Source organism: Leyella lascolaii (assembly GCF_900079775.1).
Lineage (GTDB): Bacteria > Bacteroidota > Bacteroidia > Bacteroidales > Bacteroidaceae > Prevotella > Prevotella lascolaii.
In genome coordinates, this window is the sequence record NZ_LT556042.1 from 1 (window position 1) to 57,671 (window position 57,671).

General features: G+C 45.3%; 40 protein-coding genes, 3 tRNA genes and 2 pseudogenes (1 of these 45 running past the window's edge). 22 read left to right on the top strand and 23 right to left on the bottom strand.

Going from position 1 to position 57,671, the window contains the following annotated elements:
* Positions 1–640 precede the first annotated feature (640 nt).
* The 5 genes and pseudogenes from BN4609_RS15825 (at position 641) to BN4609_RS09145 (ending at position 5,855) form a co-directional block, all read left to right on the top strand.
* Positions 641–1,341 (top strand): annotated as a pseudogene (locus tag BN4609_RS15825) (IS5/IS1182 family transposase).
* Between the two features lie 119 nt (positions 1,342–1,460).
* Positions 1,461–3,137, top strand: coding sequence for a sigma-70 family RNA polymerase sigma factor (locus BN4609_RS09130; RefSeq protein WP_068856424.1), 1,677 nt, complete (start codon positions 1,461–1,463; stop codon positions 3,135–3,137).
* Between the two features lie 72 nt (positions 3,138–3,209).
* Positions 3,210–4,277 (top strand): radical SAM/SPASM domain-containing protein, encoded by a 1,068-nt coding sequence (locus tag BN4609_RS09135; RefSeq protein ID WP_068856425.1) that lies wholly within the window; start codon positions 3,210–3,212, stop codon positions 4,275–4,277.
* Positions 4,277–5,323 carry a Gfo/Idh/MocA family protein gene (locus BN4609_RS09140; protein ID WP_068856426.1) on the top strand — a complete coding sequence of 349 codons (1,047 nt, stop codon included), beginning with the start codon at positions 4,277–4,279 and terminating at the stop codon, positions 5,321–5,323. Before BN4609_RS09135 ends, BN4609_RS09140 begins: the two co-directional genes overlap by 1 nt.
* A gap of 4 nt (positions 5,324–5,327) precedes the next feature.
* Entirely contained in the window at positions 5,328–5,855 is a 528-nt protein-coding gene (locus tag BN4609_RS09145) for a hypothetical protein (RefSeq protein ID WP_068856427.1), read from the top strand.
* 572 nt (positions 5,856–6,427) lie between these two features.
* Here BN4609_RS09145 and BN4609_RS09150 read toward each other — a convergent pair.
* From BN4609_RS09150 to BN4609_RS09175, 6 genes are all read right to left on the bottom strand, one after another.
* Positions 6,428–7,117 (bottom strand): SIMPL domain-containing protein, encoded by a 690-nt coding sequence (locus tag BN4609_RS09150; protein ID WP_068856428.1) that lies wholly within the window; start codon positions 7,115–7,117, stop codon positions 6,428–6,430.
* An 18-nt stretch (positions 7,118–7,135) separates the two neighbouring features.
* Positions 7,136–9,163: an XAC2610-related protein gene (locus tag BN4609_RS09155; RefSeq protein ID WP_068856429.1), complete on the bottom strand. Its 2,028-nt coding sequence runs from the start codon at positions 9,161–9,163 to the stop codon at positions 7,136–7,138.
* Between the two features lie 1,952 nt (positions 9,164–11,115).
* Complete coding sequence (locus BN4609_RS09160) at positions 11,116–13,425, bottom strand: transglycosylase domain-containing protein (RefSeq protein WP_021993104.1); 2,310 nt, start codon at positions 13,423–13,425, stop codon at positions 11,116–11,118.
* 926 nt (positions 13,426–14,351) lie between these two features.
* Positions 14,352–15,167 carry a hypothetical protein gene (locus BN4609_RS16765; protein WP_206196549.1) on the bottom strand — a complete coding sequence of 272 codons (816 nt, stop codon included), beginning with the start codon at positions 15,165–15,167 and terminating at the stop codon, positions 14,352–14,354.
* Positions 15,168–15,229: 62 nt separating this feature from the next.
* The gene (locus BN4609_RS09170; protein ID WP_068856512.1) at positions 15,230–15,472 is read right to left on the bottom strand and encodes a hypothetical protein; all 243 of its coding nucleotides are present in this window, start codon (positions 15,470–15,472) and stop codon (positions 15,230–15,232) included.
* A gap of 11 nt (positions 15,473–15,483) precedes the next feature.
* On the bottom strand, positions 15,484–16,347 hold the full coding sequence (locus tag BN4609_RS09175) for an AbaSI family restriction endonuclease (protein WP_068856431.1): 864 nt from the start codon (positions 16,345–16,347) through the stop codon (positions 15,484–15,486).
* A 651-nt stretch (positions 16,348–16,998) separates the two neighbouring features.
* Between BN4609_RS09175 and pyrB the strand changes: the two genes are divergently transcribed.
* From pyrB to BN4609_RS09215, 6 genes are all read left to right on the top strand, one after another.
* Positions 16,999–17,943, top strand: coding sequence for an aspartate carbamoyltransferase (gene pyrB, locus BN4609_RS09180; RefSeq protein WP_068856432.1), 945 nt, complete (start codon positions 16,999–17,001; stop codon positions 17,941–17,943).
* Positions 17,944–17,984: 41 nt separating this feature from the next.
* On the top strand, positions 17,985–18,440 hold the full coding sequence (pyrI, locus tag BN4609_RS09185) for an aspartate carbamoyltransferase regulatory subunit (protein ID WP_021993099.1): 456 nt from the start codon (positions 17,985–17,987) through the stop codon (positions 18,438–18,440).
* A gap of 105 nt (positions 18,441–18,545) precedes the next feature.
* Positions 18,546–19,826: a serine hydroxymethyltransferase gene (gene glyA / locus BN4609_RS09190; protein WP_021993098.1), complete on the top strand. Its 1,281-nt coding sequence runs from the start codon at positions 18,546–18,548 to the stop codon at positions 19,824–19,826.
* Between the two features lie 329 nt (positions 19,827–20,155).
* Positions 20,156–20,227 (top strand) — tRNA-Cys (locus BN4609_RS09200).
* A gap of 88 nt (positions 20,228–20,315) precedes the next feature.
* Positions 20,316–21,638 carry an alpha-L-fucosidase gene (locus BN4609_RS09205; protein ID WP_021993097.1) on the top strand — a complete coding sequence of 441 codons (1,323 nt, stop codon included), beginning with the start codon at positions 20,316–20,318 and terminating at the stop codon, positions 21,636–21,638.
* Between the two features lie 781 nt (positions 21,639–22,419).
* Positions 22,420–22,507, top strand: a tRNA-Ser gene (locus tag BN4609_RS09215).
* A gap of 707 nt (positions 22,508–23,214) precedes the next feature.
* Here BN4609_RS09215 and BN4609_RS09225 read toward each other — a convergent pair.
* From BN4609_RS09225 to BN4609_RS09240, 4 genes are all read right to left on the bottom strand, one after another.
* Positions 23,215–23,288 (bottom strand) — tRNA-Arg (locus BN4609_RS09225).
* Between the two features lie 110 nt (positions 23,289–23,398).
* Positions 23,399–24,028, bottom strand: coding sequence for a trimeric intracellular cation channel family protein (locus BN4609_RS09230; RefSeq protein ID WP_068856436.1), 630 nt, complete (start codon positions 24,026–24,028; stop codon positions 23,399–23,401).
* 2 nt (positions 24,029–24,030) lie between these two features.
* Complete coding sequence (locus BN4609_RS09235) at positions 24,031–24,987, bottom strand: D-2-hydroxyacid dehydrogenase (RefSeq protein WP_068856437.1); 957 nt, start codon at positions 24,985–24,987, stop codon at positions 24,031–24,033.
* A gap of 38 nt (positions 24,988–25,025) precedes the next feature.
* Complete coding sequence (locus BN4609_RS09240) at positions 25,026–26,300, bottom strand: replication-associated recombination protein A (RefSeq protein WP_068856438.1); 1,275 nt, start codon at positions 26,298–26,300, stop codon at positions 25,026–25,028.
* Between the two features lie 110 nt (positions 26,301–26,410).
* Between BN4609_RS09240 and BN4609_RS09245 the strand changes: the two genes are divergently transcribed.
* Together BN4609_RS09245 and BN4609_RS09250 are read left to right on the top strand one after the other, a co-directional pair.
* On the top strand, positions 26,411–27,184 hold the full coding sequence (locus tag BN4609_RS09245; RefSeq protein WP_021993091.1) for a nitrilase-related carbon-nitrogen hydrolase: 774 nt from the start codon (positions 26,411–26,413) through the stop codon (positions 27,182–27,184).
* A gap of 9 nt (positions 27,185–27,193) precedes the next feature.
* Positions 27,194–27,991 carry a hypothetical protein gene (locus BN4609_RS09250; protein ID WP_021993090.1) on the top strand — a complete coding sequence of 266 codons (798 nt, stop codon included), beginning with the start codon at positions 27,194–27,196 and terminating at the stop codon, positions 27,989–27,991.
* A gap of 823 nt (positions 27,992–28,814) precedes the next feature.
* On the opposite strand, the gene BN4609_RS09255 is transcribed toward BN4609_RS09250, so the two are convergent.
* Both BN4609_RS09255 and holA read right to left on the bottom strand, forming a co-directional pair.
* Entirely contained in the window at positions 28,815–29,270 is a 456-nt protein-coding gene (locus tag BN4609_RS09255; protein ID WP_068856439.1) for a helix-turn-helix domain-containing protein, read from the bottom strand.
* Between the two features lie 776 nt (positions 29,271–30,046).
* Positions 30,047–31,078 (bottom strand): DNA polymerase III subunit delta, encoded by a 1,032-nt coding sequence (holA, locus tag BN4609_RS09260; RefSeq protein ID WP_068856440.1) that lies wholly within the window; start codon positions 31,076–31,078, stop codon positions 30,047–30,049.
* Positions 31,079–31,698: 620 nt separating this feature from the next.
* Between holA and BN4609_RS09270 the strand changes: the two genes are divergently transcribed.
* Both BN4609_RS09270 and BN4609_RS09275 read left to right on the top strand, forming a co-directional pair.
* Positions 31,699–32,151, top strand: coding sequence for a type I restriction enzyme HsdR N-terminal domain-containing protein (locus tag BN4609_RS09270; RefSeq protein WP_021992655.1), 453 nt, complete (start codon positions 31,699–31,701; stop codon positions 32,149–32,151).
* A 197-nt stretch (positions 32,152–32,348) separates the two neighbouring features.
* Positions 32,349–33,146 (top strand): TerB family tellurite resistance protein, encoded by a 798-nt coding sequence (locus tag BN4609_RS09275; RefSeq protein ID WP_068856442.1) that lies wholly within the window; start codon positions 32,349–32,351, stop codon positions 33,144–33,146.
* An 807-nt stretch (positions 33,147–33,953) separates the two neighbouring features.
* Here the strand turns inward: BN4609_RS09275 and BN4609_RS09280 are convergent.
* Together BN4609_RS09280 and BN4609_RS09285 are read right to left on the bottom strand one after the other, a co-directional pair.
* Positions 33,954–34,778: a zinc ribbon domain-containing protein gene (locus tag BN4609_RS09280; protein ID WP_068856443.1), complete on the bottom strand. Its 825-nt coding sequence runs from the start codon at positions 34,776–34,778 to the stop codon at positions 33,954–33,956.
* Between the two features lie 2 nt (positions 34,779–34,780).
* Positions 34,781–35,566 carry a Nif3-like dinuclear metal center hexameric protein gene (locus BN4609_RS09285; protein ID WP_068856444.1) on the bottom strand — a complete coding sequence of 262 codons (786 nt, stop codon included), beginning with the start codon at positions 35,564–35,566 and terminating at the stop codon, positions 34,781–34,783.
* Between the two features lie 998 nt (positions 35,567–36,564).
* On the opposite strand from BN4609_RS09285, the gene BN4609_RS09290 reads away from it, so the two are divergent.
* The 3 genes from BN4609_RS09290 to BN4609_RS09300 all read left to right on the top strand — a co-directional run bounded on the left by BN4609_RS09290 (position 36,565) and on the right by BN4609_RS09300 (position 40,841).
* Positions 36,565–37,248: a hypothetical protein gene (locus tag BN4609_RS09290; protein ID WP_164071630.1), complete on the top strand. Its 684-nt coding sequence runs from the start codon at positions 36,565–36,567 to the stop codon at positions 37,246–37,248.
* Positions 37,249–37,264: 16 nt separating this feature from the next.
* Positions 37,265–38,428, top strand: coding sequence for a hypothetical protein (locus tag BN4609_RS09295; RefSeq protein ID WP_164071631.1), 1,164 nt, complete (start codon positions 37,265–37,267; stop codon positions 38,426–38,428).
* 259 nt (positions 38,429–38,687) lie between these two features.
* Complete coding sequence (locus BN4609_RS09300) at positions 38,688–40,841, top strand: TonB-dependent receptor plug domain-containing protein (RefSeq protein ID WP_164071632.1); 2,154 nt, start codon at positions 38,688–38,690, stop codon at positions 40,839–40,841.
* Between the two features lie 579 nt (positions 40,842–41,420).
* Here the strand turns inward: BN4609_RS09300 and BN4609_RS09305 are convergent.
* Positions 41,421–42,215 (bottom strand): annotated as a pseudogene (locus BN4609_RS09305) (transposase); the annotation flags it as partial.
* Between the two features lie 565 nt (positions 42,216–42,780).
* Here BN4609_RS09305 and BN4609_RS09310 point away from each other — a divergent pair.
* The 3 genes from BN4609_RS09310 to BN4609_RS09320 are packed head-to-tail and all read left to right on the top strand — an operon-like array spanning position 42,781 to position 45,730.
* Positions 42,781–43,734, top strand: coding sequence for a HaeIII family restriction endonuclease (locus tag BN4609_RS09310; protein ID WP_068856449.1), 954 nt, complete (start codon positions 42,781–42,783; stop codon positions 43,732–43,734).
* Positions 43,735–43,736: 2 nt separating this feature from the next.
* Positions 43,737–44,756 carry a DNA cytosine methyltransferase gene (locus BN4609_RS09315; protein ID WP_068856450.1) on the top strand — a complete coding sequence of 340 codons (1,020 nt, stop codon included), beginning with the start codon at positions 43,737–43,739 and terminating at the stop codon, positions 44,754–44,756.
* The gene (locus BN4609_RS09320) at positions 44,747–45,730 is read left to right on the top strand and encodes a DNA cytosine methyltransferase (protein WP_068856451.1); all 984 of its coding nucleotides are present in this window, start codon (positions 44,747–44,749) and stop codon (positions 45,728–45,730) included. Before BN4609_RS09315 ends, BN4609_RS09320 begins: the two co-directional genes overlap by 10 nt.
* A gap of 316 nt (positions 45,731–46,046) precedes the next feature.
* Here the strand turns inward: BN4609_RS09320 and phoU are convergent, their stop codons facing one another.
* From phoU to pstC, 4 genes are read right to left on the bottom strand one after another with little or no spacing between them, the layout of a single operon-like run.
* The gene (gene phoU / locus BN4609_RS09325) at positions 46,047–46,781 is read right to left on the bottom strand and encodes a phosphate signaling complex protein PhoU (protein WP_068856452.1); all 735 of its coding nucleotides are present in this window, start codon (positions 46,779–46,781) and stop codon (positions 46,047–46,049) included.
* Positions 46,782–46,805: 24 nt separating this feature from the next.
* Positions 46,806–47,558 carry a phosphate ABC transporter ATP-binding protein PstB gene (gene pstB, locus BN4609_RS09330; RefSeq protein WP_068856513.1) on the bottom strand — a complete coding sequence of 251 codons (753 nt, stop codon included), beginning with the start codon at positions 47,556–47,558 and terminating at the stop codon, positions 46,806–46,808.
* Between the two features lie 43 nt (positions 47,559–47,601).
* Complete coding sequence (gene pstA / locus BN4609_RS09335) at positions 47,602–48,477, bottom strand: phosphate ABC transporter permease PstA (protein WP_068856514.1); 876 nt, start codon at positions 48,475–48,477, stop codon at positions 47,602–47,604.
* A 27-nt stretch (positions 48,478–48,504) separates the two neighbouring features.
* Positions 48,505–49,689, bottom strand: a complete 1,185-nt coding sequence (gene pstC / locus BN4609_RS09340) for a phosphate ABC transporter permease subunit PstC (RefSeq protein WP_068856453.1) — start codon at positions 49,687–49,689, stop codon at positions 48,505–48,507.
* Positions 49,690–49,881: 192 nt separating this feature from the next.
* Between pstC and BN4609_RS09345 the strand changes: the two genes are divergently transcribed.
* Entirely contained in the window at positions 49,882–50,718 is an 837-nt protein-coding gene (locus tag BN4609_RS09345; protein ID WP_021992667.1) for a phosphate ABC transporter substrate-binding protein, read from the top strand.
* Between the two features lie 863 nt (positions 50,719–51,581).
* Here BN4609_RS09345 and BN4609_RS09355 read toward each other — a convergent pair.
* The 4 genes from BN4609_RS09355 to BN4609_RS09370 all read right to left on the bottom strand — a co-directional run.
* Positions 51,582–53,744, bottom strand: coding sequence for a glycoside hydrolase family 3 C-terminal domain-containing protein (locus BN4609_RS09355; RefSeq protein ID WP_068856455.1), 2,163 nt, complete (start codon positions 53,742–53,744; stop codon positions 51,582–51,584).
* 392 nt (positions 53,745–54,136) lie between these two features.
* Positions 54,137–55,999, bottom strand: a complete 1,863-nt coding sequence (locus BN4609_RS09360) for a glycosyltransferase family 2 protein (protein WP_068856456.1) — start codon at positions 55,997–55,999, stop codon at positions 54,137–54,139.
* Between the two features lie 23 nt (positions 56,000–56,022).
* Positions 56,023–56,958 carry a glycoside hydrolase family protein gene (locus tag BN4609_RS09365; protein WP_164071633.1) on the bottom strand — a complete coding sequence of 312 codons (936 nt, stop codon included), beginning with the start codon at positions 56,956–56,958 and terminating at the stop codon, positions 56,023–56,025.
* 102 nt (positions 56,959–57,060) lie between these two features.
* A protein-coding gene (locus BN4609_RS09370) for a hypothetical protein (protein ID WP_068856458.1) crosses the window boundary here: on the bottom strand, positions 57,061–57,671 show its final stretch. The gene runs 862 nt beyond the window's last position; the window shows 611 of its 1,473 coding nt (coding positions 863–1,473); the start codon falls outside the window, past its right edge; its stop codon occupies positions 57,061–57,063.

Below are 57,671 nucleotides of genomic sequence, written 5' to 3' on the forward strand. Positions count from 1 at the left end.
GGAAATGCAAGCATCTCCCATGCTGCCCCACGACTTGCATGTGTTAAGCCTGTAGCTAGCGTTCATCCTGAGCCAGGATCAAACTCTACATTGTATAATATCTTTTATATTAACCGTAAGATTAATACGAATTTGTCTCTGTTCAGAATTCTCATCCATAACGATTTAAAGTTCAATAAACTTAATCAACGGATCTGTTAACCCATAATCTCAATATTATTGAAATCGCTTCTTGTACTACTTTCTCTGTCTTTATGTAAATTGTTCAAAGAACTCTTTCTTTCATTACTTAAGGTCGTTTTTACTAACCGAAAGCGGATGCAAAAGTAGTACAAATTTCAATACCTTCCAAATGTTTTCAGCAAAAAACTCACACAAAGTCACGAATTTAACATTAGTTTACACAAGAAGACGGATTAATATACTTCATACACCTTATTATATTATAATATACTACTCCAACAGTACAGGGATTAGCTGACAGCAAACATCCTTATTGCAGAATATTAATATAAACAACCTAACGGATAAATAGCTGTCCTAAATTACTCAAGTTTCTTAAGTGAAATTCTATTCACTTGCGAAACTTGAGTAACTTATTATATCATGGGTAACCAAACTCATATATAGTGAAAGCTCCATGTACACTGTGCTCGAAAAAATACGATATTGCATTATCTTTCCAAGACAAAACGTGAGCATGCTACTCAAAATTGCATCATAGAAGTAGAGAATGCCATCTGTACAAGCTAAAGATAGATTGACAATGGACATTCCTGTAAGAGCCTTGTTCAACGGGAAAGTTCTGAGCCATAGTGCCGTGTACCAGCATTACAAAAAATGGAGCAAGTTTGTAAAAAGGAAATCATTATGCCCCCGGTTGTTTTACAAGTACCGTAATGAATCAGACACGCCCAGTGTCTATTTGGACGGGAGCCACACGACCGAACTTCGTGAAGATGAGAAAATGACATTAAAAAGGTCATCGGTGACATGTTTAAACCCATATCCAGGCAGACGACCTTTTCCTCAATGCCGACGCAGTATTTGATTGCGACATCCTGCGAAATATCCTGTTGAAGAATTATATTGTTGCAAATATTTGTATCAACAAACGCAGATAAATCCCGATGTCATTTTGTGGATGACGAACTATACGCTGAAAGATATTCCATTGAACGAACCAACGTCCGGATAGGCTGTTTCAGAACGATACTGCCCACATTTGACACTACCCTTTCTATCTGTACTTCATGGAATCATTTGGCATTTGCCATCTTGTTATTAAAGAATAATTCACGAAAACAAAAAGTTCAAATCATTTCTTTATTTAAAGAGTAGTATTTTAATGTCTTTCTAAATTCCATCTGATATTTTACATACATTAACAATGTTTCATGCAGTCATTTCTCACATTTGAATATCTTATAAAAAGATGGTGAACATGCTTGACCCCTAACATGGATATAGAAGAGATAATAAAGCGAATAAAAGCAGAAGACACAGAGGCTCTAAAAATACTTATTGAAACATACTCGCCAATGGTAAGAAAAGTATGTTTCAATATCACCAAAGAGGATGAGGACACATTGAATGATCTCGTCCAAGTAGCGTTTATCCGTGCTTTTTATTCACTTCATCAACTCAGAGACGCTTCAAAATTTGGAGAGTGGATTTGTACTATAGCAAGGAATGAGGCTTTAAAATATCAAAAGTACAAGAAAAAAACAGGAACTGTCCCATTCTCTTCATTTACCGGTGAAGAATTGGAAATAGAGGGTGGCATAACACCAGAAAACATATTGGATGAAAGAGAAATTCTGGAAATAATCAATCAACTCCCCAAAGGCTATAGAAGAATTTTTCAGATGGCTGAGATTGAAGGATATTCCCATAAAGAGATTGCAGCAAAATTGGGTATAGAATCTCATAGTTCATCTTCGCAACTAACAAGAGCCAAAGAGATGCTGAGAAAGATAATCAACAAACGAATGATGACTTTCATAGCAATAATCCTTGTCTGTATGCCAATGTTTCGTCTTTTATGGAAAAAGGACAAGACAGAATACAAATCTGTTAATACATCACAGGTTGAGAACGAGAATGATGTCCAAATTAAAAATGGGAAAAGGCAGAAAGAAGAACCTCAGTCTCACAAGAAAAGTGAAATGATGCTGGCAGCAGAAAAAAAGAACGAAATCAATCAGAATATTGCCCAAACGAGAAATGATTCCATATCAGCAATTGATACGCTTAATATAAAAAAGACTTTAGAAAACAGCAATATTGTTATCATTGAAGATGACAGTATCACAATTGATACAATAAGGAATATATGGCATGAAAACAACAAGCAATATATAGCGAAAGATTCTGACCCTGCGAAGAAGAATGAGTGGCAGTTGCTTGCAGCAGGTTCTTTGGGGTCTACGTTGGTCCAGAATGCATACAAAATATTTACAGGTAATGCCGGCGGAGATATTGACGGTCCTCAACCTCCTGTTCCAGAAATATTTTCCACTTGGGAAGAATATTATCAGTATTTACAAGAAAACGTGCATGACAATATGTCAAAGGAAGAAGAAGCACTCATGGAAATCGCTAAAAACAACAATGGCAAAATCATGGAACATGAATATCATTACAAGCCTATGACAATCGGTCTGTCACTGACAAAGAGAATTGGTAACAAATGGTATTTGGAAACAGGTCTGCAATATTCTCTTCTGAGGTCTGACTATACTTTGGGAGAAGGCGAATATTATATACAAAAGAAGCAGAAACTGCATTATTTGGGAATACCACTTCGCATATCATATCAATGGTTTAATGTCAAAAAATGGTCAGCTTACCTTTCTATGGGTGGAGTATTGAACATTCCTGTATATGGGAAGATGAACGAACGATATATGACAGGACAACAAGTGCCATACAAAGATGGCTGGAATTTGACTCCTCCGTTCCAATGGAGTGTGGGTACAAGCATTGGTATGCAATATCAGTTTGCACCGAATTGGGGAGTCTACATAGAACCATCTCTGAATTGGTATATACCAAATGGTAGCTCTGTCCATACCACATGGACGGAACATCCACTTACATTTACCATTCCTTTCGGCATCAGATTCACCTGGTAGTGATGTGGTCGTGCAGTCTTTTAGACTTTTGTGGTCTCTTATCTATAGAAGCACAAAAGTTTCATAATCAATATGTACAAAACAAGCGACTATTTACACAATGGGGTGTTATATCTCAACAATATCCTTCGAACACATCACAAGCGACTTAGCACCCTAATGATATACACTACCACCAAGTGCCAGTCACGTTGCAAGCATTGCTCTATATGGCAAAAGCCAGAAGTGCATCTGTCCTTGGAGGAAATAAGAAAAATAATGAATAGTAAGTGTATCACAAAAAATACAGTTATAGGTTTGGAGGGTGGAGAGTTTCTTCTTCATCCCGAAGCTAAAGACATCATGGAGTGGTTTATGAACAACCATCCTAACTATACACTGCTGTCCAACTGTCTCGCTCCTCACAAAGTCATAGAGGCAGTCCGACTGTACCATCCTGCCCATCTGTACGTGTCGCTGGATGGTGACAAAGATACATACAAAACAATGAGAGGATGCAATGGTCACGACAAGGTTATAGAGGTGGTTGAAACCTTGAAAGACGAGATTCCTGTTTCTTTGATGTTCTGTCTCTCCCCATGGAACACTTTCAAAGACATGGATTATGTGATTGGCGTTGCTATGAAATACAATGTCGACGTGCGCATAGGTATCTATGGAACGATGGTTTTCTTTGATACCACAGCAGACCTCATTGCAGCAGACTTGAAAAATTTCATCCAAAACATTCCACAAAACATACATGAGACGGAAGAGAATTTTGACTTCGTGGCTTTATACGGTGAGTGGCAAAATGGTCACCTTCACTTGCCTTGCCAAAGCATCTTCAGCGAATTGGTGATTCACTCCAATGGTGATGTGCCATTATGCCAAAATTTGGATGTAATGCTTGGTAATATCCACGAGCATTCTTTGGATGAGATATTCAATTCGCAAGAAACTGTAAAAACGCAATGCAGATACTCCAAAGAGTGCAATGGCTGTTGGATAAACTTTCATCGTAAGTATGATATTATCCTGCTACAAAACCTCGAAAGATTTCTGCCTAAAAATATTATCGGACTCTTATATGGATCTTACCAATGGACTGACAACAGTAAAGAGACATACCGAAGATTTTCCAAAAGAATCTGTAAATAATGGAATATATCAAAAATATTATAGAGTACTACAAACAAATACGGAACTTCAGGATGTTACACCAAACATACAAGGGTAAATATGCCTTTGTGGGTATAGGAAGCCATAGTATGAACAACCTCTACCCCGTACTTGATTATCTGCATGTACCATTGAAATATATCTGCTGCAAATCGACAAACAAACTGAGTTTGATAGAGACAGCCTTTCCTCATATACATGCCACCACTTCATTGGACAAGATTTTGGAAGACGCAGAAATAAAAGGAGTATTCGTGTCAGCTTCGCCAAATACACATTTCTCTATCGCCTCAAAAGTGATAGAATACAATAAGGCTTTGTTCATAGAAAAGCCTCCATGCCAAAATACTGAAGAGCTGATGCGTTTGGTGGAATTGCAAAAACAAAAAGATGTATTGGCAGTTGTGGATCTACAAAAACGTTGTACACCAGCCGTTCAATCATTAAAAAGGGAGTTGTCAAAATGTAAGGGTACTATGACATACAACTTGAAATATCTCACCGGTGCTTACCCCGAGGGAGATTCACTGATCAACCTTTTCATACATCCATTGGATGTTGTGGTCTATCTATTTGGAAATGCAGAGGTTAGGTATGCAGAAAACATCGGCGGACACACATTGATGTTGATGCTCAAACACACGAATGTCACTGGCATCTTGGAGCTTTCTACAGGTTACACATGGACTGATGCGCAAGAATGCATGACCATAAACACAAATAGAGGCATTTATACATTAGAAAATATGGATAGTCTTATCTTTCAACAAAAGCCATATAGTTTTTGTGGAGTACCTTTGGAAAAGGTTTTTAAACATAAAAAGGTAACTGTGGAACTGTTTGGAAGAAATAATTTCATACCAATATCACAAAATAACCAAGTTTTCACACAAGGATATTATAGTGCTATAAAGCGTTTTGTGGATGCGGTTGAAGGAACAGAACATTCCGTCCCACATTCCTTGCATACGTGTGTAAGCACATATTCCCTAATTGATTCGATAAATTCATTTACAAAAAAATAGAGTTATGAAAGAAAAGTTTTATGGATTTGTCATGCTGGGATTAGCCGCATTGACTTCTTGTTCTTCAGAGCAAAGTGTGTTGGATTCAGTAAAGTTAAGCGACTTGTCAAATACAGGTTGTAAGACTTCGTATTCGGCAAAAGAAAGCCGACCTGAGTTTTATACAGAAGAAAAGGAGAAAACTCCCAAGATTACAATAACTGTAGATAATAAAGGTGTGGCAACTTTCCATGTAACAGACTTGGAATATGACTGCAACACTGATAAAATCCTCGCTCAGGTTAGCTCGCAGGATGATGAGATAAAGATAGTAATTGCTCCATTTAAGGAAGATCCCACATTAGAAGCAGATTGTTATTGTAGATATGATGTAGGTTTCAAACTTTCCAACCTCACATTCAATAAATATCATATGAAGATATATTTTGCAAATTACTATGGTAAATATGATACGGCGTCTCCTGCTTACTATGGCACGGTATTTTTTAGCCCTAACACAACTTTTGATTTTGACGTGTCATACCATCAGTGATTTCTACAATCTTTCCATCCTATTTAGACAACTCATATTTATTGGGTAAGTGAATAGAGCCAATCACAATTCGTTGGGCAGCAATGTGTCTGCCCAACATAATTGTTTCCTTGCCGTTGTCACCAGTGGCTTCAAAACATTTCTCCAATGCATCCTTTCATAAAGAATTTGCCTTTGCTCGTCTTAACGCAATGAACTGGTGCATTCTTTTGCTTCGGCCCTCAATTGGGCAATAAATCTATTATCCATAGTTACATTATTTCTTGATATAATGTTGTTGCCAAAAATAGAGTAAATCCAATTATCCCGAATCGCATTAGACTTCCATTCTTATTTCGTGATGCTTTCAGCCAGATTGTATTCAGCTTTATCGAACGCTTTCGATAAGCCAGATGAGCGGAGTCAAGCATGCTTGAGCTATGCCATGGCAAGAAAAGGCGTGCGAATGCAAGGATGTAGCGGGCTACATCTGGAAAAAGCGGAATACAAGATGACGCCAGCAGTACTGAAAAAGGATGAAGAGCTGACAACAAACCTCAAATGTACAATCGGCGTTCTAATGCGATTTGGGTTTAATCAATAATTTCAAAACGTACCAGCATGGAGTAGTTCTTCTTAATGGTGCGGAAGTTATCGAATGAGGCAGCGTCGGACGACAGGACATTGCTTTGCACGAAAGGAAATACATTGCCGCTGTCCTTTTCCACAATGCGGATCACCTCACCCAATCTTTTGCCCAATGCCTCCACTAAATAGGTTGCTTTCCGTCGGGCGGCTTTCAACGCTTCAACCTTCCCCTTTTGGTGATAGGCAAGCATATCATTGTTCTCCAATTCACCGATACGCATGGTGTGGATGCCTTTGGTCTCAATACGCTTTACGATTTCATTTATCTGATTGAAGTCGGTCAAGGTAATGTCGAATTTCTTGGAGAGCAAAAAGTCCTGCCCCTGCTGCCGCCAATAGTCACCGATTTCCTGCGTCCGGATGGCATTTTGCGGAATTCCTGCCTCGGCAAGAACTCCTCTCAATCCCTGCTCTATTTCTGATAAAGGCACTTTGGTGCGGTATTCTTCGGGCTTCGACTTACCGTCAAACTCTTCCTTGAAGTATTCACGGATTTCAATCAGATAATGGATTTTGTCGGGTACTATCTCTATTTCCGATGTGCCCGTCACCTCGATGTAACGCTCGTTGGTTTGCGCTTGTAGCGAAAGAGTTGCCAACAAGCTAATAGCAAACAGCAATACTTTTATTCTCATTGTTTCTTGTTTTTGGTGTCACTTCATTATAATTGATAACCAATCACGGTTTATTTTGTCTACTGAAACATCTTTGTGCAATGTTACCAAGCCTTTGCTTTTTACATTTTGCTTTTCCGTGAATAAAAACGGTTGTTTAGAAGCCCTGAAAGTCTGGGTTAAAGTCGCTGTTTCAACAAAATGTCCGCCAATAAACTCAAAACGCTTGTAGCTGTAAGATGCTGCCGAAATGCGTGATGAAGAGAATATGCATTGTTTCTCCTTGTTTATTTGTGGGTTTTCTATCTGCTTAAAGCTTTCATCTCTACGATATAGATTCTTTGTTTCATCCCATACAAGGCAATCATAATACTGTATCATCTGATTGCCATACTGACCAAGGTTGACAAGAATATCGTCCTTACCGTCAAAATTGACATCTTGTAAATTAACCCCAATATTGAGATTATCGGCAAACTCAATGTCAGAAGGATAGGAATAAGAAATTTCTTGAGCTATTTTTCCCTGCTTGTCAAATAGGGCGATTCGCAATCCTTTCAAGTCCGTACCGTTCCTGACAGCCGTATATTTCATCATTTTAGTTCCATTATAACTAACAAGTTGCCATTCGTCAGATGTCCAAAAAGAATGTTCTCCGTCATCATGCGCTTTTCCGCTTGTTGTCGTTTGAGCTTTCCCGTTTTCAAACGGTGTGGCAAACTTGAATTGAGGCTTAATGACCACATTGCCCAATGAATCGGCGAACCCTATCAACCCGTTATCATTCATGATGCGGAAAAGCCCTTCACGGATATGGTCGGGACCGTTATCGCATTTGAACACATAAAACAATTCTTTGCCTTGATTGTCTATGCAAACAACCCGTGCGTCCTTCTTGTTCTCACACACAAAACCGATGTGCCGTATAGTATCTGTTTGGCAGAATTTATACTTACCGTATGGTACAATGGTATCACCACGTTCATTCAAGTAGCATACATGGACACCTGCCTCAATATGTTTTTCTGTTGTATGGGCAATCAACTTTCTGTTCCTCTTAAAAGATATTGTTATAGCAAATTCAGATTCAACATATTTTCCTTTCCCGAAAAAAATTATGGCAGGAGTCCAGCGTGGCATCTTTCTAATTATCTCCAGTACTTGTTTGTCCCAGTCTTCCATGCCGCAACTTCGCAATACTTTTGGTCCGCACACTTCTCCATACGAGTCAATCCGCATGGAATAAACTCCTTTCACCTGCTGTTTGTCTCCCAATAACGTCGGGTCATACTTCAAGCGTCGGGTGATATAGTCTTGTGCGGCTCTTGGTCTCCCGTATTGAAACACCGGACCGGACTCCATATCTATGAACATATGTTTTTCTCTCTCTTCCGCGATGCTGTCCGCCTTCACCCGGTCTCTATAATGTTGAGGCAGGAAAGGAACGTATACCGTATATAAACATTCCATTCGTTTGCCGTCCTTGTCTCTGCACGGCAGGCAATGCGGTAATGCTTTGGTCAATCGTACAACTTCCTCGTCGAAGTCTTTATGTTTGGATGACAATATATTGATGCCGTGCGGTAGCCCTAATGTGTCGATAGAGAAAATGACAACGGAATAGCCGGCTTGATCATTCTCCAACAGGTGTTCGGGATATACCATTTGGGAAGTGAAATACTTTTCCAAGTCGTAATCCCACTTCGCCCATCTGGGCTGCTCAATGGAAGACAAGTCTTTGATTGGTTTTCCAGAAATATCCAAAGTGCCAAAGTTCCAACTGCTATCCGCCCGCCAAGTGCTGTCCATACGGTTTTCATTCTCACGTTGTTCTTGTAAGCTGTTATCAGTCACACATCTGACAGGACAAATCCCAACAGTCAACGTATCGGGCAAAAATTGTAAAGCCAATGTGCTGTCAGTCAAATCCCGGATAACGAGTTTTTTCCCCGATTCAGATACTTTGACAGTATCCTTACATAAAGAATAAGAATAAAAAGGATCCGTTCTTTTCCTGTCATATGACAACACACTTCTACGTCCGTAATTGCGATACTCCATTTCCATAACACATTGCTTGTTATGCGGTAATTGCACTTTCCATACCCTGTTTTCCAACAACGCAGACCTATATGTACTGTTGCTACTTGTGGCAGAAAGTCCGCCAATAACAACACACGAAAGCAATATATACAGAAACTTTATCATCACCTATCAATCTTAATAACGCTCAAAGATAATGCAAGGCGAGAGCAACAGCAAGGCGGGAAAACGGAGTTTTACCGGACTTGATACTGCCGAGCCGAGGCTTATCTTATACAAAGATAACGCAAGGCGAGTGGAAAGAGGACTTGTTCTTACTTTCCCGAGTGCAGTGTATCTTATATACAAAGATACGGGAAAAGAACGACACAATCAATTATCAGACATCTCCCATCCCGTTTAGTTTAATAAAAATTAACCCTTATTGCCTACACATTATTATTAAGTAGATGTTCTGAATTAATTGTCATCATATAGTATGCAGCTCCTGAACGGCATACAATATAATGACAAAGATATATCACCTGATGTTCAGCCCAAACCGACCAACTGACCGCCGGAACCACTTTCACAATTCAGCACAGACTATGCTTCCATAGTACGCACTGCTGCCGTCATCGCTTTTCACTTTTTTGCACTATGCAGTCCGCGACATATCTGACAATGACGTAATAACAATCTGCCTGAAAGCAGCGCATGATACGGATGAGACTTAACGTCAGCCTCTTGCCTGATACCGTTTTCCACTCATATCTTTCCGGCTCTGGCTCATACGACATGTTAGATCCTGACGACACGCCTGTATAAATAATAATAAGGGACGGACACACGCGCATAGATGTGAGTAAAAAATTTTTACATTTTTGTTTCCGGAAACAGAAATGGCACGTTAAGGAAACGGCAATCTTCCGAGTGTTTTCCGTTTTGCATTTTGCGGTATAGTCCACATTCTACTCCGCAGACACGACCGTTAAATACCCGTTAATAGCTCTTCAATGCCCGATTCTCATCTGATTCTGTTTATTCACTCACACTCCTTGCGTTGCGGAAAAGCCCGTTTCATAATACAAGACGGCATCTCCAGCATGCCCGAAGAGCCTTTTCCGCACTACATGAAAGCCTGTTTCACACACACGAACAAGCTTCTTGCGATTACATTTTATTTAAAATGGCTGATAATCAATGTATTATGCTGACACGTCAAAAACTGTGTATATTGAGACGAACCGGCTTCTGCAAGCCTCCACGCAAATCTCAGCGACTTCACGTTGTAATAATTTTCGTTTCTTCTCTACCATATCACATAATTATGAGTGTGAGTTTTAAGTCCTGACGTCAAAAATGTATCATAGATATATCAGCAGGTCTGCGGTCTGCCGTTTTACGGTTGTGTGACGGCATGGCAGCCTGCGTTCAGACACGGACAGTCATATTGGCAAATGGGTTTATACCGGAATGATGCCTCACGCGCCGCACCGGCACTGCGCGGCTCGCCTTCGGCTCTAAGCAAAGGCATACCTTCAGACACAAATGTAATAAACATGCAGGAGTATAATCCTCAAAATGACACGAGAACATTATAATTGCCAATCTCGCCTGTTTTACATTAAAACAATGATGACACCAGCCATGGAAAGACACAAAATCTTGCGTTTCACGAGCAATAAGCAAAGCAACGACAGGCATATCCTCACCTCTGTTTATACGCATCATTGCTTGTGAGACACAAGATTTTGCATCTCTACTTTGGATTACACACACATAATAGCGTGTTGTTTCATGTATTAAGCAATACCGGTAAGGGCTATGAAAGCCTGCTTTCCAATTGCCGGACGCAGCCTGCCTTATAAAAAAAAGAGTTGCATGAATACCAAGTCAGATATAAACACCTGCCTGGGTGTTCACCGGCATTGCCCTGACCTGTTGTCTGAAAGCAACAGTATGCCGGCGAATGAGGAATATGACGTCAGTCACATTCACTCATATATCTCATCCACTCCGAGGTCTGTTTCCTCTTCCGAAGACGCGCAAGGGTCATAATCGGCAGGCATATCAAACTTGACAGAGGGGTCATAGCCAAGCGTTTTATCCGCATACACCTTTTTCATGAAATACGCCCATATGGGCAATGCCATTGTCGCGCCCTGCCCCATCCTCATGGAGTCAAAATGAATGTCACGGTCTTCACCCCCTACCCAGCATCCGCTCACAAGCTGCGGTGTGAAACCTACAAACCATGCGTCCGAATTACGGTTTGTTGTACCTGTCTTTCCACCTATCTCTCCGGGAATGTTATATCTGAATCTCAGCCGTCCTGCCGTTCCTCCGTCAACGACACCTTTCAGAAGCACAAGCATCTTGTTGGCGCTCTCCTCACTGATGACCTCGTTCATATGAGGCCGGAAGTTCGCAATGACGTTTCCTTCATTATCCTCTATTCTTGTAACAAAGAGCGGAGCTGTGCGTATGCCGTGATTGACAAACGCGGTATAGCCGCTCACCATCTCAGCCACAGACACGTCGCACGGTCCGAGACAAAGTGACATTGACGGATAGACGTCAGGGTTGTTGATTCCATAATCACGCAAAAGGCTCACGAACTGCTGCGGATTGAGCTTGCTCATGAGGTAAGCTGAAATCCAGTTGTTTGACTGCGCCAGTCCCCATTTCAAAGTGACAAGCTCACCATAACGTTTGCGGCTTGTGTTTCTCGGTGTCCACGGCTTGCCTGCCACGATGTAAGTCTGCTGCACATTGGGCACTTTGTCACAAGGAGAGAATCCGTTCTCCATTGCCAGAGAATATAGGAAAGGCTTTATTGTAGAACCTATCTGGCGGCGTCCGTTCATCACCATATCATACATAAAATGCGAATAGTCGAGCCCTCCTACGTATGCCTTCACCTCTCCCGTCTTCGGATCCATGCTCATGAATCCGGCTCTAAGGAACGACTTCACATATCTGATGCTGTCGAGCGGCGTCATCACCGTATCGATGTCGCCATGGTATGTGAACACCGACATTTCCACCGGAGTACGGAATGCCTTTCTTATCTCCTCCTCCGACGCTCCGGCAGCCTTCATTTCGATGTATCGTCCGCTTTGTCTCACCGATCTGTCCATTATCTGCTCCACCTGTCTGGCAGTAAGAGCATCAGAGAAGGGAGCATTGCGCTTTCTGCGCTTTTCCTTGAAGAACTCCGGCTGAAGGAACTTTGCCACGTGTCCGTAAACGGCTTCCTCGGCATAACGCTGCATTCTTGAATCAACTGTGGTATACACTTTCAGACCGTCAGAATTCAGGTTGTATGGCTTGCCGTCTTTCTTCAGATTCTTATTACACCACCCATACAATGGGTCGTTAGCCCAGGCTATTGAGTCGAGCACAAACTGCCTCTCGTTCCATTCGGGATAATTCTCCCTTTCAGGATATTGCGCAGTCATGTACATTCTAAGGAATTCGCGGAAGTACGGAGCAGTTCCGTTCTTATGGTCCGTACGGTGGAAATCGAGAGTCAGCGGTTCGTCAGAATACCTGTTATAGTCTGCCGTCGATATGAATCCGGCTTTCCTCATCTGTGCGAGCACCACATTGCGGCGGCTGCGGCAGCGTTCAGGATATCTCACGGGGTTGAACAGTGAAGGATTCTTGCAAAGTCCCACCAGTGTAGCCGCCTCTGTCACCGTAAGATCCTTCGGTTCTTTATTAAAATAGGTGTTGGAGGCGGTCTTTATTCCCACAGCGTTGTGCAGGAAATCAAAATAGTTAAGATAAAGGGCTATTATCTCTTCCTTTGTGTAGTAACGCTCCAGTTTGACGGCAATCACCCACTCTATAGGTTTCTGCAAAAGTCTCTCGACAGTGCTTCCGGCAGTCTCCGAGTAAAGTTGTTTGGCAAGTTGCTGTGTAATGGTGGAGCCTCCTCCGGCACTCTCCTGCCCGAGCAGTCCTCTCTTTATCATCGCACGGGCAAGCGCAATGAAGTCTATTCCGGAGTGATCATAAAAACGTTCGTCCTCTGTTGCTATAAGCGCCTGTACAAGATGGGGCGACAGATTTGAGTAAGACACGCATATACGGTTTTCGCGATTGAGGTTCCACGTGCCTATCACCTTCCCGTCTGACGAATAGACCTGCGTCGCGAACCTACTGATAGGGTTCTGCAGGTCTTCAAGCGGAGGCATATAACCTATCCACCCGAACCATATGGCAGTAAAGGCAGCGGCACATGTGACAAAACTCAAGACTAATAATCCCCAAAGAAAATGTATAAAGATTTTTCTCATGAGCGGAAACCGATTTTTCGGCAAAGGTAATGCAATTAGGATAAAAAGCAAAACAAATATTATGATATTTTACTTTCTGTATGAAGCATGGCTAAGAAACGCGCTCCCGATACTTCATAACAATTTGATGGTACACTTTTTAGCATGACAAGCAAAACCTTCAAATCAAAAATCAAAGATTTGCTGCCGCTCCGCAGCTTTGTTCGTTTTTTATAAACAAAGACATGAGCGACCTAAGGTTAAACTCTTATTTTAATCCATAAACTGGCGTTAAGCCTCAATCTTACTACAGCCGTTGCCAGCAATACGGGGGTTATGTATATATCAAAAACGTGGGAAGACATATTCTGAAAATGCGCAAGACAAAACGGAGCCTATATTACAGAAGAGTTATCAAGAGTCGGCACGCAAAAACCAAAGTGTATATACGTCACAACGGATGATTGATATTATATATGTGTATATTCTATAAAAGATGTTCAGAAAATGCACAGCGGCTTATTATAAAACAATTCAAATGCATCCGAATCAGGAATCATTCATGCTCACGACACATCCTGTTCTTCATGATATGCTGCCGATACACTACATAAAACGTGGAGATGCGTTTCCTGCATCTCCACGTCTTAAGTCATGTTCATTTCTTTTTGTTTCCCAAAATAGAGTTCAGTACAAACCTGCCTATTTTTCTTTCCAGTCCCTGTCTGGTTGTAGGCAATCCTGTCTTCCTGCTTATTTTCTGTTTTGCGGCAGTAATTCCGACCGCCCTTTTCCAAGAAAAGCTTAACCCGCGTATTTTCATATGCATTGCAATATCATGTAACATACAAAAGCTACAGCAGCCCAAAACAACACATAAAGTATGTTCCGGCACAGATAGAGGATTATGCCTAAGCATCCCCAATTACCAAGTCCCATATACTATATCATAAACCTTTCTTTTTGAACGCTTCCACCAGACTCTTTATCAATGCGTCTATTTCATTCACGACACCGTTCATGAATGCCACTCTGGCGTTCGGATTTTTCAGTTTTCCAATCCCTTCCGAGTTCATTTTCTTGAAGTTCAGTTCATGTCGCGGTGACGGTTCGCCAAATCCAGCCCATGTCTTATCGGCAACACGGATAGCTGTGCCGGCTCCGCCTATCGCATCTTCCAATACTTTGTCTTTCGCGATGTCGCCTGCATAATTTACGCCAAAGCAATATTTTTCTATCGCATAGATTGTGAATGTCACATCCTTTCTCTTCTTGGTACGGTAGATGTTGAATGTCACACCATAACGTTTGTATCTGTTACTTTTATAGTAATCCTCCACGTCTTGGGCAAAGTCTTTCTTTTGGATGTCATAACCCTTAGCGATGAGCAAGTCCTGCAATGTGTCCCAGAAATAGCATTGCAGCTGTTCGCCGCTCCAGTCATCTGTCGCAACGACCTCGCGCCCGGCGGCAGCAATGGTTATGCTGCCACTCACAAGCTTTGTGTTGTCAGGGTTAGCAACCTTCACCGTTATTCCGAACATTTCCTTCATTTTGGTCTCAAAGTTACCTACCTGCATGTTTCCACGGCATGCAAGCTCTCCTCCCTTTGCGTTTTCTCCGCTTCGTATAGACGCAAGCGTCGCATCCTCAGGCGCGAATTTCGCACCTTTATACACACGCAAAGTAGCTCCGAACGCATCCTTGAACTGTTTCCTTAGACTTTTGACCGTCATACGGCCGTTAATGTTGAATTCTGCCATTGTAAAATTATCTTTTAAAGTGTTGATAAGATTGTTTATTATTCCCATATGTTTTAAATTGTTTATTTGATTCTTCTGAGAGTGGCTCTCACATTCTCAATGTCTCTTTTGAGGCTTTCTATACGTCTGTCGTGAGAAGCCGCCCGGCTTATCTTTGATTTACGATAGCTTGCCTTGCTTGATATGGAAGATGTCCTTTTTATCATATCAGCATAATAGGCGTTGTCTTTTTTCTTTGCTTCCCTCTCCTTTGCAATCGAAGCACGAAGGTCTATAAGACGCTTCTTATAATATTCTTTACTCATGACAAGCATCATTAAAGTTTATAATAATCGGAAATACGTTTCCAGACACATCTGTTCTCTTTGACAGACTGTTCCCTGTCAAGACAGAACACGCCTGTGAAGCGATAGAAACAGAAGCCCAAATCATCCTTATAGCGTAAGAATGTGACGCGGTTTTCTGCCGGTGCGTTGAGCCAATGATTAAGGTGTCCGGCACGCTTGTCCTCCGCCTTAGGATACTCATAGATATACATTCCGTCCTCAGAAAGCCTGTTACACCAAAGGCGGTGTTCCGTGTTTGGCCACCAGATTATATCCTTCTTCCTGTCAGGCACCGCCGCGCCTGATGCGCGAAGGAATCCGCGGTGTTTGGGTTTTGTGCCGAATACAGCCGCAACGTCTTCCGTCGTGCGCAGGCATTCGTTGTCTCCGACCTTCAGAAAACCTTTCTTTATGTGATACTCCACAGTGAGAGTGTCGGCTTCATTCCACGGAATGAAATCATCGCCGAGCGCGGAAATGCGTTGCCTTATCATACCGACAACCTCCGCAACCTGACGGTGGACTCCGTCGATATCACAGTCACAGTCTATCACAACAGGCTTCGAACCGGTGACATCCAGTATCTCTTCGTTACGGATTATATCTATTTCACGCAGCACGCCATTATCATCTTTGTGGTAAGGCTCATTTATTTCGATGAAAACATTCAGCTGAGGTAAGTACAAGTCTGCAAGCGCATACTTGTCCTGTGTTCTTCTGATATATTGTTGAACGACAAATTTCACACGGTCGTCGTCCAACTGATGCCATATCCGGCTTATGACATAGGATTCCGTCTTTTTCCTGCTTATCCTGGCAAACAGACGTTCCATATATTCCAACTTGAAATCCATATTACTTAGGCTTTTATAGGTGTTTGTACTATATCCTGCAAACGGAGCAAAAGAAAAAGGACACAGCCTTGACTTTCCGCTCATCTGCTTTAGTAGGTTCTGGTAAAACCTTTAGCCCAAATAAGGAAAAGCAGTCTGCGCCCATTGCAGGGTACAAACCTACCATTCGACCTATTATTCGGGGCTATTTTCAATTTACCAGATTTACTAAAGCCAAATAACTTGTCTACAAGTCGCTTGCAATATGTCTTTTAGATTCTTATGTCTGTTTCTGACCTCCTTTTTTGAAAGTTGAACGTATATTTTTGTTCTCGCTTACAAAAATAGGGAAAAAGCCCGAACATACCAAAGAAATTCAAGACTATTCGCAGACTGCCGTGAAAATCGGAGAGAGACTCTCCACATTTATATTATACACACCGCATAAAAAAGTACTTTATGTATTATACCCGGAATACGACGATTTTTGCATTTTTGACGTTAAAAAACGTTACTACATACATTTTATATGATATATTGCAAATGAACGCCCTATGAACCGGTGTATAAAAAATTACGTCAGATACATTCATTAATCACGTCCGAAGCCGTTTTGTTTGAAAAAATATGCTTAACTTAGCGGTCGAAAGCAATAAGAAAACCATATTATATATGAAGCACGATTTCGTAACAATCGCTGACCTGTCGAAGGACAAAATCATGTACATGATAAGAATGGCACAAGAATTCGAGAAGCATCCGAACAGAGAGCTTCTCAAAGGAAAGATTGTGGCAACGCTGTTCTTCGAACCGTCAACACGTACAAGGCTCAGTTTTGAGACAGCAGCCAACCGTCTCGGAGCCAAAGTGATAGGATTTTCTGATGCGAAGGCATCGAGTGTCACAAAAGGCGAAACGCTAAAGGACACGATTCTCATGGTGTCCAATTATGCCGATGTCATAGTGATGCGCCACTACATAGAAGGTGCGGCACAATACGCGAGCGAGATTTCTCCGGTACCTATTGTCAATGCAGGCGACGGAGCTCACATGCATCCCTCGCAGTGTCTGCTCGACCTCTACTCCATCTATAAGACCCAGGGCACACTCGAGAACCTGAACATATATCTCGTAGGCGACCTTAAATACGGCAGGACCGTGCACTCGCTCATAACAGCCATGCGACATTTCAACCCCACTTTCCATTTCATAGCTCCCAAAGAACTCGCCATGCCTGATGAGTACAAACTGTATTGCAGACAGCACGGCATAAAGTTTGAGGAACATACGGAATTCAACGAAAACACAATATCCGATGCTGACATACTGTACATGACAAGAGTGCAGAAGGAGCGTTTCTCCGACCTGATGGAATATGAACGTGTGAAGAACGTGTACATACTGAAAAACTCCATGCTGGGACACGCCAAGGAAAACATGAAGATACTCCACCCGCTGCCGAGAGTGAACGAAATAGCATACGATGTAGACACCAATCCGCACGCATACTACATACAGCAGGCAGGCAACGGACTTTTCGCACGTGAAGCGATATTCAGCCACGTCCTCGACATAAGCCTTGAGGATGTGATGAACGACAACACTATCATTAAATAGTCAGGACAGCTGACAGACAACGAACCACAATCCTCAGACTCATGAACAAGAAAGAAAGACTGGTGGCTGCCATAAAGAACGGCACCGTTATAGACCACATACCGGCAGAAAAGACATATCAGGTGGCAACAATCCTCGGACTGCGCAACCTCACCACGCCGGTGACAATAGGATACAACTATCCTTCGAAGAAAATAGGAAGCAAAGGCATCATAAAGGTATCGGACAAGTTCTTCACCGACGAGGAGATATCACGGCTTTCAGTGGTGGCGCCCAAAGTGGTGCTCAACATCATACGCAACTATGAGGTGGTGGAGAAAAAGACGGTGGAGACACCAGACGAGCTGCGCGGCATAGTGAAATGCAACAATCCCAAATGCATAACGAACAACGAACCGATGGAAACCGTGTTCAACGTTGTAGACAAAGAGCGCGGCACTTTGAAATGCCACTACTGCGACAAGGAACAGAGCATAAGCGAGGTAAAGCTGGTCTGATTATTTTATCACACACCGTTTGCCCGAAAAAGAAAAAAGAATTAACTTTGCACAAGGCTTATCGCAGCCTGCAAACATTCATATAAAACAAATACAGAAACCGCAATGAAAAGAGACCAGGAGATTTTTGATCTTATCGAAAAGGAACACCAACGCCAGCTTAAAGGCATAGAGCTGATCGCATCAGAAAACTTTGTAAGCAACGAGGTAATGGAAGCCATGGGCTCATATCTCACAAACAAGTATGCCGAAGGATATCCGGGAAAGAGATATTACGGCGGATGCGGCGTGGTTGATGAAGTAGAAACACTTGCCATAGAGAGAGTGAAAAAACTCTTCGGAGCCGAATATGCCAACGTGCAGCCACACTCTGGAGCGCAAGCCAACGCAGCAGTGCTGCTGGCAGTACTCAAGCCCGGCGACACATTCCTCGGTCTGAACCTCGCGCACGGAGGTCACCTCTCACACGGCTCCGCGGTCAACACCTCGGGTATTCTGTATCATGCAGTGGGCTATGACCTCGACAAGGAGACAGGACGGGTTGACTACGACAACATGGAAAAGCTCGCCATGGAGCACAAACCGAAACTCATCATCGGAGGAGGCTCGGCATACAGCCGTGAGTGGGACTACAGACGCATGCGCGAAATAGCCGACAAGGTGGGCGCGCTGCTCATGATAGACATGGCGCATCCGGCAGGACTCATAGCAGCCGGACTGCTTGACAACCCTGTGAAATACGCGCATATCGTGACATCAACCACACACAAGACCCTTCGCGGACCGCGCGGCGGCATCATACTCATGGGAAAGGACTTCGAGAATCCGTGGGGACTGACAACTCCGAAAGGTCAGGTGAAGATGATGAGCCAGCTGCTCAACTCCGCCGTATTCCCCGGAACACAGGGCGGACCGCTCGAACACGTCATCGCGGCAAAGGCGGTGGCTTTCGGAGAGGCACTGCAGCCTGAGTTCAAGGAGTGGGCGAAGCAGGTGCAGAAAAACGCGAAAGTGCTGGCAGAGGAACTCATGAAGCGCGGATTCACAATAGTCAGCGGAGGCACAGACAACCACTCCATGCTCGTCGACCTGCGCTCAAAATATCCCGAACTCACCGGTAAGGTGGCAGAGAACGCGCTCGTTGCGGCAGACATCACCGTGAACAAGAACATGGTGCCGTTCGACACACGCAGCGCATTCCAGACATCCGGCATACGCCTCGGCACTCCCGCCATCACGACACGTGGCGCTAAGGAAGACCTCATGGTGGAGATAGCAGCCCTCATCGAGGAGGTGCTCAACGACCCGGAGAACGAGGAAGTGATAGCAAGCGTACGCCACAGAGTGAACGAGAAGATGAAAGACTATCCTCTCTTCGCCTATTAAGCGTCAACAGAAACAAAATAAAGAAACGGGAGGAAAGCATGCACAACGGCGTTTCTCCCGTTTTTTCACCCCACAGAAAACCATGACACAGGAAATAATAATATACATAATAATAGCCGCTGCGGCGGCAATCGCAATAAGATGGGCTGTACGGACAGTCAGAAACGCAAGCAAAGCCAACAGCTCGTGTGCCGGATGCCCGATTGCCGAAGCATGCAGCTCGAAAAACAAGAATAAATGTCCGAATGACAGAACAAAAACAGAAAAAACACGCTCAAAATTTGTCTGATTGAATAAAAAATCATACCTTTGCAATCGAATTTGAAAACGGTGCCTTGGATGAGTGGCTTAGTCAACGGTCTGCAAAACCGTCTACGGCGGTTCGAATCCGCCAGGCACCTCAGAAGAACTACAATTAATTGGATAAATTATTTGTAGTTCTTTTTGTTTAGACATACATAACTTGACACCGACAAAACTTAAACCATTATGAGAAAACTATTCACCTCACTCACGGCAGCACTGTTTCTCGGAGCGTGCGGAGCCGTGGCGCAGACCTATCACCCGTCTCCTGAGAACATACAGGCAAGAAAACAATTCCAGGACATGAAGTTCGGCATATTCATACATTGGGGCATCTACTCCATGCTTGCCGACGGTGAATGGGTGCAGCATTCCAAGAGAATAGACCGCAACGAATATTCACATCTGGCAGCAGGTTTCTGTCCGTCGCGCTTCAACGCCCGCGAATGGGTGGAAGCGTTCAAGGACGCCGGAGCGGGATATGTCACTATAACGTCGCGCCACCACGACGGATTCTCCATGTTCGGCACAGACGCCAGCAGCTACAACATAGTAGACGCCACTCCCTTCGGGCGTGACATACTGAAGGAACTTGCCGGCGAATGCGAGAGACAGGGACTGAAGCTGCACATATATTATTCGCATATGGACTGGTTCCGTCCCGACTATCCGGCAGGCAGCACCAGCAAAGACCTGCCGCATCGGGAAGCCAAGCCCGACTGGAACTCATATTTCAACTTCATGAACACACAGCTGACAGAAATACTCACCGGATACGGAAAGATAGGAGCCATATGGTTTGACGGCATGTGGGACCACGCGGACAACTTCGACTGGCAGCTTGACGAACAATACGCGCTCATACACAGGCTGCAACCGGCATGCCTCATAGGCAACAACCATCACTCCGCACCGCACGAGGGCGAGGACTTCCAGCTCTTCGAGCAGGACCTGCCGGGAGAGAACAGCGCAGGATTCTCCGGCGGACAGAAGGTGAGCGACGCATTGCCTCTGGAGTCGTGCCAGACAATGAACAGCACATGGGGCTACAGCATAACGGACAAGTCGTACAAATCTGCCGACGAACTGATAAGACGACTCGTGAAATCGGCTGGCATGAACTCAAACCTGCTGCTAAACATAGGTCCGCGTCCGGACGGATGTCTGCCGGACGAAGCGATGGAACGGCTGAAGGAGATAGGCAAATGGACAAAACGATACGGAGAAACAATATTCGGCACACGCGGCGGACTGATAAAGCCATGCCAATGGGGCGTGAGCACCCAGAAGGGAGACACGCTCTATCTGCACATACTCCATCTCGAAGAGCGGACGCTCACCATACCGCTGGACACGAAAGAAATAAAGTCGGCAAGAATGTATGACGACGGCAGCAAACTGAAAATACGCAAAGCTGGCAACGGCTCCGCCTTAATAAGTCTGCCAGCCACGCCTCAGGGTGTCGACACGATTGTAGAGATTGTCCTGAGAAAACAGAAGCGCGGATGACACACATTCTGTCCGGAAATGAATATTCATGCAATCAAGGAAGTAAAAAAACATGACAACTGAAAATCGCAAAAGAGAATTACGCTGACACGGAAACACATGTCGATGTACGGAAAAAAGCGATTTTTAGGAAAGAAAATCACAATAGAATACATTGCCCGAGCCCCTGCCGAGTTACAGAACAGACCGTTCCGCAATCTCACAGGGGCTCTCCCGTGTCACCACAAAGGCTTTCCCACGGTGCGGAAAAGCCCATATGACACCACGGAAAAGGCTTTCCGGCAGCACAGGAAAGGCGCAGGCAAATCACAAAACTCCACATCACACTGACTCTCAACGGCTTGGCATAACCGCTAAAAAAACAACGTATTTACAGCCGGAGAATCTTATGGACATAAAAAAGGCACTCTCGCGAAGCATGCTCCGCATAATTATGCACCTTCAACCTATAAGGTGCATATATATACAAAAACCGCAGACAACGGAGAGTGAGGCGCATTCTAAACTGAATAGGGCATCGGTCTTCATACGTATTTCGCATTGGTGTCAGACAGATTGGCTTCTGACTTTATCGAAGATGTGGCGGTCGACACAGGGAGGAAGCGCAAGACAAGATGAAGGCAACTGTGCGGAAGATGGATGAAGAGCCGGTCATGCATACGGATACACCCTACCCTTTTCTTCCTGATTCTCCAGACGGTTATGTAGGCAGCAGAAAAACAAATCATGAAAAATATTTTGCACAATCTAAATATTATTATTAACTTTGTCCCCCGAAAAAGGAAGATTGGCAGAGTGATCGAATGCGCTGGACTCGAAATCCGGTATACCGCTTTTTGGTATCGGGGGTTTGAATCCCTCATCTTCCGCAAACAAACGAATGACTATGTAACGAGAGCGGGGAGAAGACATAATTGTTTTTCTTTCCGCTTTTGTTTTTCCGTCACATCAAACCATCCTACAGGCGGTTGCAAATAATGTCATGCCGTTCTTCATCCTTGGGCATTACGAAGGTTGAACATATTGCCAGAAAAGAGCCATACATATACTTCCAACGAAACATCCGACCCGAATTGTCATCAGACTTCATACGTTTTACGTCTTGCCGTCAAGTTGTCTGGTTTCCGGCTATACCTCACATGCAGCCGGATATATCGGATAAAGACCGGGAAAAAGATGACGTCAGAAGTGCGGAATTCGCTTTGTGGGCCGTGAACCAAGTGAAAAAGCCGTCTTGGATGTATAAAGACCAATCAGGCTTCAACACAAAAATAAAACATTCCATAATATCACGACGAACGCTGACGGATGCGGAATCATTCAGATTAATACCGGTTAAGAAGTATGCCCTATGCCTCCAGCCACAACGCCTGAAGGAATTCAGCCACTCAGCGTAACACATGATGTTGCAGCCATCAATCTGTTCTGCTTCCGAATCATCATGGTCCGTATTCATGTGCTCAAATCCGTCAGACCGGACGCACACTATTTCTACAAACCGGACAAGCAGCCCGAGAGTCATGGGTATGCAAACGAAGAAAGGCTGCTCCTTTTTGTTGGGAACAGCCTTTCTTCGTGACTCCGACAGGATTCAAACCTGTAACCTTCTGATCCGTAGTCAGATGCTCTATTCAGTTGAGCTACGGAGCCTTGTTTCTTGTTTGCGGTTGCAAAGGTATGCATATTTTTTGTTTCCGCCAAACTTTTTCCGCTATTTTTTTGTTTTTTCTTCAAAAAACATCAGAAAAAGCATATTTCGCCTACTCTTCCCCCTTCAATATGGGCAAGGATATGTGATATTTCACGGCAAGGAGCCTTATCGCACATATTATCAGGAATGACAATACGACTGCCATGCTTACATTAAGCCCGGCTGTAACAAAGCCCCAATAGGCGAGCCCTCCCACTACACTTGCCATGGCGTAAATCTCTTTCTGAAAGATTACCGGCACATTGTTGAGCAGCACATCGCGTATCACGCCTCCGGCAGACCCCGTGATGCATCCCATTATTATGGCTACCCAGAACGGGTGACCGCAATCGATGGTCTTCTGGAGTCCGGCAATGGTGAAAAGAGCCAGACCGAGAGTGTCGAATAAGAACCATGCGTTGTCGAGACGCTTGAGATAGCGCGCGAACACTATCACAAACATCTGCGCCATGACCGTACACACAAGATAGACCGATGATGTCATCCAGAACGGAGTGACACCGAGCATGACGTCGCGTATGGTGCCTCCGCCTATGGCGACAGCCACACCACACACGAATCCTCCGAACCAGTCGAAATGCTTGGCGGCTGCATGGCGTATGCCGGATATGGCAAACGCGAACGTGCCGAGAAACTCTATGACATTGAAAAGAGTGCTGTATATCAACTGATCGTCCATCGTCAGAGGTTGACTACGTTTACAGGATTGCCGCCGGCAAAGGCACGCAGATTGTCTATGGCAGTTCTGACAAGACGTGTGCGCGCCTCACGCGTTGCCCAGGCGATGTGGGGAGTGATGTAGGCGTTGGGCTGTCTGAGCAACGGGTTGTCGGCTGAAGGCGGCTCGCTGCTCATGACGTCAGCCCCATAGGCGGCAAGCCGACCGCTCTCGAGAGCCTCAGCCACGTCGTGCTCGTTTACTACCGGACCACGGCTGGTGTTGATGATAATCGCTCCGGGACGCATACGCGCGATGCTGTCGCGGTTGATGAGATTGCGTGTCGAATCGTTCAGCGGACAATGAAGTGTGAGAATGTCGCTTGCGGCAAGGAGCCCGTCCATTGTGGTCTTCTGTATGCCTGCAGGCAGGTCGGACAGATGCTTGCTCGTGAATGCGAATACGTCCATGCCGAAATCCATAGCTATGCGTGCCACCTTGCTACCTATGTTGCCGAGACCGACAATGCCCAGCGTCTTTCCCGCCAGTTCGGTGAGCGGTGTGTCGGCATAGCAGAAGTCCTCGCCTTCGCTCCAGCGTCCGGCACGGTTCTGCGCGGCGTAATGGGCTACACGGTTGGTGATATTCAATATATGCGCGAACACCATCTGCGCCACGCTCTCGGTGCTGTATGCCGGAACATTGGTGACGGTGATTCCGAGTTTGCGTGCGGCTTCTATGTCAACTGTGTTGAATCCTGTGGCAAGCACTCCGATATACTTCAGGCGCGGAAGCTGCGAAAGAACGGCGGAATTGAGCACCGTCTTGTTAGTCATCACGGCATCTGCGTCAGCAATGCGGCTGACCACGTCTTTTGCGGAAGTGCGCGGATAGACAGTAAGTTCTCCGAATTCTCTAAGCGGTTCCCACGACAGGTCACCGGGATTGGCACAATGGCCATCCAATATAACAATATTCATATTTTAAAGATGTTTTGTTCTATTATCCTTGTTTTGAATTATTTATCCTTATATCTTTCGCCCCAGCAACGCAACATCCACTGATATTGCTTTTCTTCGGAAGGGGTGTGCTGGGCATGCCATATTCTCGTGTCAGCCAGTTCGTCGGGCATGTACTGCTGGCTTACGAAATTACCTGGAAAATCATGCGGGTAATTGTATCCGTCACTGTATCCGAGATTCTTCATAAGTCCGGTGGGAGCGTTACGCAGATGGAGCGGCACAGGAAGATTGCCTGTACGCCGCACTATGTCGAGCGCGGAGCCGATGCCCATATACGCAGAATTGCTCTTCGGGCTTGTGGCAAGATAGACAGCAGCCTCAGCCAGAGGTATACGGCCTTCAGGCCACCCTATCTTTGTGACGGCGTCGAAGGCTGCGTTGGCAAGAAGCAGGGCGTTGGGATTGGCAAGCCCGATGTCCTCAGCCGCGCTTATGACCAGGCGGCGGGCAATGAACTTGGGGTCCTCACCGCCCTCTATCATGCGTGCCATCCAATAAAGCGCAGCATCCGGGTCGCTGCCACGTATGCTTTTTATGAAGGCTGAAACAATGTCATAGTGCATCTCGCCGTCCTTGTCATAGGCAAGAGGATTCTGCTGCAGACGGCTCACCACTACGTCGTCGGTTATGAGAACGTCGCCTTCCTCGGCGTCAACCACAAGTTCGAGAATGTTGAGCAGCTTGCGTGCGTCACCGCTGCTGTACCTTAAAAGCGCGCCGGTCTCACGCAGCTCGATATGCCTGCGGCTAAGCTCCGCGTCTTTAGTGATGGCGCGGTTGAGAAGTTCGAGAAGATCATCTTTCTCAAGCGGTTGCAGGACATACAGCTGGCAACGGGAGAGCAGCGGTCTTATCACTTCGAATGAGGGATTTTCAGTGGTGGCGCCTATGAGAGTGACCACGCCACGTTCCACAGCACCGAGCAGAGAGTCCTGCTGCGACTTGCTGAAACGGTGAATCTCGTCAATAAACAGTATGGGCGATACAGAAGAGAAGAACTGTCCCTTCCGTGCGCGCTCTATCACATCGCGGACATCTTTAACCCCACTCGTGACTGCACTGAGGGTATAGAACGGCGTCTCCAGTCTGTTGGCGATAATCTGAGCAAGAGTGGTCTTTCCGACTCCGGGAGGTCCCCATAGAATAAAAGAGGGGATGCGCCCTGCATCTATCATTCTGCGCAAGACGGCACCCTCACCTACAAGATGTTTCTGACCGACGTATTCGTCAATGGTGCGGGGTCTCATTCTTTCAGCCAACGGCTCACTCATATCATGTACAAAATTAGAAAATATATGCGATACAGACAAAAATTCTATATGAAAAACTTGTAAATTAAAAGTAAAGTATATACTTTTGCACCGCCTCATTGCGACGTATTATGAAGGTAACAATCATTCAGACTGACATACAATGGGCTGCGTGTGACAACAACGCATCTGCTGCACGGGACATCATACTCTCTGCAGGAGAAAGCGACATGTATGTCTTGCCGGAAATGTGGAATACCGGCTTCACCGTCACAAAAGAAGAGGTCTCGGCCTCATCATCAGACCGGGCACTGGAATGGATGCAGGAAACCGCACGGCAGACAGATGCCGTAGTGTGTGGAAGCATGGCTGTAGAAAACGAAGACAAAGCAAACCGGGCCATACATCCATATAGAAACAGAATGTTCTTTGTAAAACCTGACGGGGCGTACACTTGCTACGACAAACATCATCTGTTCAGACCTGCGGGCGAAGACATCATGTTTGCCGCAGGCGACAAACGGATAATTGCAGAATGGAAAGGATGGAGATTCCTGCTCACAATATGCTATGACTTGAGATTTCCGTTATGGCTGCGCTATAACAACGACTACGACGCAATAATAAATGTTGCGAACTGGCCTGACATGCGCCATGACGCATGGGATGTACTGACGAGGGCACGCGCGATTGAGAACCAATGCTTCTTCATAGCGTGCAACAGGACAGGACACGACAAGACTCTGTATTATTCCGGACACAGCAGGATAATAGACCCGCAAGGCAGGATAATGGCAGAATGTGAGACAGGAAAACAACAATCCGTCACCGCTGTCATAGATAAGGACAAAGTGACAAACTACAGACGGGCGTTTAATGTACTGGACGAAAGAGATAATAAGTAACATTATAATATGAAACAACAGAAAGCATTAACTCTTAAAACATTAACGAAAAGCAATGTGTGGGAACTGCAGGAAAACGACATCCTGCACATGTGGGAATCTGCAGAAAGGGATGCTGACCTCAAAGACAACATGCGGCATTACATTGATGTAATCAAAAGCGCATTCGACATGGAGGAGATGAAAATATCAAAACCGGAGGTTATCAGCAAATATGAGGCACGGGGATACAAAATCGGAACAATTCGCCTGGACGAAAACAATAAATCAAAATGGGCTATAAAAAAACGTCCGATAGCAAGAGTGACTGACCTCACATACGAAAATATCCATCATATCACAGCCGAAAAGCTGCTCGAAGTGCTCGACAGCAATTTCGGAGGAGGATGGGAGTCTCTTTCACAGAGCATAAGGGACATAATAGAAAGCGGATTCGACATAAGCACAACAACATTGCCGAAAGACAGACTCCACAAACCGGGCGGTATGTATGAAAAGAAAATTAAAGACGGTTACGATGTCCTTGAAATAGAAAAAGGTATGTGGGTGGAAGCCATATTTGCCAAGGAAAAACCGGAAAACACGCCTTACACACCACATAAAGACGAGGATGACAGCAAATACAAAAGACTCAACGACGAGGACGAGGAATATGAAGAGGAAAATGAGGATAAGTTTGACGATGACGACGATGACGATTTCGATGAAGACAAACTGACCGAAGAAAGCTATCGTACAACATTCGATACAGATCCTGAGGAATTGGCTTTAGAAGCAGAAGACGTAAGCGACGACGATAATTATTGATAAAAGAAACGCAGACAAACATATTATAAGTAAAGCTCCAGACAGAAACATACACTGTCTGGAGCTTTTTCATTATACATGAGCGGCAAAATCAAGCTTCCGTATTTTAACCCGCAATAGAGCATTAAGACACTGTACACATATTTATATTTTCCTATCGGCTATTCAATTCTGTTTTTTACTTCCTACATTATCTTGCCTTCCGATTTTCCACGATATACCAGCTACGTATTCAAATGAAGCGGAAACCAACATGTATGGCAGTAGCGCGAAATGATGATGATGCCTGATTACCGACTTGGGATAAAAACATTTTATATCGACTGACGAGGATACAGCATTCTGGTGAAATATGATGACAGACCTGGGATAAACGCATTTTATATCGACTGACGAGGATATGGCATTCTGGTGAAATATGATTACCGACCTGGGATAAACGCATTTTACTTCGACTGGCGAGGATATGGCATTCTGATGAAATATGATGACAGAACTGGGATAAATGCATTTTATTTCGACTGGCGAGGATATGGCATTCTGATGAAATATGATGACAGACCTGGGATAGACACATCTTATATCGACAGACGAGGACAGAAGGAATTAATGGAATTATAACTGCCGCCTCGGTGTAAAAACATCTGAACATCCCATTACTAATGCAGAACTGAAATATGTCTCACAGAGTAACGCATAACATTATACCCTATAAAATTACACACTTATTTCGAGATTTACACTTACGCAGTCTTGAAAGACAGTCCTCCCAATCATAGCTCTCAACTATTTGTGAATTAACGCGTGAAACATTTTATGCTGTTTATTTTTTAGGAACAAATGTCTCCCAAGTCTGGTCATCATAGAAGATTCTTATTTCAGTTATTTTACGCTGAGGTTTGTCAAAATTTTTTACTTTATTAATGACATCGTCATATGAAAACTGTACACCTGATACGGGCGATGGTTTAGATGATATTACTTGTTGATGATCATCAAAATCAAGCATCCTCTCAGACACAGTTCCAGAATCACTCTGTGCCTTTACCGAAACATCTTCATCACTGCCGTCCTCATACATATCACCAATCCCAAACAAAAGCCAGTCTGTTGATATTTTGGGAATCTTATTCTTTATTGCCTCAACTATCGCAAGGGTAGGACGGGTACGTCCGGTGAATATGCTACTCAATGTCGCCGGGGCAATTTGTATGAATTCGGCAAACACCTGTTGAGTCATATGCTGACTTTCCATGACCTTTCTGATTCTGTCTTTCATATGCTAAAGCTGTTTTTTAGCCCGTAAATGGGCTATTTTCTATGATTTTACAAAATTAAAATAAAATAATGACATACACAACAATTCTATAATATATTTACATTTGGATAAAACGCATTTGTAATATCAAATTTATAGTATAATACTACGTGTGTTATTGATATTTACATTTACATATACAAATGTAAAGAAAGCCATCAATTAACGCCATAAAAAACACTTTACATATATTATAATATAATATTGGTAATCAATATAGTTATTTTAACCGATAGAGATGTATTATACATGCCTTATCAAGTATAATTCTTATATGAGTATGCAATAGCCGAATGAAAATATTAATAAAAGCTTTTAATCAGCTCATTTTCATATAGATATATGATTAAAGTTACTGATGTATATATATACATTCACATTTATATAATCAGACGATATCGCTTTGTATATACAATATACAACGATTCGTATTTTACATTTACATATTACATACGTAAATATAGGGATTGCGACACGTTTATCAGAATTGGTTTACAATATTATATTACACATTTTGAAATGCTAAAATTTACTAATTGTTGATTAGGACGGTTTGAAAATGGGAAAATTTCCCAATTTTTCAATAATTCGGACAAAGGATAATGTCATCCCGAAATACTCAAAATATGAGAGGGAATAAATCACATAACTATCATAGTTTTAACAAATTATAAAGAAAAAATGCCTTGAATGAAAGTTATGTTTTAGAAAAAGCAATATCGAAAAAAGGGTGTTTTTCAGTGCAAAATATAGAATATAAGCTCTTTCATCAACTCACCAGACCCTGTATTTGGATTATCCAGACCTTTGCTTTTAGCGTCTATTTCTCTTATTTTAGAAATTATCTGCATTGTTTTCATAGGTGTGTAGTTTTTCATACCTACCATATAGTCCTTTACACCCCACACGGACTTCAATTCCAAAGCCTCTGCAACAGCCGAGTCGTTTGTACGGTTGTGAGTATAATGCGCAATCATCAGATTCTGGAAAAAACCAAACAGTAAAGGCAAGAAAGAATAAACAGAGCCTGCCTTGGGATTTTTGTCAAAATAATTTACTATTCTGTTAGCCTTCATTATATCACGTTCAATTATCGCACGGCGCAATTCAAAAGAATTGAAATCCTTGCTCACTCCTATCTGATGTTCCACGACATCAGGTGTAACACGCCGGTCCGTATCTGGGAGTGATATAAGGAGCTTGTCCAGTTCGGAAACAAGACGGCTTATATCAGAACCTATGTGTTCGGCAACAAGCGCAGCCGACTTCTCATCTATCGCGGCATTGTGAGTTTTCATGTACGTTGTAATAAAACCAGGCAGTTCACTGTCACGTTTCTTCTTGCTTTCAAAAACTACGCCTACGGCTTCCGTTTTCGCTACAATCTTCTTGCGTCTGTCAATGGTTCCGTTCTTATAACATAAGACAAGTATTGTAGAAGACAGCGGTTTATCGAGATATCTCTCCAAAGCGTCAAAAGAACGGATGTTCTGTGCCTCCTTAACGACAATCAGCCGATGTTCTGCCGGCATAACAGGATAGCCTTTCGCCATATCCACAATCTGCGCGGCGGTGACATCAGAACCAAACAGAATGTTCTGATTGAAAAACAATTCTTCAGGCTGCAACACATTGTTTGAGATATAATCAGAAATCTTATCGATGAAATAAGACTCCTCTCCCATCAACAAATATATGGGATAAAATCTGCGTGCTTTCAAATCACGCATCACTGACTCATACGTAGTTACAGTCTTTTTCTCTGCCATTTCGAAACAATTGTATTTTTTTCAATAAACACAGGCATCTGTCGCGCGGAGACATTCTCAACCGTATAAAACGCGATGAATACTGTCCACATGAAAACGACAAGATGTGTCTGATTCTCATTATTCATGCATAAAACAGCCGTAATTTATTTTGTCAGAGCAACTATTCACATTATCTTTGCATAAGATAAGCTGCGATTCGGCAGTGTCAAGCCAGGTAAAACAGTGTTTCCCTGTCTTGCCGTTGCACTCATCTTGCATTATCTTTGCATAAGACAAGCTGCGATTCGGCAGTGTCAAGCCCAGTAAAACAGTGTTTCCCTGTCTTGCCGTTGCACTCATCTTGCATTATCTTTGCATAAGATAAGCTGCGATTCGGCAGTGTCAAGCCCAGTAAAAAGGTGTTTCCCTGTCTTGCCGTTGCTCTCATCTTGCATTATCTTTGCATAAGACAAGCTGCGCTCGGGAAATTGCAAGTAAACTTTCGTTTCCCTCGTTTGCATTATCTTTGCATACAAAAACAATTGTGTACAGTCTCCATTTCCACTTATTGTGAAGCAATGGAGCCATTGTCTGAAGCTGTTAATGCAATAATCATTATATGATACAAAATTAATAAAATGATCCGACTAAACCTACCAAGTTTTAAAATAAAATTGTCCGGTACCATACAAAAGCCGATGATATACGATATTCTTCGAAGGAAGCATGTCGCACTCACGCCTGAAGAATGGGTGAGACAGCATTTCATACATTATATGATAGAGTGCAAATCATATCCAGCCTCACTCATGGCAAACGAAGTCAGCCTGAAATATGGCTCTAAATCACTACGTGCCGACACCGTATTATATAACAGAAGTCTTAAACCAATCATGATAATGGAATACAAGGCTCCTGACATTGCCATAACACGCAACGTTTTTGATCAGATATCCGCATACAATCTTCTTCTACATGTAGACTATCTCATCATGAGCAACGGTATGCAACACTATTGCTGCAAGATGGACTATGACCGCCGCAGCTACACCTTTCTCACAGACATCCCCGACTATCCAGACATCATATGATATATACAGCCAAACGTTTTCCAACTATTATAAATACAAAAGAATATCTACTTTTTATTTATTTTATTGTCAGAAAAACATAAAGGCACTATATTTGCATATTCATAATACACAAAACCGTGCCTGTACGTTTCATTATATAAATGAAGGCAAGCCCGGACGAATACAGAAAGAATACAAATTAAAACAATCATGACATGGGAGCATCAAGATGGATAGGAGGCTATCTGGGATTCATATTGGGCGGAGGTCCCTTAGGGGCACTCGCAGGATTTGCCCTTGGATGGCTATTTGAGAAAGGAATGGACAATGTCAACGACAAAGAAGGAGAATACGGACAAGCGTTTGACGACAGCTATAACAGACAAAGAGAATATGAAGGAGAACGCAACTCCTTTCTTTTCTCACTCCTCGTACTGTCCTCTTACATAATCAAGGCTGACGGAAAAGTGATGCACTCAGAAATGGAACTTGTGAGACGATTTCTGAGCCGTAATTTCGGAGAGACCGCAAAAGCTGAGGGAGAGAGAATCATACTGCGCCTGTTCGAGCAGCAGAAACAGATGGGAGCGGAAAGGTTCAGAGCCACAATTCACGATGCGTGCCGGCAGATTGAAACAAACATAAGCTATGCGCAGCGTCTGCAGCTTCTCAACTTCCTTGTGATGATTGCGCAGGCAGACGGCGTAATCGTAAAAGAAGAAAACGACGCGCTCAGAGAGGTTGCCGTAAATCTCGGCATATCTTCCGCCGACATAGACTCCATGCTCAACCTGCAATACGGCAACAGCAGCCTTGACGCGGCATACAAGGTACTTGGCGTAAGTCCCGACGCCACAGACGAGGAGATAAAGGCAGCATACAGAAAGATGGCTCTTAAGCACCATCCGGACCGTGTCGCCACACTTGGCGAGGACGTAAAGAAGGCTGCCGAGAAAAAGTTTCAGGAAATAAACAACGCAAAAGAACTTATATATAAGGCACGCGGTTTATAATCCGCAATGCACGCAGATCTTTTGCTTTATGCATACAACAAGCAATAACATAATGATATGTTCAAAGCGTGATAAAAGGCGAAGCATTTACGCTTCGCCTTTTATCATGAAAAGCCACGCCTGACAAGCGGTCTCATGCATGCTTTTATACTCCTTTGGATTCTTTTTTATACCAAACTACATCGGACATCATACATGTTTCACACGGCTCCATACATATTTCGTTCCTGTTTGTTTTAGAAAAAACAGACGGCATCCGGCAATATAAAAAGCTCTTACTGCCTTCACCGGCACTGTCTCATACATGAAAACAAGGCGGTATTATACGCATACAAGCCAAAGTAGAGATGCAAAATCTTGCGTCTCACAAGCAAGGATGCGCAATCAACTGATGTGAATATATGCCTGCCGTTGCCGCTATCATTCCTCGGAAGACGCAAGATTTTGCGTTCATACCGGGCGGACACCGATTATACATTTAAGGCTTATTGTCAGCCTTTCATCCTTCTTCCGTACTGCTGCCTTCATATTGTATTCAGCTTTTTCACGGTGTAGCCCGTCACATCTTCAACAAATGCAGGATAAAATCTGGCTGACAGCAGCACTAAACAAGAATAGAAGTCTAATGACGATTCGGGTTTAATACGAATCTGGCGAATTTTAAGTAACAGAAAAATAGAAGTATACACAAACTGTCCTTATACTGAATTCATCCGACTAACGCTATTTTATGAAAAAAATGCGGACAACGACGCCGCTCCTTTACGCGCCCTTGTCCGCACCTTACCATATAAAGCCGTCTTAATACTACTCGTCAGCCTTCTTTGTCTTACGCACCGCACGCTTGCGCTTCGGTTTGTCGTCCGTATCACCGACGGCATTCCTTACGCCAGCCAGTTCAGGGTCAATCATGATTCTTCCGCAATACTCGCACACGATGATTTTCTTGTGCATTTTGATGTCGAGCTGTCGCTGTGGCGGTATTTTGTTAAAGCATCCTCCGCAGGCATCGCGCTGCACGTACACGATGCCCAGACCGTTGCGCGCGTTCTTGCGTATGCGCTTGAAACTTGAGAGAAGGCGCGGTTCTATTTTTGTCTCCATGTCCTTTGCCTTTTCCTTCAGTTTCTCCTCCTCCTCACGTGTTTCCTGCATTATCTCGTCAAGTTCGCCCTTCTTGTCCTCAAGAGCTGTCTGGCGGTCGTCTATTAGGAGTTTGTTCTGCTCAAGGTCTTTTTTCTTCTCCTCGACCTTCATCAGAGCCTCCTTGATCTTTTTGTTGCACAGCTCTATCTCAAGACTCTGGAACTCTATTTCCTTTGTCAGAGTGTCATACTCACGGTTGTTCTTCACATCGTTCAACTGCTGCTTATAGCGTTCCACGCTTGCCTCAGCCTCCTTTATCTCCGCCTTTTTCTGCGAAACTGCCGACTGGAACTCGTTGATTTCGTTTTCTATTTTCTCCACACGAATCCTCAAGCCTTCGATTTCATCCTCGAGATCCTGCACCTCGAGAGGCAGTTCACCGCGCAACGCACGTTTTTCGTCTATTGCCGACAATGTTGTCTGAAGCTGATAAAGGGTTCTCAGTTTCTCTTCCACTGATAAATCTGTAGGATCTTTCTTTGCCATAATTATAAATAGATTATCGGATTCGTGTTCGTTCCAGCCATTACGACCGGTACTCCGGGACACTCTTCCTCGATTATTGATTTGAATATTTCCTTAGTAAACTGTTCGCTCTGGTAATGTCCTATAACACATATCTGTATTTCCTGCCCATGTCCGAAATACACATGATAATGCATCTCGCCCGTGACAAAAGCGTCCGCGCCCTCCTTTATCGCTTCGTCAAGCAGGAAATCGCCCGCTCCGCCGCATATGGCGACACGCCTCACAGGACGTTTCAGCAGCTCGTTGCACATGGCACAGTCCACACCAAACTGTTTTTTCACATTTCTCACGAAGTCCGTAGCACCCAACGGTTCGGGCAACTCGCCTATCACTCCGTTTCCTGCCTCAATGCCTCCGACATCCTTACGTGCGAAGAAACCGACGTTCTCAAGTCCCATCTTCTCCGCAATCTTGAAGTTAACGCCACCGCGTGCGTTGTCCATGTTGGTATGCATCGACACCACAGCCACGCGATTCTCTATAGCCTTCATCACCGTACGCTGCACGCTGTCGGCATCTGATATGGTCTTCAATCCGTGAAACAGCAGCGGGTGATGTGACACAACCAGATTGCATCCCTTGCTCACTGCCTCATCGATGATGTCCTCGTTCACGTCAAGGCACAATAAAGCCCCTGAGACTGCCACCTCCGTCAATCCTATCTGCAAGCCGGAATTGTCCCATCCTTCCTGCAAAGGCAGAGGCGCGAAACGTTCAAGGGCGGTCATCACTTCCTTTATTTTCACGCTTTTACAGCTATGTTATGTTTATAATAGATTGCAAAGTTAATAAAATAATTATACATTTCCCATATACCGCCACACTTTTTGCATTATTTTAACCCGACCATATCCGCACGCCTTTTGAGCACATACTTGCCGCAGAACGTCACATTCCCGACAAGCACGACATGCCGCCGGACGATTTTTTACTATAAAAAACTCTTATAGGATATAAAACATACATTCCCTAAATCGAGAAAGAGTTCTACTAGTATTAATAAAAACAGTTCTGTAAATGAAATAGGAAGCCAAAGATAATATTAAAAATAATATGCCTTAATTCCGCAACTAAGTGCGTAATTAAGGGAATACTGTCACAAACCATTCACACCAATAGGAAAACAGCTGCACACCATCATGGGGTTCCCATCCGACACAGCAATCCTCCGCAGCACATCGAACATCCGGAATAAGCTGTGTACCAACAAATAGTCTGCACTGTCATCCACGGTTCTACAAGCTGTCGTTTGCTAACATTAATTTGTATTTAAGTTAATTAACCCTCGTTTTGTTGGCAAACAGGCGATTTTTCTCTATCTTTGCAAGAGAAACCATTCCCAACATGAAATTCCTTGAGACACGGAAATACCGCCAATGGGCAGCCATTTTTCTGCTGCTAACCACAGTGTTGTGGGTAGCAGAACCTGTGTTTCACAATTTTCATGACCATAAAACCGAATTAACTGCCAAGCACAAACATAATTGCGTGGTATGCATGGAGCTGTCCATGCCTTTCCAACCGGCCAAAACGCTCTTCTCACCCGTACTGTACTTGGTATTGCTCACCACATTTATCTACACCGTCCGCTCTTTTTCCACATTCGAGCGGCAATTAAGCTATCATCTTCGCGGGCCACCCTCAATGCAATAAGCCGTTTCTTTAAAAATTATCATTTACTGTGTTACCAACCACAATGATCGGCAACACAACTTATTGCATACCCTTTATCCAACTCAAAACAATGAAAAAATTAGGATTATACTGTGCATTTGCCCTCGTTTTGGCAAGCTGCGACAGTGCACCCATACCCGAAAATAATGCAGAAGACTTGCAACACGATGAAGCCACACGCGTAGAATTGATTTTTACACCCGGCACATTGGCACAAGACAACATCAAAGACCATATTTATGCCCAAGGATTTACACCTGATGCCTCCCGGCCGACACTTGTCTTGAACGCTGAAACGGACCAAGCAACAGGACAACGCACCATCACACCAAACGCCGGACTCAACTTTGTTCCCAACCGCTGGTACAAAGTGGAAGTAAATCTTTACAACCATGCCGGCACTAATATTAATCGCAGTATTACCGCGTTTCCCCATCAAGTCAACGCACACCAATTTTATTTTCGAACCCTCGTAAACAATGAAAATCAAGCCGACAGATACGCAGACTATCGCTATGGCGATGTTACAGCAGACGGACAGCTTGTAATGCCCCCTTTGGGCTTTGTAGGTTACATAAGATTCAAGGCTGACCTACCGGACGGTGCAAACCTCAATCCGATATTGGTACACGTGGTTCCCCCCGCCATCAAGACGCAAAAACGGGGCGAACCCTATCCTTTCCATACGCCACCGGCATCCCTGATGAGAGATGTTGATGTTAATTTCCCATTCCCCATATCAGTAACCCCGTAACCACATACCATTGTTTATGAAATCATTATATCGTATGGCTGCACTCGCAGGAGTGGCAGTCATGGTAGTTGCGTGCAACGACAACGACCCACTGTCCGATTCTTTATCCGATTCAGCCACTTGGAACGGCACCGCAAACATCGCACTACAACAGAACCAAATACAACCCGACAGCATTGTCATAGAACTGTACGGAGGACATTCGCACCTGCCACAGGGTACAGAACCCGAAATTGGCAGCGTATATTGGTCTAACCGTAACGGTGGCTTCCATGCCAATCCGCCATCGGTAGCATTCCCCATGCGTACTTATCAAAAAATGGTCTATCGCCGTACACCGAAAGGTGACTATGTAGCCGACAACCATTTTGATACTGTTTTCAGAATGCAGTCATCACCTCAGAAAACAGGCAATTGGTACGGCCTTGTGGTAAAACTGTACGACAAGAATGGGTCACGTATGGACATCGCATACAAATCTCCCGAACAGCGCAATAACATACAAGTATTCTATCAGGTATCAGATCTAAAGCCCATAGCGCAAACCATTCCTGCCAATGTAGTGACAACCGATACCACCTTTACAGCCAACGACATGGATGTGGATGATAGCGACGAACAAGCAATGAAAGCGCAAATGCTGGCGCAAGGCTTCAATGGAACACTCACTTTGGGCTATCAGCCTGTTGCCCACTGGACTGCCGACAGTGCGGCCAACCGTTCCTGTTATTTCTGGTATTTTGACCGGCCGGAAGACGACACCAAGGAACTTCTCACCACACCGGTAGGCTTCCGCGGTGTGTTGGCCGCCCGGATACCTTTTGTAGCCTACAATCTGGTAATGCGTGTATGTGGCAACAAAGGAGGAGCAACAGTACGCACGTCCGACAATCCATCGGAAGAACAACTGCAGAATGTGCTGTTTAACTTGAAAATTCCCTTCCGAAATGTCTTTGAAACACCCGGATGGGGAAAGCCCACAGGCAACGAAGGCTTATTGAACATCGTGTGGGATAAAGAATACAACTATCTACCCGCAGCGGCAGATCGCGTCATCAACAACCGTTGTATGTTCATTCCCGTACTGCGTGAATATCCTTCTTTCACCGTGGAGCAATTAAGACGATGGTATGAAACCGACAGTGAACTAAGTTTTGAGTCGGCTAATTTCTGGCTATAACCCCACAGGGCAGACCGACACTGCAACACGGTCTGCCCACCACTGATCACAACACAATATGATAAGTTTCATTTATGCTTCGCCGCTAAAGACATTAACGGCGTTAGTACTCATGATGCTGTGGGCACTTCCGGGTCAAGCCGTTCATACAACCATCAAGGTATTAGATGCTCAAGACCACACACCACTTGCCTTTGCACGGATTCGCATCCACGAAACCGGACAAATATATCAATCCAATCCGCAAGGAATCGTTCGATTGTCTGTCGACAAGTGGCCCCAAACTGCAACCATCTCCTATATCGGTTATCATGACTTACACCTCACACTGACAAAAGAACGGACACTGTATGAGGCGGCACTACAACCATTAAGCTATACGCTTGGCTCGGTACAGGTCCTAGGCGACAGGGTGAAAGGCAGCAAAACCGGCAACATCGCACAGGCCGATGCCTTTCGCATTGCGGCCGGGCAGGGACAGACCCTTGCCGGTATGTTGGACGATTTGCCCGGTATGCGTGTACTTTCCACCGGAGCCATGATAGAAAAGCCCATCATTGAAGGGATGAACGGCAGCCGTATCGCCATCATTGACAATAGTGCCAAACTCATGGGACAGCACTGGGGCGACGACCATGCACCCGAAATGTCTATCTCGTCATACGCCAAGGTACACGTGGAAAAAGGTGCGGAGAGCGTGCGCTACGGTGCCAATGCCATCGGAGGAATCATTGTGGTAGATACCAAGGTGAATCCACGGCTTAGCGGCACAAAAGGTTCGGTGAATACAGCCTATACCCAAAACGGACGTATGTTCGGACTTGATGCCTTTGTTGAAAGCACACTGCCCGGCGTAGAACATTTCCGTTATCGGGTGGGAGGAAAGTTTTATAAGAGTGGCGACTACCGTACCGCAGCCTATAACGTGTCCAATACCGGATCAAGACTGCTCGACCTAAAAGCGGCATGGGCATGGCAATGGAACGATAAATGGCAATGGAAACAACATCTGGGTCTTTACGACACGGAGATTGGCGTATTTTCGGGCAGTCATCTCGGTACAACCGAAAATCTGCTGCAACGTTTTAAACAAGGCAGACCATCGCCCGAAGAAATCGGACCGTTCAGCTACGCCATATCCGCACCGCGCCAACGCATCATACACACGATTAGCAACACCCAAGTGGGCTATGATTTTGATGCTGACAACCACTTTGATGTGCGTCTGGTTTACCAGCAAGACTATCGGCGCGAATATGAAATACGCAAAGCCGACTTGTCCAATCTGCCCACATTCGCATTTAAACTCTCTACCCTGAACTTGCATGCAGACTGGCAACACCGTCTCTCGGCCATTCAAAGCATGATGGAAACAGGCGCAGATTTTAATTTTATCCGCAACGTATCTGATGCCGGTACCAAAGCCATTCCCATCATCCCGAATTACGTATCACGCACGACCGCCCTCTATTCACTGCTGCACGGCCGCATCAACAACAAGCTCCGAATGGAAGCCGGAATGCGCACAGATTATCAATACTTATCAGCTGCGGGCTACAACAATCTGGGACAGTTCTACGGAGGCACCCAACATTACTTCTCCATTTCGGGAACATTGGGAGGCGCATACATACTCTCACCCCATTCTACACTACGCACCAACCTCGGACTGGCATGGAGGGCACCCGAAATGAACGAACTCTACAGCAAAGGCGTACACCACGGCGATGCCGTCTACCAAATAGGCGATGCGGACTTGCACACAGAAAAAGCCATTAAGTGGACTGCAGGCTATCACTTAAAAACTCAAACGGTAGATGTTCATGCCAATGCTTTTGTCCACTATATTCACGACTACATTTACGATATTCCGCGCTATACGGTTGATGGAAGCGGACAGCGCATCCCGGAAATATTCGAACTTATTTCGGGAGCCTACCCCATCTATTATTATGTGCAGTCCAACGGTTTGTTTGTCGGCGGCGACCTTGCAGTGGAACTGACTCTGGGTAAACATCTGACCTACGAAGTATCGGGCGAATGGATGCGGGCAAGAAATCTCTCGCTACACACCTATTTCCCGAACATTCCATCCGACCGCTACCGTCAAAAAGTCACTTTTCATACATCTCTCGGTCCATGGCAAATAAAAGCCGATGCCAACCACCAGTATGTTACCAAACAAAACCGTTTCGATCCGGATATCGACCTGCTGCCGGATACACCGCCTGCTTACCATCTTCTTGGAGGCAACCTTTCGGTGACACGCACATGGGGCAACATCACATGGTGTACATACACACAGATTAGCAATGCCCTAAACACCCTCTACAAGGACTACACCAATCGACTAAGATACTATACCCATGACCGCGGACGAAGTATAACGCTTGGTATCCGCATGAGTTTTTAATCAATAAAAATAAGACGAATCGGAAATAAAAGTACATAACGGTCATCTGCAACACATACAAACGGGTAATAATAACAGGGAAACAGCCTTGCAGATGACCCTGTTCGGAAACAAAACGGAGCAACCACAGGACAAACGGCAATGAATCATGGTTCATACGAAAATCCAATGTGCCCAACCGATTGTGTACAAGCAAACGAAAAAACGGTCAAAGTATCGCCTGCATCCAATTGTCAGGAGAACGATACTTTGACCGTTTTTGTTATAGACAAGTTATCACTACTGTCCCGTTAAAGTGGACTAATCGCTCTTTGAATTAATTGAAATACAGTCTATTAGGCGGTATTTTGGAATGAAACGGACTTGATTTCGTAACTTTGCAGTCAAATTCAAATGACTGTTATGTTCCCTTAATTCCGCAACCTTGCAGAAGTCTTGCGAGTTATGCTGCCAATACCTATAATATGGGCGCTTGCTGCGATTCAGGCGACTTGTTGCCATACATTCGCAGATGAACGCGCATAATACCCCCTTACCCCCATAGGAGTTTGCAATTGTTCACCCTCGAAAATATCCGTTTCAGCCTGCCCTTACATTGAATATGGACCAATAATGCAGCCACCTGTCCTTCGTATAGATGTTCAGTACCCATTGCCTGGCAACGCGCACCCATTTCGCCGGCACGGTGATGAACGCGAAGACAAAGCGCTTGAGCCGGCTCTTCATGTCGATGCCGGGGAAGACTCCGCAGACCTTGCCCAGCAAGTACAGGTAGAAGTTCTTCAGCATGGCGGTGAAGAGCAGGAACACCGTGTTGTCCTCCATTGTGGAAAAAGGGAGGTGCGCCCATCCGAAGTCGTTGTTCTGCACGTCGAAGTTCTTCTCCGAGGCGCCTCGCTGGTTGTACTTGTCGATGACCTGTTCCTCCGTGTTGTCGTGGTCGTTGGTCAGTATGGCGCGGTACACGTATTCCATTCCGGGCAAGAGCTGCTCTCCCTGTCCGGTCTCTATTTTGGCGCGCTGCACGACAAGCCTCAGGTGCCAGTCGGAGAGGAAATCGGTGAACGCGAAGGACGCGACGTCCATGTCCTGCCCATTGACCGCCGTATGCCGCCATTCCTCACACTCCTCATACATTTTCCTGCGTTCGGCGCAGCTGGAGGCACGGAGGTAGAAGGTATCGGTACGCAGGAAAAGCTCCTCGACGAGTTCCTTCGTGAACGAGCCGCAATCGGCACGGAACATGCGCACGTGCAGCCCGTGTGCCTCTATGTTGTCGAGCATGTGCGCCAGCTCCTCCACCTGCTCGAACTTAACATTCGAGTTCCCCTGCCTGTTCTCCACGCCTATCACCAACGGGCCGGCGGTCATCACTTCCTTTATTTTCACGCTTTTACAGCTATGTTATGTTTATAATAGATTGCAAAGTCTAATAAATTTATTATACATTTCCCATATGCCTACCCACTTTTTGCATTATTTTAACCCGACCATATCCGACTTTTGAGCGCATACTTGCCGCAGAACGTCACATTACCGACAAGCACAACATGCCACCGGACTATTTTTTATTATGAAAAGCTCTTATATGATATAAAACATACATTCCCTAAATCGAGAAAGAATTCTACTTGTATTAATAAAAATAGTTCTGTAAATGAAATAGGAAGCCAAAGATAACATTAAAAATAATATGTAAGAAAGAAAGTAATAATAAATAGTTACCTTTGCACTTACAAATAATATACAATGGATATTAATCTCTTGAAATTGGTGTTAGTTGAACGGAAATATACAATATAATAGTTGACATAACGGTCGGACGTAAATACATCTACAGTTTCAAAATGATGTGATAACACCGCATTGCCTCTAATGGAAGATATAATTAGCAGGTCTAACGTATTAAACATTGACATTAAAGAATTGATTAATAATTATGAGTAGTAAAAGTAATGACCAAGGACGTGCCTACGAATACATATGTTTGCATTCATTACAAGATGCAATAAGTGCTATCCGTAAATCACAAATAATCCATAATAGCTGTTATGATGCTGCAGAACATGCATGGAATACACTTAGTGTTGCTGAGAAAGCGTTATATACGATGAGCGCGAAATCAACAATAGATACAATATTTGCATTGAAACCAAATATCGTAGAAGTTGACAATGATACACTGAATCTGTATATACAAAGCGATGAACATGGAATAGAAGCTGACGTACGTGACATTATTATTGATCGTAAGGATATTGTCTGGGAGATTGGATTGAGCATAAAGCACAATCACATGGCTGTAAAGCACAGCCGTTTAGCAAAAGGTTTGGATTTCGGCCAAAAATGGTATGGCATTAACTGTTCTGAAGAATACTGGAATGCAGTAAAACCTACATTTGGTTTTTTGGAAGAGGAAAAAGCAAGGGGAACCTACTTTAGAGATTTGAACTCTAAAGAAGACGATGTTTATGTGCCATTATTGAAGGCTTTTATGCAAGAAATAAAGACACAAGTAAATAAAAATGCCGACATTCCTCGTAAACTTGTCGAATATTTACTTAGCAAATATGACTTCTATAAGGTTATCAGTATAGACAATAAAAGAGTCACCACAATACAGTCATTCAATATGTATGGGACTTTGAACCAACCGAGCAAGACGCAAAAGCCTTCTTTGGAAGTTCCTACAATAGAGCTACCGACAACTCTGCTTTACATGGATTTCAAACCTAAAAGTAAGACAACGGTAATTATGGGCTTTGATAATGGCTGGCAATTCTCATTCAGAATACACAATGCAAAAGACACCATTGAACCATCTTTGAAATTTGATATTCAGATTATAGGAATGCCTCCTGCTGTAAACATATCTTTTAACTGCAAGTGGTAAATATGAATTTGATTAGTCTTTTTTCTGGTGCAGGTGGTCTTGATAAGGGATTTCACAATGCGGGATTCCATACAATAGTCGCAAACGAATTAGATAAGAAAATATGTCCCACATTTAAAGCTAACTTCCCGGACACAAAATTAATAGAAGGTGACATCAGAAATATACCTTCAGAATCATTTCCTAAACATGTGGCAGGTATAATAGGTGGTCCTCCATGCCAATCATGGAGTGAAGCTGGTTCTTTAAAAGGTATAGAAGATGCCCGCGGACAATTGTTCTATGAATATATCAGGATTTTGCGTGACACACAACCTCTGTTTTTTGTTGCGGAGAATGTGTCTGGTATGCTTGCCAAACGACATGCTGCCGCCGTTAGTGGATTCATGAGGTTATTTGATGAAGCAGGATATGACGTTAATCTGAAAATGCTTAATGCCAACGACTATGATGTACCTGAAGACAGAGACCGTGTATTCTACATCGGCTTTCGCAAGGATTTACACATAGATGATTATGAATATCCGAAACCGCAAGAGCATAAACCTACTTTACGCGAGGCTATTTGGGATTTGCAAGACACAGCCATACCGGCAAGAGAAAAGAACCATACAAACGGAGATGCTTGTGCCGTACCTAACAATGAATATTTCACCGGTGCTTTCTCACCAATATTCATGTCACGCAACCGAGTAAGGTCATGGGACGAGCCTGGATTTACGGTTCAGGCAAGCGGAAGACAATGCCAGCTTCATCCTCAGGCACCAAAGATGATAAAGGTGGAAAAGAACTTACAGAAATTTGTTGAAGGGAAAGAGCATCTGTATAGAAGAATGACCGTGAGAGAGGTTGCCCGTGTCCAAAGTTTTCCTGATGACTTCAAGTTCATATATGAAGAGGTGAATTATGGATATAAGATGATTGGCAATGCCGTTCCTGTCAACCTTGCATATCATGTGGCATTAAGTATAATTGAGACATTGAAACGACATAATATCATATCAGACAATTCATGGATGTAGTATCTCTATTTGCAGGATGCGGAGGTCTTGACCTTGGGTTTGAAAGAGCAGGTTTTAACGTGAAATGGGCTAATGAAAACGATTCTTCTGTATTTGAAACATATAGAAGGAATCACCTCAATACCATATTAAACACTACAGATGTACGCTTACTCAAAGACCAGGACATTCCTTCTTGCGACGGTGTTATAGGCGGACCGCCATGTCAATCGTGGAGCGAAGGTGGCAAACAGCTCGGATTGGAAGACCCAAGGGGCAAATTGATCTTAGAGTATGTCAGAATTGTCAAGATGAAAAAGCCAAAGTTCTTTGTCATTGAGAATGTACAGGGGATACTTGATGACAAGCATAAGCAATCGTTGGCATTCATAATAGAAAGTCTGCAATCTATAGGTTATTCTATAAAATACAAACTTATAAATGCGTCAGACTTTAAGGTTCCGCAAGATAGATATCGTGTGTTTTTTATTGGAATACGGAATGACATACATAATACGTTTACGTTCCCGCTTGCTGCGACCGGCAGGAAAATCACTTTAAGAGAAGCCATTGGGGATATCGTTGAAAGACCAAGGTTTTTCAACGACGAGATGATTCTGACAGAACATCCTGCAAGAAAGAACCATGACGTTTATACTGGAAACTATGACGCAAAATACATGTCGCGCAATCGTGTCCGTTCATGGAACGAACAGTCTTTCACAATACAGGCACAGGCAAGGAATGAGCCTCAACATCCGCAGGCTCCAAGGATGACTTATGTCAGTTCTGACAAGAGAATTTTCGCAAAGGGGTATGAGCATCTTTATCGTCGGTTGAGTGTGCGTGAATGCGCAAGAATACAGACATTTTCTGATAGCTTCGTGTTCTTCTATACAGACATCAGAAACGGGTATAAGATGGTTGGCAATGCCGTGCCGCCACGATTGGCGTACGCTCTTGCTGTGCAAATACAGAAGATGTGTTTTAGATAAACCCATAAAAAACTTATTATAGAATCGCATGGAGACTAAAATTGTTTGATTGTAATGTTATGGCAAACCTTATTCCAGTCATACAAAAATAATCTAACAAGCGTATCCCTTGTCTATTGCCAGAATGAAACTGAGATTCTGATAGGATTTCCATAAATGAAAGTGACATGCCATTGGTGTGATATAGATATAGCGTTGTGTTTTTGAGATAAAAAAAACGGCTGCCGGAAATATCCGGCAACCAAGAAAAAACATATTATATAAATGACAATTTATATACCGTTCATACGTCTATGCTCCGCAGCCATGCATGTGCTCAGCATCCGTCCGCTTGTTCGTTGTCCTCACCATGCAGTTTGTGCATTAGTGCCTTGTCTTTGCCAAGTTTGTCGGTAGTATGTTTCAATACCGCCGCATTCACATAAAAGATAACTTCTTCCGCCAGATTCGTTATATGGTCTCCCGCACGCTCCAGACGCAGAATCACTCCTTTAAAATCGAGGCAGAACGCAAGTCTGTCATTATGCTCGCCCACATATTGCGCGAGAGCGTCCGTTGAGGCAGAGTTTATCTCATCCAGCACATTGTCCTTCTCAAACAAACTGTAGGCTATGGCAATGTCCCTTTCCTCGAATGCAGTCTTTGACATCCCGAGCATCTCAACCACACAGTCTGCCATCTCCCTTATTCTCGTCTTCTCCAGCAGGCTGCCGTCCAGATACGTCTCCTCGTGCTTTATTATGAATCGCGCTATATTCTCCGCGAAATCACCTATACGCTCCAGGTCGGTGATTATCTTCAGCATGGCTATAGTAAAGCGCAGGTCTATGGCAACAGGATTGAAACGCGCCATGAAGTCCTCTATGTCGCAGTCAAGCTTTGTCTCGCAAGCGTTCACTCTCTTTTCTCTTATAAGCACCTCCCATGCCTTTTCCTTGTCGTCAGTGAAGAAAGCCTCACACACGTTCTTCATCTGGTCAAGAACCAGCTCCCACATTTCAAGAACCTCACTGTTTATTTTCTGAAGTTCTTCTTCTACGAATTTCACCATATTTATATATAATATTTAGTTGTATCAGCCGAAACGTCCGGTTATGTAATTCTGTGTCTCTTCCTTTGAAGGATTAGTGAACATCTTCGATGTCGCGTCATATTCTATTAACGAACCAAGATAAAAGAAAGCCGTCTTGTCGCTCACGCGCGTCGCCTGCTGCATGTTGTGGGTGACGATGACAATGGTGTAGTCTTTCTTTATCTCATGTATCAGCTCCTCTATCTTCGCTGTCGATATGGGGTCAAGGGCAGAGGCAGGCTCGTCCATGAGCAGCACCGAAGGAGAGTTTGCCATAGCCCTTGCTATGCACAGCCTCTGCTGCTGACCTCCTGAAAGGGCGTAAGCCGACTTTTTGAGTTTGTCTTTCACCTCATCCCACAAGGCGGCGCCTCTCAACGACTGCTCCACACGCTCAGAGATGAAACTCTCGTCCTTCACTCCGTTCACCCTCAATCCGTATGCCACGTTCTCATATATGCTTTTCGGAAAAGGATTCGGCCGCTGGAAAACCATTCCCACATTCTTTCTCAGCACGTCCACGTTGATGTCTTTTCCGTAAATGTCTTTCCCGTCTATTTCTATCTTGCCCTCCAGACGGCTGCCCGGTATGAGATCGTTCATACGGTTGAACAGTCTGAGGAATGTTGACTTTCCACATCCTGACGGACCTATAAATGCCACCACTTCGTTGCTTCCGATGCTCATGCTTATGTTTTTCAGAGCATGAAACTGTCCGTAATAGAAGTCGACGTTCTTTGCTTCAATCTTAGTCATATTCATTTCGTCTTGTTTTAGCCTTTATTTCTTCCCGCAAACATCAGTTGGTCTTGAGTTTGTTCTGGAAATAGTTTCTCATTGCGTTTGCCATTATGTTTATGATGAAAACAATCACTATCAGCACAAGTGCCGTGCCGTATGCTATCGGTATCTGCCTCTCCATATCCGTTCCGCTGGTGGCGAGCACATAAAGATGATAGGGCAATGCCATGCACTGGTCGAATATGCTGTCAGGGAGTTGCGGAAGATAGTAAGCGGCGCATGTGAACAGAATGGGAGCCGTCTCTCCGGAGACACGTCCCAGAGCCAGTATCAGTCCGGTGATGATGTTGGGCATCGCCATCGGCAGTATCACTTTTCTGATGGTCTGGAGCTTGGTGGCTCCCAGAGCGAGGCTTCCCTCACGGTAGCTGTCGGGAATTGCCTTCAACGCCTCTTCCGTTGTCCTTATGACAAGGGGAAGCGCAAGCAGTCCCAGCGTGAGCGAACCGGCTATTATACTGTCTCCGAATCCAAGATAATTCACGAACAGCGACATTCCGAATAGTCCGAAGACAATGGACGGGATGCCCGAAAGATTGTTCGTCATCATGCGTATGAACTTTATCAGCCTGCCGTTGCTCGCATACTCATGCATGTATATCCCGCTCATTATGCCGAGCGGAAAGGCGAACACCGCACTGCCTGCCATAAGGCAGAACGTGCCCACTATTGCCGGATAAATGCCTCCGGCTTTCATTCCGTCGGTGGGATAGGTTGTGAGAAAATCCCAGTTTACCACGTTTATACCTTTTATTATAATGAAGGCGAGAATTATGAACAGCACCGTCACTATGACGCCGCTCAGAAGGCGGAATATGAAAAACGCGGCATTCTCCACAATCAGCTTACGCCTGCTATTATCCATATGGCTCATCTTACTTTCCATAAGCATCTTTTCTCCTTATTTGTTTCTTGACGAAATATATTCTACACTCGTGTTTATTATCAGCGTGATGAAAAACAGAACCACACCCAACAGGAACAGCGACTGGTAGTGGGGACCTCCGGCAGGAGCCTCTCCCAGTTCGGCTGCTATGGTGGCTGGTATGGTCCTCAAAGGGTCGGTGATGGAGAGCGGTATTACAGCCGCGTTGCCGGTTACCATAAGCACCGCCATCGTCTCGCCGAAAGCTCTTCCTATGCCCAACACTACCGCCGACGTGATGCCCGATACCGAATAGGGCATCACCACCTTATATATTGTCTGCCATCTTGACGCGCCAAGGGCAAGGCTGGCTTCCCTCATCGCCCGCGGACAGTTCTGCATGGCGTCCTGACTCACTGTGATGATGGTGGGCAAAGCCATTATCGCAAGCACAAGGGCTCCTGCGAGACCGCTCTCTCCCACCGGCAATCCGAATACATCCTGCAATATGGGGACGATTACCGTCAGACCGAAAAAGCCGTACACCACTGACGGTATGCCGTTGAGCAACTCTATTATGGGTCTCAACATCTTGCAGGTCCGCACAGAAGCCACTTCCGACATATATATGGAGACGGACAGACCGAAAGGCAAGGCAAAGATGATGGCAAACACCGTCACCCATATCGTTCCTAAAATGAGGGGGACAAATCCGAACTGGGGCGCAGGCGTAGCCGTAGGAAACCATTCGTTTCCTCCCAGCACCTCTCCGACGGAAATCTCATGCCCGTCCAGCATCCTGCCGTTTTCCAGTTTTGAGGCATAACTATCCGGAATGAAGGCTATGATGCCGGCATCCGCCTTTATAAGCGAGTCAAGGCAAGCCTCCGCATGCTCATAGTTCTCTCCCAGACGCTCCCTGCTGAACAGGCTCTCCATGTCGTCAAACCTCAGCAGCCTTATCTTTCCGCCGGTGCCGCCCACGTCCTTCCATTCGGTTATGTCCTCATCGAATATCTCCTTTATCTGCCTTGCGTCCAGCTCTTCCACAGGGTTCGCCTTGTTGACAACCAGCGAGTAGCCCTCCTCTATCGTCTTCGACGAGAAAAGTCCCAGTCCCTCCGAGAACAGGAACACCACAATAAGCAGAATGACAATACTTGTAAGGAATCCGCTGCATGTTATTATCCCGGCGGCAATCCTCTCTACAATCTTCCTCATTTTCTCTTTTTCAATAGTTCCGCTGTAAAATTATATCTTACGTATCACGAACCCGTGACAGAATTGTTACAATACGGTTTCCGTATGATAAAACACGTCATATCGAACATATGTAACACAATTGTATCACCGCTGTAATACGGATAAAAAGACAAAGCCCTTACTTAGCGGTCGAATAATCAAACTGACATTATGAAACAGTACAGACTATCTCTTATCATTTTCACATTGCTGCTCTGCGCTACAGCCAATGCACAGAAAATAAAAGGCAGCGACACGCTGCTGCCTGTGTCGCAGGAAGCGGCTGAATGCTTTATGAACGAAAACAGAAACTCAAGCATAACCGTCACCGGAGGAGGCACCGGAGTGGGCATATCATCCCTGCTCGACGGGACGACAGACATAGCGATGGCATCCAGGAAGGTGAAATTCAATGAAAGGATAAAATTCGGGCGCGGCGGTAAAAAGCTCAAAGAGGCTGTCGTGGCATACGACGCGCTGGCTGTGATTGTGAATCCGTCTAATCCGGTGACGCACCTTACGCGCTCACAGCTTGAGGCTATATTCCGCGGAAAGGTGACCAACTGGAAACAGGTGAAAGACCACGTTACAGGGAAATACGGTCCGGATCTTAAGATTATTGTATATTCGCGCGAGACTTCATCCGGCACGTACGAGTTTTTCAAGACAAGTGTCCTGAAAGAGAAAAACTACATGGCTGGCGTACTGTCAATGCCTGCCACAGGAGCGGTGATACAGTCTGTGAGCCAGACAAAAGGGGCGATAGGATACGTGGGAATGGCGTATATCAACAAAAACGTGCGTGCCGTGAAAGTGGCATACGACAACCGGCACTTCGTCTATCCCAACATGCAGACCGGACGCAGGCACATCTATCCCATCGTGAGGGAACTTTACTTCTATTATACTGAAGACAAGGAAAAGACCGTAATGCCTTTCATAAATTATCTGCGGTCAGAGAAGGGACAGGACATTGTGGTCAAGAGCGGCTATATTCCCATTGGATGACAATGCCGCAAGCAGCTGTCTTTTGCGCGGCAGAGGGGCAATGCGGGCGGATGAAAAGGCGGTCAGGCAGGAGACTGACATATGGCGCGACCCTGTCCCGGCTCTTATGAAGGCTTCGTGCATGCCGTCCGCACTTCCGGCACCGGCACGCTCCGATTATGACATGCCGTAAGGCTTCGCCCCTCTTACGTGCCGCCGTCCGGCATACCGGCTGCCGCTTTTGCCAGATGCAGCACGCCGCATCTTCTGCAAAAGAGCGTGACGGCATGGCGGAGACACCACGCAACAATGATTAAGAGCTTACATCACATTTATGGATGCATGGTCATCACTGTGATGACACGCTMATAWAAAACCGCCACTCACGCAAAGCGGACAGTAAAAAATATTTACATTATTTTTTCTCAGAATAGAAACGGATAAGGTCCGGAGGTACGGTCTCATCTGCTTTTTATCTCCTTCCTACTGCGGCATACCCCGCATCTTATACCACAACTGCCACCATAACTACCCCATTACGGCTCTTTCACGGCATATTCTCATCATGCCATGCGCCTCCGCAACGCCTTCCCGTGTTGCGGAAAAGCCCGTGTCACTCTCCCAAACAGCCTTTCCCGCATGCTCATATGGGCTTTCCCGCATGCCGGAAAAGCCTTTTCCACACATCAGAAAAGGCATTCCGCCCACGCATCTCTCATAATATCTTGATATTCAAAACATTACAAAACCACCCCAAAACCCGCAAATTCCGAGACAAAACGTCTGTCGTCACAATCCATGCGATTCTCAGCGACTTCACGTTCCACTCTCATTCACCTTTTCTCCACACTTTCCCACCCTCTCACCTTCTCACTTTCTCACCCTTACCTCACCTTTACAGTTATCTTCCTCAGGTCCTCGTCAGCCGAAGAATTGCCTACCATCAGTACGTATTTGCCCGGAACGACGCGCATGGTGTTCGTCTCCTCATCCCAAAGCTCGAACGTGCTGCGCGGCAGAGCAATGCTTACGTCGGCTGATTCTCCGGCTTTCACCCTTACACGCCTGAATGCACGCAGCGTCTTAAGCGGTCCGTCGGTGTCTTTGGGATTGCGTACATACACCTGCACCACCTCATCACCGTCGCGCTCCCCGGTGTTCTTCACCTTCACGGTAAGCACACCTTTCCTGTATTTAGGCTTGCTTATGGCAAACGTCGTATAGCTAAGTCCGTAGCCGAACGGATAAAGCGGTTTGCCGGAGAAGTAGCGGTAAGTGCGTCCCGCCATGCGGTAATCCTCATAATCAGGCAGTTGGGCGGTGCCCGCATAGAACGTCACGGGAAGCTTCCCTCCCGGGTTATAGTCGCCGAACAGCACGTCGGCAACAGCAGTACCGGCATGCTCGCCTCCATACCATGCCTGCAATATGGCGTTCGCACGTCCGTGTTCAGCCGTGAGAGCCACGGCACTGCCCGAACAGTTCACCATCACCACCTTCTTTCCAGCATCGCACAACGCCTTCATAAGCTCGCTCTGCGACGCCGGAAGTTCTATAGCCAGACGGTCGCCGCCCCTGAACCCGGGCTCTTCCACTTGCAGTTCCTCGCCCTCCAGACGCGGAGATATGCCGCCCACGAATATCACCACGTCAGCGTCGCCCGCAAGTGCGGCTACGTTTGAGGCGTTCACCTTATCGTTATTATGCAGATATCCGCATCCTTCTATCAGACGCGCCGAAGGCACCTTTGCCTTTATGCCCTGCCAAATGGTCACTGTGGAAACAGGAAAACCGTTATAGTTTCCCCACAACATCGTTGAGTCGTTGGCGTTGGGACCGAGCACGGCTATCTTCAGTCCGTCCTTCTCCAGTGGCAGTATGCCGTCGTTGCTCAGCAGTGTCATCGTCTGTCTCGCCATGTCGGCGGCAAGCTGACGGTGCTCACTGCACGCCACGACGCTCACAGGCAGTCTTGTCCACTCCACAAGCTCGTCCGCATCGAAGTCGCCAAGCTCAAAACGGGCTTTCAGAAGACGCTTCAGCGAGGTGTCGATGTCCTTCTCGCTCACCTTCCCCTGCTTCAGGGCATCGCCCAGTGAGCGGTAGTCGCTTCCGCACTCAAGGTCGGTGCCTGTCACAAGAGCACGCGCGCTGGCATCGCTCTGACTGTCGGAGAAACCGTGTCCCCACGATTGCCAGAAATCGCTCACGGCTCCGCAGTCGCTCGTCACAAGCCCCTTGAAGCCCCACTCTCCGCGCAGTATCTGCTGCAGATAGCGCGTGTTGCCGCAGCACGGCTCACCGTCTATGCGCTGGTAGGCACACATCACTTCCCTCACACCTCCGTCAACCACAAGCGACTTGAACGCCGGCAGATATGTCTCCCACAGGTCTCTCGCCGGCAGGTCTTCCACATTAAAGCGGTGACGGCTCCATTCCGGTCCGCTGTGCACGGCAAAATGCTTGGCACAGGCAAGCAGTTTCACGTACTTGTGTTTCCGCCCGCTGCCGTCAGGAGCATAACTGTCGCCCTGCAGTCCACGCACCACGGCAAGTCCCATACGCGACGTCAGGTATGGGTCCTCGCCGTATGTCTCCTGTCCCCGCCCCCAGCGTGGGTCACGGAATATGTTTATGTTCGGAGTCCAGAACGACAGTCCGCGGTATTGTGCGAGGCTTCCGGTGCGTCTGGCATGCGTGTTTTTCGCCCGCGCCTCGTCGCTGACAGCGCAAAACACTCTGTATACCAGACTGTCGTTCCACGATGCCGCCATTCCTATTGTCACGGGAAAGACCGTTGCGGTGCCGTTGCGCCCGACACCGTGCAGTGCCTCGTTCCACCACTCAAACTGCGGTATGCCGAGCCTCGGGATAGCTGGCGAGTTGTTCATCATCAGCGATATCTTCTCCTCTACAGTAAGTCTCGAACACAGATCATCAGCACGCTGCGACGGTGTCAACGACGCATCCATATACGGCAGCCGCTGACCTATGACAGCCATCGGCACGAGTGCCGCACACATCAATATCATTCTTTTTATTCTCATAGCCAATAGATTAATATCACATCAATAGAGTTTTCACCGCTAATATATGAAAAATAAACTGAAAACGGTGTTTTTTACATTAAAATAATGATGGCGTCAGCTCTGTAGAGACGCAAAATCTTGCGTCTCCCGAGGAAAACCGCTGCAACAACAGCCATATATTCACCCAGCCCTATTGCGCATCGTTGCTTGTGAGACGCAAGATTTTTGCGTCTCTACTTTGGATTGACCACGTAAAATAACGAGATTATTCATGTATTAAACAGTAGCGACGGGAGCTATGAAAGCATGCTCTATGATTGAGAGTCACACCTGTTTTATCTATAAAAAAGTATTTCACGGGAATGCGTTCCTTCTCCTTATGCCCCGTGTGTAAACACATCCGCCGGCAGTCAGCGGCTGACACGACACTCTATTACACGCCTGAAGAAAGCCGTAAGTTCATCAACATGACTGTCGAATGTCAGAGAATCACGCACCGCCATAACGTTGCGCGTAATCCTTTCAAGAAGTTTCCTGTCTTTAAGCAGTGCCACAAGTTCGTCAATATCATCATAGAACAGTCCCATACCACGGCTTTTCACATATTCCTGCTGTGCCGAGATGTTACCGTCATTCCTTCTTTGTATCATCGGCAGACACGCTGCGGCAAGTGTGCTTATACGCGCAGGCAGATTAAGGTCCGCCCATGTAGCCCTGAACAGCGAGCCTCCATTGTTGCTGCCTACACAATGAAGCCATCCCGCGTCATATCTTGAAAACTCACTTACCCATTCGTTCTGCGGACAATGAAGATGGACATGGAAATGTCCGGGCGCAGCTTTTAGAAACGGTTCAGCCATCACTTTATCCGGCACAGTGTTCTCATTATACAGATGAACATGCACGTCGTTTGCCGCCAGAATACTCATGTCCTTCGGGGTAATACCAACAATGCGTCCTGTTACGACAGTATGCACACCACCGTACAGTTCAGACAATTTTATTAAAAAGCAGTCTTTGAACACTTCTTTTTTAGGCATATCACCATCGAGCGTCATCTGCGGCGCTTTTCTCTCGTCCGGAATGAAAAGCCCGAACCATTTCCTGGTCTCATCGTTCAGATAAATACGACCGTCAGCGTATGTATATAAGTCTATCAGCTTGTCCCACAGTCCGTCCTTCATCGCCTCATGAGGACCTTCCTTGAAATGCCACACAAAGGGAATTCCGGTATCTGCCGAAAGAACCTCATGGGCAATGTCTATTGCCGATGTGCTTAGCAGTGCATATATAATGTCCGGCTTTATCTCCTCCACACGCTTTCTCCATTGGTCATAAGGCACATCCTCCACCTGTCCGAAGGGCAACGGGCCGACCGTGGAATAGCAGAAACGCGGTTTTGCCCACAGACCGTAAAGTCTGTGTCCAGCCTCTTCCAGTGCGCGTATTCGTTCCGGATTGTACGCCAGTTCCCCAACTATGAGTATCTTCAACCCGTCTCCGCAGGCTGTCTGCAGCGGTCTCCTGTATTCCGCATAAGCCTCCTTTTCATCCACAGTCTTATATCGTGACGCCCTGAATCGCAGAGGTCTTGACACATGATAGTATGCTCTGTATTTATTGAGACCGCCACCATAACGTTCACCACATATCTTATGCCGCTGAAACGGATGGCTGGTCCATTCACATGTAGCTGTTCCCGTTGGTACGAACACGCCACGGCGGGTAAGCTTACGCCAGAACATGATAAAAAGATCTTCCGTGACAAGCTCCTCACGCTCGGTCCATCTGTCCTCTGTCTTGCGATGAGCCGTCTGCACAAGTTGCAGCGCGTGTCCCGGGACAGTGCCCTTACATGTGCGCCACGACATCACTCCCGGTTCCTCAGACTCGTCATATCTTATGCCACTGAACACGACAGCAGCGTTCTCGTTATCCCTGAATGCATCCGCCATCTTCTCCAGATGGGAACCATCATAGAAATCATCGGCAGGAAGATATGTGATGTAATCGTTTGACGCAGCGTCAAGACCGCGGTTAAGCGCACGTCCCAAGCCCTCGTTTTCAGGACTTGATATATATCTTACTCTCGCACCGTCAATAAATGACGCCACGAATTCAGCGGTGCGGTCAGTACTGCCGTCATTCACTATTATAAGTTCCCAATTGTCATAAGTCTGCGCCATCATGCTCTTTATGGCACGTCTTACAAATGACGCCTGATTGTATACAGGCAATATTACGGAGAAAGCTATATTGTTTTTGTTTTTCATATGTGAGGCGTTCTTTGATTTATTCAGACACAACCGGTGCCGCATTCCTGTATCGCTGCCGCTTCATCGGCTGTCAGGGCAAGACCGAGTCCAGCCAGACCATGCCTCATGGACATGCTGTCCTCCGACAGATCGGTCTGCATTCTGTCAACAAATGCGGACAGTCCATCCTGAGAAGGCAACACCGACACAAGCCTACCGAAATAAACCAGTTCCTGCCATGCCTTATTGACGAATCCTCTCAAATCAGCGTCGTCGCCTGCATTGCCTCCATACAACACGTTCTTGCCATTGACATCATCGGCAGAAAACACAGCCTCCGTTCCGGTTTTCTCCGACAGTAACCGGTTAATGAAAATATCCTGTTCTGTAAACGCAGACTCCTTTTTTATTCTGTCATATAACGAAGGCAACACCCTGATGAGTTTTTCCGCGCCGGCGTGCGCTTCAGCCAGATGTCTTACACAAGACAGAAAATACAAAGCCGAATTAAGATGATATAGCGTGGGGCATTCTTTTGCGCATGTAAGCTCACTGTGAATAAAGTCGAGCATGCGTCCTGCATAACGTGCCAGACCATATTCAGGTGTAGTATTTCGCAGCCGTTCAGCCATATACACAGCCTGACCGAGTATCGATCTTCGGTCGCACTCCATACGTCCCAATACTCTTTCGTCGATGGTTCTAAGCACATTGTCGGGTTTTCCCTCCACAAGACCTTCTCTCATGAGTCGGCTTATAGCCCATCCCACTCCGGCAAGACCGCTTTCAAAACCGTAAGGAAGCGACGGAGCAACCTTCATCATTCCGTCAAGCAGCTGTCCAGCCAATGCCTCATAGTCTTCATTCCCTGACAAGGCAGCATACCTGTAAAGAAAGAGCATCGCTCCGGTCTTGCCGTCCACCAGTCCGTTATTTTCAATATGATAGACATACACTACGAAAGTGTTTGCTATCATAAGCATAATTTCGTCCTTTGTATAACAGTTCTTTTCCGACATAATCATATCCTAAACGACCGCACTACCGTCATTCATGGCAACACATTACTGACCTCCCGTTCATTTGCACAACCACCCGAGTGGGTAGACATCATCTATCCTGTGGCGCATGTCATAGAATTTTTTGGCGGCGGAGCGTGTGGCTTCCGTTTCAGTACCGGTTTCGTTGAGAGGCGCATAATACACGATGTTCTCAAGAAGTTCACTGTGGCTTGCCACCGGTAAGGAAAGGTTATTGTTCCATTTTCTGAAATGTCTTGCCATTTTCTTCCCGGCTTTTCCGTCAGAAACGTCCTTGACAAACGCCTGTTCCGCCTCTGTCCCGTCACGCAGACCTATGAGCATGGCACGTATCTTATAAAGACGGAAGGCATCGCGCACGCTTTTTCGGTTGCTACGGTCGAAAGTTATATCCTCCATCTGTCTGTTTATCTGTATCACACGTGCGTTGCTTATCTTGCCTTCAGCAACCCGCTTGTCTATTTCTCTGCTCGCATCATTATACGTAGGTCCGTATTCCACATCATAACGGTCTGACGGATTAAGCCTGACACTTGAGTTACGCTCACTGCGTACTATAGCTGTCTTCTCACGCATTAAATCGTTATAATGCTGCGAGCGTTGTATAAATGTGTTGTTGGCTCGTATTCCCTGCTCCGCCATAGTGCCGG

Coding starts and splice junctions, on each gene's coding strand:
- BN4609_RS09205 (WP_021993097.1), top strand. CDS start 20,316: ATGAGAAAACTATTCACCTCACTCACGGCAGCACTGTTTCTCGGAGCG.
- BN4609_RS09140 (WP_068856426.1), top strand. CDS start 4,277: ATGGAATATATCAAAAATATTATAGAGTACTACAAACAAATACGGAAC.
- BN4609_RS09145 (WP_068856427.1), top strand. CDS start 5,328: ATGAAAGAAAAGTTTTATGGATTTGTCATGCTGGGATTAGCCGCATTG.
- BN4609_RS09155 (WP_068856429.1), bottom strand. CDS start 9,163: ATGGAAATGGAGTATCGCAATTACGGACGTAGAAGTGTGTTGTCATAT.
- BN4609_RS09280 (WP_068856443.1), bottom strand. CDS start 34,778: ATGGCAAAGAAAGATCCTACAGATTTATCAGTGGAAGAGAAACTGAGA.
- BN4609_RS09290 (WP_164071630.1), top strand. CDS start 36,565: ATGAAAAAATTAGGATTATACTGTGCATTTGCCCTCGTTTTGGCAAGC.
- BN4609_RS09295 (WP_164071631.1), top strand. CDS start 37,265: ATGAAATCATTATATCGTATGGCTGCACTCGCAGGAGTGGCAGTCATG.
- BN4609_RS09365 (WP_164071633.1), bottom strand. CDS start 56,958: ATGATAGCAAACACTTTCGTAGTGTATGTCTATCATATTGAAAATAAC.
- BN4609_RS09360 (WP_068856456.1), bottom strand. CDS start 55,999: ATGAAAAACAAAAACAATATAGCTTTCTCCGTAATATTGCCTGTATAC.
- pstB (WP_068856513.1), bottom strand. CDS start 47,558: ATGACTAAGATTGAAGCAAAGAACGTCGACTTCTATTACGGACAGTTT.
- pstC (WP_068856453.1), bottom strand. CDS start 49,689: ATGAGGAAGATTGTAGAGAGGATTGCCGCCGGGATAATAACATGCAGC.
- pyrI (WP_021993099.1), top strand. CDS start 17,985: ATGAACAAGAAAGAAAGACTGGTGGCTGCCATAAAGAACGGCACCGTT.
- BN4609_RS09160 (WP_021993104.1), bottom strand. CDS start 13,425: ATGAGAAAAATCTTTATACATTTTCTTTGGGGATTATTAGTCTTGAGT.
- BN4609_RS09255 (WP_068856439.1), bottom strand. CDS start 29,270: ATGAAAGACAGAATCAGAAAGGTCATGGAAAGTCAGCATATGACTCAA.
- BN4609_RS09235 (WP_068856437.1), bottom strand. CDS start 24,987: ATGAATATTGTTATATTGGATGGCCATTGTGCCAATCCCGGTGACCTG.
- BN4609_RS09315 (WP_068856450.1), top strand. CDS start 43,737: ATGAATTTGATTAGTCTTTTTTCTGGTGCAGGTGGTCTTGATAAGGGA.
- BN4609_RS16765 (WP_206196549.1), bottom strand. CDS start 15,167: ATGGCAGAATTCAACATTAACGGCCGTATGACGGTCAAAAGTCTAAGG.
- BN4609_RS09135 (WP_068856425.1), top strand. CDS start 3,210: ATGTACAAAACAAGCGACTATTTACACAATGGGGTGTTATATCTCAAC.
- BN4609_RS09245 (WP_021993091.1), top strand. CDS start 26,411: ATGAAGGTAACAATCATTCAGACTGACATACAATGGGCTGCGTGTGAC.
- BN4609_RS09250 (WP_021993090.1), top strand. CDS start 27,194: ATGAAACAACAGAAAGCATTAACTCTTAAAACATTAACGAAAAGCAAT.
- phoU (WP_068856452.1), bottom strand. CDS start 46,781: ATGGTGAAATTCGTAGAAGAAGAACTTCAGAAAATAAACAGTGAGGTT.
- BN4609_RS09130 (WP_068856424.1), top strand. CDS start 1,461: ATGGATATAGAAGAGATAATAAAGCGAATAAAAGCAGAAGACACAGAG.
- BN4609_RS09355 (WP_068856455.1), bottom strand. CDS start 53,744: ATGAGAATAAAAAGAATGATATTGATGTGTGCGGCACTCGTGCCGATG.
- pyrB (WP_068856432.1), top strand. CDS start 16,999: ATGAAGCACGATTTCGTAACAATCGCTGACCTGTCGAAGGACAAAATC.
- BN4609_RS09345 (WP_021992667.1), top strand. CDS start 49,882: ATGAAACAGTACAGACTATCTCTTATCATTTTCACATTGCTGCTCTGC.
- BN4609_RS09230 (WP_068856436.1), bottom strand. CDS start 24,028: ATGGACGATCAGTTGATATACAGCACTCTTTTCAATGTCATAGAGTTT.
- pstA (WP_068856514.1), bottom strand. CDS start 48,477: ATGAGCCATATGGATAATAGCAGGCGTAAGCTGATTGTGGAGAATGCC.
- BN4609_RS09175 (WP_068856431.1), bottom strand. CDS start 16,347: ATGGATTTCAAGTTGGAATATATGGAACGTCTGTTTGCCAGGATAAGC.
- BN4609_RS09270 (WP_021992655.1), top strand. CDS start 31,699: ATGATCCGACTAAACCTACCAAGTTTTAAAATAAAATTGTCCGGTACC.
- BN4609_RS09170 (WP_068856512.1), bottom strand. CDS start 15,472: ATGAGTAAAGAATATTATAAGAAGCGTCTTATAGACCTTCGTGCTTCG.
- BN4609_RS09240 (WP_068856438.1), bottom strand. CDS start 26,300: ATGAGTGAGCCGTTGGCTGAAAGAATGAGACCCCGCACCATTGACGAA.
- BN4609_RS09310 (WP_068856449.1), top strand. CDS start 42,781: ATGAGTAGTAAAAGTAATGACCAAGGACGTGCCTACGAATACATATGT.
- holA (WP_068856440.1), bottom strand. CDS start 31,078: ATGGCAGAGAAAAAGACTGTAACTACGTATGAGTCAGTGATGCGTGAT.
- BN4609_RS09320 (WP_068856451.1), top strand. CDS start 44,747: ATGGATGTAGTATCTCTATTTGCAGGATGCGGAGGTCTTGACCTTGGG.
- BN4609_RS09150 (WP_068856428.1), bottom strand. CDS start 7,117: ATGAGAATAAAAGTATTGCTGTTTGCTATTAGCTTGTTGGCAACTCTT.
- BN4609_RS09275 (WP_068856442.1), top strand. CDS start 32,349: ATGGGAGCATCAAGATGGATAGGAGGCTATCTGGGATTCATATTGGGC.
- glyA (WP_021993098.1), top strand. CDS start 18,546: ATGAAAAGAGACCAGGAGATTTTTGATCTTATCGAAAAGGAACACCAA.